Source organism: Vibrio sp. HDW18 (genome assembly GCF_011306175.1).
GTDB lineage: Bacteria > Pseudomonadota > Gammaproteobacteria > Enterobacterales > Vibrionaceae > Vibrio > Vibrio chanodichtyis.
In genome coordinates this window covers 2,075,202-2,132,872 of sequence record NZ_CP049913.1, presented here as the reverse complement: position 1 = coordinate 2,132,872, position 57,671 = coordinate 2,075,202, and the positions used below count along the sequence as shown (strand labels likewise).

50 protein-coding genes, 1 tRNA gene, 1 pseudogene and 1 riboswitch (2 of these 53 cut by a window edge) are annotated in these 57,671 nt (G+C 48.5%); of the genes and pseudogenes, 21 read left to right on the top strand and 31 right to left on the bottom strand.

From position 1 onward, the window contains the following. The 7 genes from G7083_RS10245 to G7083_RS15170 form a co-directional block, all read right to left on the bottom strand. Positions 1–203: the 5' portion of a YbaB/EbfC family nucleoid-associated protein gene (locus G7083_RS10245; protein WP_166014677.1), read on the bottom strand. Its footprint begins 127 nt before the window's first position; only the first 203 of its 330 coding nucleotides appear in the window; its start codon is at positions 201–203; its stop codon lies off the left edge, out of view. Between the two features lie 70 nt (positions 204–273). After that, the gene (dnaX, locus tag G7083_RS10240; RefSeq protein WP_166014676.1) at positions 274–2,340 is read right to left on the bottom strand and encodes a DNA polymerase III subunit gamma/tau; all 2,067 of its coding nucleotides are present in this window, start codon (positions 2,338–2,340) and stop codon (positions 274–276) included. Positions 2,341–2,358: 18 nt separating this feature from the next. Beyond that, positions 2,359–2,904 carry an adenine phosphoribosyltransferase gene (apt, locus tag G7083_RS10235; RefSeq protein WP_166014675.1) on the bottom strand — a complete coding sequence of 182 codons (546 nt, stop codon included), beginning with the start codon at positions 2,902–2,904 and terminating at the stop codon, positions 2,359–2,361. A 163-nt stretch (positions 2,905–3,067) separates the two neighbouring features. Beyond that, positions 3,068–3,466 carry a YbaN family protein gene (locus G7083_RS10230; protein WP_166014674.1) on the bottom strand — a complete coding sequence of 133 codons (399 nt, stop codon included), beginning with the start codon at positions 3,464–3,466 and terminating at the stop codon, positions 3,068–3,070. Between the two features lie 156 nt (positions 3,467–3,622). Next, on the bottom strand, positions 3,623–4,702 hold the full coding sequence (locus G7083_RS10225; protein WP_166014673.1) for a response regulator: 1,080 nt from the start codon (positions 4,700–4,702) through the stop codon (positions 3,623–3,625). A 205-nt stretch (positions 4,703–4,907) separates the two neighbouring features. Beyond that, positions 4,908–5,843, bottom strand: a complete 936-nt coding sequence (locus G7083_RS15175) for an RNA-guided endonuclease TnpB family protein (protein WP_277347130.1) — start codon at positions 5,841–5,843, stop codon at positions 4,908–4,910. An 18-nt stretch (positions 5,844–5,861) separates the two neighbouring features. After that, complete coding sequence (locus G7083_RS15170; RefSeq protein WP_240911905.1) at positions 5,862–6,050, bottom strand: helix-turn-helix domain-containing protein; 189 nt, start codon at positions 6,048–6,050, stop codon at positions 5,862–5,864. Positions 6,051–6,106: 56 nt separating this feature from the next. Between G7083_RS15170 and tnpA the strand changes: the two genes are divergently transcribed. Both tnpA and G7083_RS10210 read left to right on the top strand, forming a co-directional pair. Then, the gene (tnpA, locus tag G7083_RS10215) at positions 6,107–6,535 is read left to right on the top strand and encodes an IS200/IS605 family transposase (protein ID WP_166014672.1); all 429 of its coding nucleotides are present in this window, start codon (positions 6,107–6,109) and stop codon (positions 6,533–6,535) included. A gap of 173 nt (positions 6,536–6,708) precedes the next feature. After that, positions 6,709–7,584 (top strand): LysR family transcriptional regulator, encoded by an 876-nt coding sequence (locus G7083_RS10210; RefSeq protein ID WP_166015039.1) that lies wholly within the window; start codon positions 6,709–6,711, stop codon positions 7,582–7,584. Between the two features lie 92 nt (positions 7,585–7,676). Here the strand turns inward: G7083_RS10210 and G7083_RS10205 are convergent, their stop codons facing one another. From G7083_RS10205 to fadI, 3 genes are read right to left on the bottom strand one after another with little or no spacing between them, the layout of a single operon-like run. Further along, positions 7,677–8,225, bottom strand: coding sequence for an NAD(P)H nitroreductase (locus G7083_RS10205; RefSeq protein ID WP_166014671.1), 549 nt, complete (start codon positions 8,223–8,225; stop codon positions 7,677–7,679). A 38-nt stretch (positions 8,226–8,263) separates the two neighbouring features. Beyond that, entirely contained in the window at positions 8,264–10,396 is a 2,133-nt protein-coding gene (gene fadJ / locus G7083_RS10200) for a fatty acid oxidation complex subunit alpha FadJ (RefSeq protein WP_166014670.1), read from the bottom strand. Next, complete coding sequence (gene fadI, locus G7083_RS10195) at positions 10,396–11,703, bottom strand: acetyl-CoA C-acyltransferase FadI (RefSeq protein WP_166014669.1); 1,308 nt, start codon at positions 11,701–11,703, stop codon at positions 10,396–10,398. The genes fadJ and fadI overlap by 1 nt, the downstream gene beginning before the upstream one ends. 720 nt (positions 11,704–12,423) lie before the next feature. Here fadI and G7083_RS10190 point away from each other — a divergent pair. From G7083_RS10190 to cobO, 3 genes are all read left to right on the top strand, one after another. Next, positions 12,424–13,677 carry an outer membrane protein transport protein gene (locus G7083_RS10190; RefSeq protein ID WP_166014668.1) on the top strand — a complete coding sequence of 418 codons (1,254 nt, stop codon included), beginning with the start codon at positions 12,424–12,426 and terminating at the stop codon, positions 13,675–13,677. A 302-nt stretch (positions 13,678–13,979) separates the two neighbouring features. Further along, positions 13,980–15,251, top strand: a complete 1,272-nt coding sequence (locus G7083_RS10185; protein WP_166014667.1) for an outer membrane protein transport protein — start codon at positions 13,980–13,982, stop codon at positions 15,249–15,251. A 122-nt stretch (positions 15,252–15,373) separates the two neighbouring features. Then, the gene (cobO, locus tag G7083_RS10180; protein ID WP_166014666.1) at positions 15,374–15,979 is read left to right on the top strand and encodes a cob(I)yrinic acid a,c-diamide adenosyltransferase; all 606 of its coding nucleotides are present in this window, start codon (positions 15,374–15,376) and stop codon (positions 15,977–15,979) included. A gap of 177 nt (positions 15,980–16,156) precedes the next feature. Here cobO and G7083_RS10175 read toward each other — a convergent pair whose 3' ends face one another. The 3 genes from G7083_RS10175 to apbC all read right to left on the bottom strand — a co-directional run bounded on the left by G7083_RS10175 (position 16,157) and on the right by apbC (position 20,258). Beyond that, complete coding sequence (locus G7083_RS10175; protein WP_166014665.1) at positions 16,157–18,265, bottom strand: AsmA family protein; 2,109 nt, start codon at positions 18,263–18,265, stop codon at positions 16,157–16,159. Between the two features lie 97 nt (positions 18,266–18,362). Then, complete coding sequence (gene udk / locus G7083_RS10170; RefSeq protein WP_166014664.1) at positions 18,363–19,004, bottom strand: uridine kinase; 642 nt, start codon at positions 19,002–19,004, stop codon at positions 18,363–18,365. A 177-nt stretch (positions 19,005–19,181) separates the two neighbouring features. Beyond that, positions 19,182–20,258, bottom strand: coding sequence for an iron-sulfur cluster carrier protein ApbC (gene apbC, locus G7083_RS10165; protein WP_166014663.1), 1,077 nt, complete (start codon positions 20,256–20,258; stop codon positions 19,182–19,184). A gap of 157 nt (positions 20,259–20,415) precedes the next feature. Here apbC and metG point away from each other — a divergent pair, with 157 nt between their 5' ends. Together metG and G7083_RS10155 are read left to right on the top strand one after the other, a co-directional pair. Then, positions 20,416–22,467, top strand: coding sequence for a methionine--tRNA ligase (gene metG / locus G7083_RS10160; protein ID WP_166014662.1), 2,052 nt, complete (start codon positions 20,416–20,418; stop codon positions 22,465–22,467). 347 nt (positions 22,468–22,814) lie between these two features. After that, positions 22,815–23,627 (top strand): hypothetical protein, encoded by an 813-nt coding sequence (locus tag G7083_RS10155; RefSeq protein ID WP_166014661.1) that lies wholly within the window; start codon positions 22,815–22,817, stop codon positions 23,625–23,627. 93 nt (positions 23,628–23,720) lie between these two features. Here the strand turns inward: G7083_RS10155 and udp are convergent, their stop codons facing one another. Continuing rightward, complete coding sequence (udp, locus tag G7083_RS10150; RefSeq protein ID WP_166014660.1) at positions 23,721–24,482, bottom strand: uridine phosphorylase; 762 nt, start codon at positions 24,480–24,482, stop codon at positions 23,721–23,723. Between the two features lie 168 nt (positions 24,483–24,650). Continuing rightward, positions 24,651–26,960: a zinc/cadmium/mercury/lead-transporting ATPase gene (locus G7083_RS10145; protein ID WP_166014659.1), complete on the bottom strand. Its 2,310-nt coding sequence runs from the start codon at positions 26,958–26,960 to the stop codon at positions 24,651–24,653. A gap of 263 nt (positions 26,961–27,223) precedes the next feature. On the opposite strand from G7083_RS10145, the gene G7083_RS10140 reads away from it, so the two are divergent. Continuing rightward, on the top strand, positions 27,224–28,192 hold the full coding sequence (locus tag G7083_RS10140; protein ID WP_166014658.1) for a diguanylate cyclase: 969 nt from the start codon (positions 27,224–27,226) through the stop codon (positions 28,190–28,192). Positions 28,193–28,221: 29 nt separating this feature from the next. Here G7083_RS10140 and moaE read toward each other — a convergent pair whose 3' ends face one another. The 5 genes from moaE to moaA all read right to left on the bottom strand — a co-directional run bounded on the left by moaE (position 28,222) and on the right by moaA (position 30,992). Then, the gene (gene moaE, locus G7083_RS10135) at positions 28,222–28,698 is read right to left on the bottom strand and encodes a molybdopterin synthase catalytic subunit MoaE (RefSeq protein WP_166014657.1); all 477 of its coding nucleotides are present in this window, start codon (positions 28,696–28,698) and stop codon (positions 28,222–28,224) included. Between the two features lies 1 nt (position 28,699). Next, positions 28,700–28,945 carry a molybdopterin synthase sulfur carrier subunit gene (moaD, locus tag G7083_RS10130; RefSeq protein ID WP_166014656.1) on the bottom strand — a complete coding sequence of 82 codons (246 nt, stop codon included), beginning with the start codon at positions 28,943–28,945 and terminating at the stop codon, positions 28,700–28,702. Beyond that, positions 28,942–29,421 carry a cyclic pyranopterin monophosphate synthase MoaC gene (gene moaC / locus G7083_RS10125; protein ID WP_166014655.1) on the bottom strand — a complete coding sequence of 160 codons (480 nt, stop codon included), beginning with the start codon at positions 29,419–29,421 and terminating at the stop codon, positions 28,942–28,944. Before moaC ends, moaD begins: the two co-directional genes overlap by 4 nt. A gap of 9 nt (positions 29,422–29,430) precedes the next feature. Continuing rightward, positions 29,431–29,943: a molybdenum cofactor biosynthesis protein B gene (moaB, locus tag G7083_RS10120; RefSeq protein WP_166014654.1), complete on the bottom strand. Its 513-nt coding sequence runs from the start codon at positions 29,941–29,943 to the stop codon at positions 29,431–29,433. A 59-nt stretch (positions 29,944–30,002) separates the two neighbouring features. Further along, a complete protein-coding gene (moaA, locus tag G7083_RS10115; protein WP_166014653.1) occupies positions 30,003–30,992 on the bottom strand; it encodes a GTP 3',8-cyclase MoaA in 990 nt (329 codons plus the stop codon). Then, positions 30,981–31,115, bottom strand: a riboswitch (molybdenum cofactor riboswitch). (Overlaps the previous gene by 12 nt.) A gap of 180 nt (positions 31,116–31,295) precedes the next feature. Here moaA and G7083_RS10110 point away from each other — a divergent pair. Continuing rightward, complete coding sequence (locus G7083_RS10110) at positions 31,296–32,192, top strand: YvcK family protein (RefSeq protein WP_166014652.1); 897 nt, start codon at positions 31,296–31,298, stop codon at positions 32,190–32,192. Here the strand turns inward: G7083_RS10110 and luxU are convergent. The 3 genes from luxU to uvrB all read right to left on the bottom strand — a co-directional run bounded on the left by luxU (position 32,175) and on the right by uvrB (position 36,083). Further along, positions 32,175–32,516, bottom strand: a complete 342-nt coding sequence (luxU, locus tag G7083_RS10105) for a quorum-sensing phosphorelay protein LuxU (RefSeq protein WP_166015038.1) — start codon at positions 32,514–32,516, stop codon at positions 32,175–32,177. The genes G7083_RS10110 and luxU overlap by 18 nt on opposite strands. A gap of 3 nt (positions 32,517–32,519) precedes the next feature. Continuing rightward, positions 32,520–33,920, bottom strand: coding sequence for a quorum-sensing sigma-54 dependent transcriptional regulator LuxO (gene luxO, locus G7083_RS10100; RefSeq protein WP_166015037.1), 1,401 nt, complete (start codon positions 33,918–33,920; stop codon positions 32,520–32,522). Positions 33,921–34,052: 132 nt separating this feature from the next. Continuing rightward, entirely contained in the window at positions 34,053–36,083 is a 2,031-nt protein-coding gene (uvrB, locus tag G7083_RS10095; protein WP_166014651.1) for an excinuclease ABC subunit UvrB, read from the bottom strand. 756 nt (positions 36,084–36,839) lie between these two features. Here uvrB and G7083_RS10090 point away from each other — a divergent pair. The 10 genes and pseudogenes from G7083_RS10090 to gloA all read left to right on the top strand — a co-directional run bounded on the left by G7083_RS10090 (position 36,840) and on the right by gloA (position 46,254). Then, positions 36,840–36,915: transfer RNA gene (locus G7083_RS10090), tRNA-Asn, on the top strand. Between the two features lie 386 nt (positions 36,916–37,301). Beyond that, positions 37,302–39,185 carry a methyl-accepting chemotaxis protein gene (locus tag G7083_RS10085; protein ID WP_166014650.1) on the top strand — a complete coding sequence of 628 codons (1,884 nt, stop codon included), beginning with the start codon at positions 37,302–37,304 and terminating at the stop codon, positions 39,183–39,185. Positions 39,186–39,429: 244 nt separating this feature from the next. After that, a complete protein-coding gene (rsxA, locus tag G7083_RS10080) occupies positions 39,430–40,011 on the top strand; it encodes an electron transport complex subunit RsxA (protein WP_166014649.1) in 582 nt (193 codons plus the stop codon). Then, entirely contained in the window at positions 40,011–40,598 is a 588-nt protein-coding gene (gene rsxB / locus G7083_RS10075; protein WP_166014648.1) for an electron transport complex subunit RsxB, read from the top strand. Before rsxA ends, rsxB begins: the two co-directional genes overlap by 1 nt. A gap of 8 nt (positions 40,599–40,606) precedes the next feature. Next, complete coding sequence (gene rsxC / locus G7083_RS10070; RefSeq protein WP_166014647.1) at positions 40,607–42,640, top strand: electron transport complex subunit RsxC; 2,034 nt, start codon at positions 40,607–40,609, stop codon at positions 42,638–42,640. Further along, positions 42,640–43,685, top strand: a pseudogene (gene rsxD, locus G7083_RS10065) (electron transport complex subunit RsxD). The gene rsxC and the pseudogene rsxD overlap by 1 nt, the downstream one beginning before the upstream one ends. Positions 43,686–43,696: 11 nt before the next feature. Continuing rightward, positions 43,697–44,323 (top strand): electron transport complex subunit RsxG, encoded by a 627-nt coding sequence (gene rsxG / locus G7083_RS10060; RefSeq protein ID WP_166014646.1) that lies wholly within the window; start codon positions 43,697–43,699, stop codon positions 44,321–44,323. 4 nt (positions 44,324–44,327) lie between these two features. After that, a complete protein-coding gene (locus G7083_RS10055) occupies positions 44,328–45,020 on the top strand; it encodes an electron transport complex subunit E (protein WP_166014645.1) in 693 nt (230 codons plus the stop codon). Positions 45,021–45,044: 24 nt separating this feature from the next. Next, on the top strand, positions 45,045–45,686 hold the full coding sequence (gene nth / locus G7083_RS10050) for an endonuclease III (protein WP_166014644.1): 642 nt from the start codon (positions 45,045–45,047) through the stop codon (positions 45,684–45,686). 151 nt (positions 45,687–45,837) lie between these two features. Beyond that, entirely contained in the window at positions 45,838–46,254 is a 417-nt protein-coding gene (gene gloA, locus G7083_RS10045) for a lactoylglutathione lyase (RefSeq protein ID WP_166014643.1), read from the top strand. Between the two features lie 44 nt (positions 46,255–46,298). Here the strand turns inward: gloA and G7083_RS10040 are convergent, their stop codons facing one another. Next, entirely contained in the window at positions 46,299–47,183 is an 885-nt protein-coding gene (locus G7083_RS10040; RefSeq protein WP_166014642.1) for an OmpA family protein, read from the bottom strand. A gap of 253 nt (positions 47,184–47,436) precedes the next feature. Between G7083_RS10040 and rnt the strand changes: the two genes are divergently transcribed. Both rnt and G7083_RS10030 read left to right on the top strand, forming a co-directional pair. After that, entirely contained in the window at positions 47,437–48,111 is a 675-nt protein-coding gene (rnt, locus tag G7083_RS10035; protein ID WP_166014641.1) for a ribonuclease T, read from the top strand. 118 nt (positions 48,112–48,229) lie between these two features. Then, positions 48,230–49,555: a Na+/H+ antiporter family protein gene (locus G7083_RS10030; protein WP_166014640.1), complete on the top strand. Its 1,326-nt coding sequence runs from the start codon at positions 48,230–48,232 to the stop codon at positions 49,553–49,555. 134 nt (positions 49,556–49,689) lie between these two features. Here G7083_RS10030 and purF read toward each other — a convergent pair whose 3' ends face one another. From purF to G7083_RS09995, 7 genes are all read right to left on the bottom strand, one after another. Then, positions 49,690–51,204, bottom strand: a complete 1,515-nt coding sequence (gene purF / locus G7083_RS10025) for an amidophosphoribosyltransferase (RefSeq protein WP_166014639.1) — start codon at positions 51,202–51,204, stop codon at positions 49,690–49,692. 32 nt (positions 51,205–51,236) lie between these two features. Continuing rightward, a complete protein-coding gene (locus tag G7083_RS10020) occupies positions 51,237–51,728 on the bottom strand; it encodes a CvpA family protein (protein ID WP_166014638.1) in 492 nt (163 codons plus the stop codon). A gap of 62 nt (positions 51,729–51,790) precedes the next feature. Further along, a complete protein-coding gene (locus tag G7083_RS10015; protein WP_166014637.1) occupies positions 51,791–52,387 on the bottom strand; it encodes an SPOR domain-containing protein in 597 nt (198 codons plus the stop codon). Continuing rightward, positions 52,388–53,653: a bifunctional tetrahydrofolate synthase/dihydrofolate synthase gene (folC, locus tag G7083_RS10010; protein ID WP_166014636.1), complete on the bottom strand. Its 1,266-nt coding sequence runs from the start codon at positions 53,651–53,653 to the stop codon at positions 52,388–52,390. Positions 53,654–53,697: 44 nt separating this feature from the next. Continuing rightward, positions 53,698–54,624: an acetyl-CoA carboxylase, carboxyltransferase subunit beta gene (accD, locus tag G7083_RS10005; RefSeq protein ID WP_166014635.1), complete on the bottom strand. Its 927-nt coding sequence runs from the start codon at positions 54,622–54,624 to the stop codon at positions 53,698–53,700. Positions 54,625–54,796: 172 nt separating this feature from the next. Further along, a complete protein-coding gene (gene truA / locus G7083_RS10000; protein ID WP_166014634.1) occupies positions 54,797–55,591 on the bottom strand; it encodes a tRNA pseudouridine(38-40) synthase TruA in 795 nt (264 codons plus the stop codon). A gap of 104 nt (positions 55,592–55,695) precedes the next feature. Next, a protein-coding gene (locus G7083_RS09995) for a FimV/HubP family polar landmark protein (protein WP_166014633.1) crosses the window boundary here: on the bottom strand, positions 55,696–57,671 show its 3' portion. Its footprint extends 1,552 nt past the window's final position; 1,976 of the gene's 3,528 nt are visible here — the last part of the coding sequence; its start codon lies beyond the right edge, outside the window; it ends in the stop codon at positions 55,696–55,698.

The following is a 57,671-nucleotide window of genomic DNA, read 5'->3' as shown; positions in this document are numbered from 1 at the left end:
ATCTCTTTATCGTCTTCCATCAGACTTTCATCGATGTTAACCCGGCGTACATTGTGACTACCAGTGACGGTCACTTTAACAAGACCAGCACCAGATTCACCGGTGACTTCCATGTTCGCAATCTCTTCTTGCAGCTTTTGCATACGTTCTTGCATTTGTTGGGCTTGCTTCATCAGGTTGCCCATTCCGCCTTTACCAAACATGTTTATCTCTCTGGTTATGGTTAAATGTTTTACATAAAGTGGGGGTGAGACACTTGGGTTTCAACCCCGGTTAAATGGGTTGTACGCTATCACTATCCAACTGCGCATTAAAACGACGCTCAATAAATTGGACATGTGGATCCGTTTGTAAGTTGTGCAGCGCTGCGCTGCGCTTATTGAGATAGAGCCGCTCACGCAGTTCAAGCGGCGTTTCGCCACTTTCACCAATTGAGATGTGCAAATGGCAAGCCTCACCAAGTACTTGATGCAACGCCTGCTCTAACTCTTGCTGTGCTTTGTCATGTTGCAAATGCGCATGACTAGGACGCAGGGTTAGGGCTATCTGATCGCCTTGACGGCTAAACGCTGAATTGAGTGCTAACTGCTCGACCAATTTGGCGGTAGCTAGCTGCTGGATCAATGCAGACCAAGCATCTTGCGCCACGGCCTCTTCAATCAACTTGGCCGCCATGGCTGGCGTTTTCTCATACTCTAGCGCTTTTTTCAATTGCGTAGGAGTGACCTCGCTTTTCACCACCATCTCGACTGGCTGCATCGGACGCCATTGATAGATTTCCTCTTCCGGCTCCAACTCATCGTCATCACTGTCAGGGGGCGACACCGGCACTTGCTGCGCGCGCAGCGCAATACGCTCTAGCGCGGAAGCGGGAGGTGCGGATGCCGCATCAGACTTTTTTGCATCTGACCCTTTATTTTGTACCTCTTGACGCTTAGAGCGCAGCTGATGACGTAGCCCAGCTAAAGCGGGCATGCTCGCTGGAGTTGGCGTATCGGTATGGGTGACCACAGAGTCTGGTGTGCTGTGTGGCTGCTCTTCGCGCTGAGCGAGCGAAGCAGCTCTTTCCAGCACAGGTTCAGCAGCCATTATCGGCGGAGCTACAGAATGCGGCATCGTTTGTGATGCGGGTTGTGCCACGCTAGGCTGCACAACCGATGGTGCTTGCGGTGCAGGCGTGGGCATTTGAGGCTCAGCGACCGCTGAAGCCATCATTGATGTATTGGGCGGCGCAATCACGCTCGCCAAAGAGACATTCGATGGACGAAACGCCAGCATACGCAGCAGCAGCATTTCAATCCCAATCCGCGCGCTCGGAGCGAGCGGCAGATCTTGCCGCCCTTTTAACGCAATTTGGTAGTAGAGCTGCACATCTTGTGGTGTTAACGCTTTGGCCAGCGACTCAATCCGCGCCACCTCAGGCAGTGATTTATCTAACGTAGCTGGCAAAGCTTGGTACATCGCAATCCGATGCAATTGGCTCGCCAGTTGCTGCAACAGACCATCCCACTCCACGCCATTTTGGGCGAGCGTTTCGATGCAATCCATGACCGCTTGCGGCGTTTGCAAGCTGATGGCTTGCAGGAGATGCAGCGCTTGGTCGGTATCTAATGTACCGAGCATATGCGCCACGAGGTCACTTCTCACCAGCCCATTACCCAGCGCAATCGCTTGGTCAGTGAGACTCAAAGCGTCACGCATACTACCATCCGCAGCGTGAGCGAGTAGCTTGAGCGCTTTGTGATCACAAGTGATCTGTTCCGCTTGTAACACTTTATCCAGTTGCTGCTGAATATTTTCCACACTGATTGGCTTTAGATGGAACTGTAAGCAGCGGGATAAAATGGTGACCGGCAATTTTTGCGGATCTGTGGTCGCCAGCAAAAACTTCACGTACTCCGGTGGCTCTTCGAGTGTTTTCAGCAACGCATTAAAACTGTGGCGTGACAGCATATGCACTTCGTCGATCAGGTAAACCTTGAAGCGGCCACGCGCCGGTTTGTACTGCACGTTATCAAGCAGTTCACGCGTATCTTCCACTTTGGTACGCGATGCGGCATCAATCTCTAACAGATCAACAAAGCGCCCCTGATCAATCTCTTGGCAAGTGGCGCACTGGCCACATGGCGTCGCGGTGATACCAGTCTCGCAGTTGAGCCCTTTCGCAAATAGGCGACCAATCGTGGTCTTACCCACACCTCGCGTACCACTAAATAGATACGCATGGTGCAAACGATTTTGCGCCAAAGCGTTCTCTAAAGCGGTTAAAACATGGGCTTGCCCAACCACTTCATTAAAGCGTGTCGGACGCCATTTGCGTGCTAAAGCCAGATAACTCATTGCAATATCCGTTGTCGGTTAGTGACCTTCAAATTCACAGATGCTGTAAACCTGCAAGCCTAACCCTTCAAGACGCTTATCACCACCAATTTCTGGTAGGTTGATAACGAAAGCCGCGTGTTGCACTTCACCACCTAATTGACGGATCAGTTTGGTCGTTGCTTCAATGGTGCCACCGGTCGCGAGCAGATCATCAACCACTAACACTTTGTCACCTGCTTGAATCGCATCGACATGAATTTCTAGCGTATCAGTGCCATATTCCAAATCATAAGATTGAGCAATGGTCGCGCGCGGTAATTTGCCCGGTTTGCGCACAGGAACAAAACCAACGCCCAGCTCTAATGCTAACGGTGCGCCAAACAGAAAACCACGCGCTTCGGTACCCACGACCTTGGTAAAGCCCATCGCTTGGTATTTATCGACCAACAGTTGAATGGTGGCTTGATAAGCGGTGGCATCTTCCAGCAGGCTCGTGACATCACGAAATAAAATGCCTGGTTTTGGATAGTCTGGAATACTTTTAATGCTGGATTTGATCAGTGCAAGAGTTTCAGTTGTCATAATTACTTTTAGCTTTAGTGGCTTAGTCACCTAAATGATCAACAAATAAGTGAGAACAAAACAATTTCAGTGCCGTTAGATCCCTTTTACTTAGCGTAATCAGGGCGATACAGCACAGAAAAAACAAAGCCCACTCGAACAGTGGGCACACTTCTCGCTAATGCTAGTGATTTTCTTGTTGCTTAGCAACCAGCTCATAAGTCGGTAGGCGAATAAACCAAGTGATCAAAAGCACAAGCCCAATCAACAGTGCGATTTTAAGCCACCACCAAGGCACCATCCAAATCGACCAAGCAAAGCTGATCAGCATAAAAAATATTGCACGCTTTTTGGTCGTGTGGCTGACCGCGCCATATTGTTGCCAATGTTGGATCAGCGGTCCAAAGCTAGGGTGCCGCACCAACCATTGATGTACACGAGGATGACTGCGCAAAAAACAGGCACTCGCGAGCAGAATAAACGGTGTGGTCGGTAATATCGGAACAAAAATGCCGACGATTCCTAGGCATAGACTGGTTATGCCAATCACCGTAAATAACCAGCGTTGTAGAAATGTGTACATTAAAAACTCGCGTAACCATTGACGATCCGAATCCAAGTCAAGATTGCGGGCAAAATGGGGATCAATAATGCGGCCATAAAACCGAAAAAATAATATATCCAAACGACTTGGTGTTGCATGTTGAGTTTCTCTTATGATACCTCAACATTTGGCGAATCAACCCCGCTGCAGATCCAAGCTCAGGCGATAGGCGCTCGGTTTATTGACTATGATTTGACCCGCTGACCCGATGGGTAAATCTTGGGTAATAAAGTTACGCAAACAGTTTTCACCAAGCGTAATCCCGCCATGAATAGACTGTGGTAACAAACCATTTGACCACTGGCAATCCAATCCGGCAGGCAACAGCGAGAGTTTACCCTCGGTTAAATCTGCCACACCAAACAATGCTGCCACCGGTCCAACATACTCGGCACAGCCAAGTCCTCGCTCGACAATTTCAGCCAGATCTTTGAGCTCAAGCCGAGCATTACCTAAATTGCGTATATAGTTATGAAACAGTACATAAAGCAGCAAAGTCGAAGCCGATCCCCGCTGCTGATGACTCGCCGCATCAACCGCATAAAAGGCAAACTGTCCATTATTAAGCCGCGCATAATCAAATACTAACGGCATAGATTCCGTCGACTGCAATAAGCGATAGCTGAATTTCCAAGCGCCGTGTTGGCCATCAGTCGCTGGCAGTAATGCCGCAAGCAACTGCTTCGCCGCCGCCGGATCCTGCTGCAAATATTGCAAATGCCAATGCAGCTCTTTTTGCTCATTGAGACCAGCTTGATCATCAACCGCAAACCAACTGGCATAGTCACATTCTTGGCTACGGCTGGCCAAGACATGCTCAATTGAACGGGTCAATTTATGATAGTCAACAATCGGCTTGGCTAAAAAATCTTTGATCCCAATACGCAGCGCCTTGGCTACATCCGACATCTCTTCGGTCGCAGAAACCACAATTAAAGGCAGTGACGGATAGATAAGGCTAACCTCTTCGACAAACTCCATGCCATTGAGGATCGGCATTGAGAGATCGCACAGTACCAGATCTGGTCGATTCTCACGCAGTTGGCGTAAGCCCTCTAAACCATTTTCAGCCTCTAGCACTTGATAAGCTTGACGCTCAAGAAAGTTTTTGATCATGCAGCGAAAAATCGGATCATCATCGACCAGTAAAATCAGTTTTTGAGGGCAAACTGGATTCTCTTCTCCACTACTCTCTGAGAAGTGAGATGGGTACATAAACTTCGACCTCACACTAAAACGAAGTGCACAAATTATCGCTAATTTATGACGAACGACAGCAATTATTGATTGATTTAAAAATAGCGCTGAAACCGGCTTTACACAAACCCTAGGGGCTAAATTTTCTTCTATCAGTGACTTCTCACTGCCTTATCAGGCGATGCTTCTTATTTCGTTAGCCGTTGCTCGATAGTATCGAGACTTACGCAGCTTCCATAAGCAGAAACGACCGTCCAGCCGCCTTTAATTCCAGAATGCCTTTATCACGGATATTAAGAGCAGCATTTAAGTCCCGATCTATATCTGTAGTGCCGCAAGACGGGCAATCCCATTTGCGAACCGATAAGGGCATTTCTTCCATTTTATGACCGCAGCAATGGCAGGTTTTAGAACTGGCGTACCACTGATCGAGCTTAACTAGATACTTACCTTGCTCTTTCAGTTTGTATTCCAGTTTCGCAACAAAGCTATGCCATGAGGCATCAGCAATATGTTTTGCTAGTTTGCGGTTTTTCATCATATTGGCTGATTTCAATGTCTCAACTATCACCGCTTGGTTTTCGTCAACGAGAGTTCGTGAGAGTTTGTGTTGAAAATCAGCGCGAGCATTCGCTACTTTTTCATGGCATTTAGCAACTAGTAGTCGAGCTTTCGCTCGATTGGTGCTGCCTTTTGCTTTTCTGGATAGCTGGCGCTGTTTACGTCTGAGGTTTTTCTCAGCACGTTTTACAAATCTTGGGTTGGCTGTCTTTCTGCCATTCGACTCAATGGCAAAGTGAGACAGACCTAGATCAATACCTGTTACCTTTCTCACTGTGTGAATCGGCGCTGGTGCTTCTACTCCATCATCAACAAGGATTGATGCGTAGAACTTACCTGTTTTGCTCAGGCTTACCGTAATGCTTTTAACTACACCCGCAATCTCTCGGTGAATGTTCGCCTCTACAGGTTTCATTTTAGGGAGCTTGATTGCACCATCTAGCACCTTTACACCGACACAGTGGTAGCTAGATTGCTTGCCATGTCTGCGTTTGAATTGCGGGTATTTGGCTTTTAACTTCGGATTAAAGAAGTTATCGAAGGCTTGATGAAGATTGATCACCGATTGCTGCAAAGCGATGGAATCATATTGCTTCAGCCAGTGGTATTTGCGGGATTACTTGGCAACGGCAAGCAGTGGTTTTATATCCTTTTTTGGATTCAGTGTGACACCATGTTTGCGGTACATATGAGACTTTAAATGCAGAGTTTTGTTATACGCAAAACGCACAGCACCAAATTGAGCCATTAAAAACTCAGCTTGTTCTTGCGTTGGGTAAATGCGTACTTTTGTTGCTCTTAACATTTCAGTGCTCACCTGTATAATGCCCATATATTCTTAAGTTAAATAGGTTTTGTAAAGTGAGTGTACTTAATAAAGAATTGTTAAGTGATTATCTTAGAAAACGTCACAGCGTAAGCAAGTTGGTTGTGCATTTAGTTTTCACGACAAAGTACAGACGCAAGTTACTTACTGGCGTGATGATCGAGCAATTAAGGGATGCGCTTGAGTCAGCTTGCGGAAAATTAGAGTGTGATTTAATTGAAATGGATGGTGAAGAAGATCATATTCATTTGCTTGTTGCGTACCCACCAAAGCTTTCGATCAGCGTAATGGTTAATAATCTTAAAGCTGTTTCATCACGAATGTTGAGATTGCAAAACACGCATTTAACAAGGCAAAGCAAGAGTGCTGCTTTATGGTCTAGATCTTACTTTGCTTGCAGTGCAGGCGGAGCCACCATTGACACACTCCGAGCTTATGTTGATAGCCAATCGAAACCAGATTAAAGTTCTTCGAACTTTACGCCTTATATCCCCGCCCTAGGATCAGGCGAGGGTTTACGGCGAAATTGCTAAATATATGGTTTTTACAAATCGTCACACAAGTTGACATGACGCAAATTTTCACCGCTTATATATGTATAGATTAGTCAGTATTGCAACATAATGTGTCAAAAATGATGAAACTAGATGACCTAAACCTGTTTCGGCTGGTAGTTGAACATGGCAGTTATACCTCAACCTTCAAGAAAACCATGATCCCCGTCGCCACCATTACTCGGCGTATTCAAGCGTTAGAGGAGTCACTGAATCTTAGGTTGCTCAATCGTCATGCGCGTAAGCTAACCCTGACTGAAGCGGGTGAGCGATTTTATAACGAATGCTCGCCGCTGCTTGCCCGCCTAGCCTCAATGGCCGAGGAGATCACCGATGATTGCCGTGGTGCCGCAGGACGCATTCGAATTTCCGCCCCGACCAATATCACTAAACGGATGATGATGCCGATCTTCAATGCCTTTATGGCACGCTATCCTGAAATTGATATCGAGTTGATGATGGATCACCAAGCAGATGAACTCGATCCCACTGAATGGGATGTCATTTTTCGGGTTGGCCCACAACGTGACTCCAGTCTGATTGCCCGCAAAATCGGTACGGTTAAAGATATTTTGGTCGCCAGTCCAGCTTACTTAGCCAACCATCCACAACCGATCCATGCCGAAGAGTTGCATCACCATCAACTGCTGAAAGGTTATCCATTACTCAAATGGCAACTGACCAATAGCCAAGGCGAAACCATCGTCAATGCCGATCATGGCCGTTTTCAAGCGAGCACACTGAATGTGGTACGCAGTGCATGTTCTGACGGTTTGGGGATCACGCTAATGCCTGATGTAATGCTGCATGAATTTTTAGATGACGGTAGCTTAGTGCAAGTGTTGACCGATTGGAGTGCCAACCCACGCGATATTTATATGTTGTATAACCACAAAGATCACCAGCCGGAGAAAGTGCGACTGTTGATTGATTTTGTGATTAGTTACCACTTGCAGTGAGTGAGACTCGGTTAATCCGTCACACAAAAAGGGCGTGACTGCCCTTTTTGTTTCTCTCAGCGAGATTTTCATCTCGTCGATCGCATCGCAAATTACAGGTACTCGACAAACTGAGCTAAGCGACGTTCTGGCACTCTCGCGGCCGTGGTGGCCGGGGTACCAAGATACAAAAAGCCCACGATCTGACTCTCACCTTGTACATTAAACGCGTGACGAACCACCGGATGGAACATCCAATGGCCTGAGCGCCAAATCCCTTGAAAGCCTTGTGCCACGGCGGCCATTTGCATTGCGTGTACCGCACAACCCGCCGATAAATGCTGCTCAAAAGCGGGGACTTTGTCACTGTGGGTAACATTGGCAATCACGGTGATCACCATCGGTGCCCGAAATGGAGCTTGTTGAGCTTTATTGATCAACGATTGATCACTGCCGTTAGCGATCTCGGCTTGCTCTAAAATTGCCGCCAGTTTTGCCAGCCCTTCTCCTTGCGCTACCACAAACCGCCATGGCGTTAATCCTCCATGATCTGGCGCACGCAAGCCCGCGTGTAAAATATTGTCTAATGCTTGCTGTTGTGGTGCAGGAGCCTCTAACTTGGCGATAGAGCGACGGTTGAGCAATAAGTCGAGTGCTTGCATATTCGATTCCTTATGACAGCTTGATGTTTAGTTCCGTCCTAGCATAGCGGATAGAATGTTTCGCCTAAGCCCGCTCTGGTCAGCAAACCATCGCAGGGGGCAAATCTTTCACCGTATTGTTCAGTCTGTTGATTCATCATTGCGACGACTTGAGCTAAACCCAGCGTGTCGAGATAACGAAATGGACCACCTAAGAACGGTGGAAAACCGATCCCAAAAATCGCCCCGATATCACCATCACGTGGATTGCGAATAATGCCCTCATCCAAACAACGTACCGCTTCGTTAAGCATTGGCAGCACACAGCGCAGCGCCAGCGCTTTATCATTCAGTTTCGATTCAGGGCGTAATTTCAGCAGTTGATAGACCGTTTTATCGACCCGTTTTTTATTAGCGCCTGAATAAAGATAGAAACCTTTACCACTTTTACGGCCTTTACGTTGCTGGTTAAGTAGTGCCGTAAACACCTCTGGCCCCTGAAAGCGTGGCCCCAACTCACTGACGAGGATCGGCATGATTTTCGCGCCAATATCGATCCCCACTTCATCAATTAATGCGAGCGGCCCCACCGGAAAACCAAAATCGAGCAGCGCACGATCAATCTTGTCAATTGGCTCACCAGTCAACAAAATTTGCGCCGCTTCATTGAGATAAGGCGCTAAAATTCGGTTGACGTAAAAACCGGCACGGTCTTGAACCACAATCGGCGTTTTACCCTGTTTCCGCGCGAAATCAACCACAGTCGCAATGGTTTGTGGTGAGGTATGCCGATGTGGGATCACCTCCACCAGCGGCATTTTTTCCACTGGGCTGAAATAATGCAAACCGACAATCTGCTCTGGGCGCGCAGCTTGGCTGGCGATTTGCTCAATCGGCAATGATGAGGTGTTGGTGGCAAAAATAGTGGTTGGTTTAGCATGGGCCTCAATCTCTGCCACCATCTGCTGTTTGAGTTTAAGATCTTCAAACACCGCTTCAATCACCACATCACAACGCTCAAAACCGACCCAGTCGGTTCCGCCCGTCAACTGTGCCATCCGTGCTTGTAACTGCGCCTGGCTTAATCGGTTACGCTGTTTTTGTTTATCAAATAATTGATAGTTGTAACGTAGGGCATGCAATACTCCATCATTGGTCACATCCTTAATCCGCACTGGCAGCTTAGCTTGCGCAAGTGTGACATGACTGATCCCTGCCCCCATCAAACCGCCGCCGAGTACCCCCACCGCACCAACTACCGCCGGCTCGGTACAAACGCCAAACTCTTTTTTCATCTCACTGGTGGCGAAGAAAATCGAGCGCAGCGCTTTTGATTGCGGACTCATCACCAACTCACCAAAACACTTAGCTTCGGCGGCTAAACCCGCTGGCATGCCGTGTTCCAGTCCAGACTCGATCACCGCTAAGATCGCCGGTATCGCCGGATAATTGCCACGCGTTTTGTGCGCGGTTTTACGGCGCGCTTGCTCAAACACCAGTTTGCGCCCTAAGCCAGTTTTAGCGAGCATTGTCTGCGGGAGCGATAATCGGCGCGGTGCACGCTTGTGATGCTGGTTCTGCTCTAATAGGCGCATAGCAACTTCAAGCAATACCGAATGTGGGACACAGGCATCCACCAAGCCGAGTTTTTTCGCTGACCGAGCACGCAGTGATTTACCGGTCAAGATTAGATCCAGTGCGGGTAATAACCCAATCAAGCGTGGTAGACGTTGCGTCCCGCCAGAGCCAGGTAGCAGCCCTAGCCTCACTTCAGGCAAACCAAGCTGAGTAATCGACTCCTCACTACATACTCGATAATCACACGCTAAAGCTAATTCCAAACCACCACCGAGGCACGGGCCATGAATCGCCGCCACCACCGGAAAAGGTAAATCGGCCAGTTGCTGAAAGATTTGCTGCCCTTGTAACGCTAGCTCCTGTGCTTGCTGCGCCGATTGGCAAGCCTGCAGCATGCGAATATCTGCGCCGGCCATGAAATTGTCCGGTTTTAACGAGTGAATGATCAGCCCTTTGATGGGCGCGGTGTGTTGTTGCAGTGCCGCAAACAGCGCTTGCATCTCTTCGGCAAACGCCACTTGCAAGGTGTTGATTTTTTCATCTGGCACATCAATCGCTAACCAAGCGTAATGCTGCGCATCGATCGAAAGCTGAAAGGCTTGCTTGGGTTTCATTATTCCACCTCCAGAATCATTGCCGCGCCTAACCCGCCGGCAGCACAAGCGGTATTTAGCCCTAAACCACCACCGCGGCGTTTTAATTCTTGTAGGGTTTGGGTGATCATCCGAGTACCGGTCGCCGCAAATGGGTGGCCATAAGCCAGTGAGCCTCCTAGGACATTAAATTGACTCATCTCGACTTCACCGATCGCCTGTGCTCGCCCAAGCTGCTGCTGCGCAAACTTATCACTGGCAAACATCTGCAGATTGACTAGCGTCTGCGCCGCAAATGCTTCGTGCATATCAATCAAGGTTAAATCACGTAACGTGATCCCTGCGCGATCCAGAGCCATCGGTGTGGCATAAGCAGGCCCCATCAGCATATCTTGCGCAACACTACTGGCGCTGAATGCGTAAGCGCGGATATAACCCATGATACCAATACCCAGCTCTTTGGCCCGACCTTCGCGCATCAGCATCACTGCCGCCGCACCATCGGTTAATGGGGTCGAGTTGGCCGCCGTCACTGAGCCATATTGGCGATCAAACACTGGGCGCAGCTTTGCATAGCTATCTAAGCTCGAATCAAAGCGAATATTGGTATCAGTATCTAGCCACTGTTGGTACGGCTCAGGAAAAGCGGTCATCACTTCAGCGCGTAGCTTACCTTCACGCCACGCTTGCGCCGCCAAACTATGCGAACGGTGCGCTAACGCATCTTGTTCAGCTCGGGAAATACGGTAACTTTTGGCCATTTGTTCTGCGGTTTGCCCCATGCTCAAACCGGTAGAGTACTCCGCCACCGCAGGAGGAACCGGCAGTGCATCACGCCAAGTGAGGCCACGCAGGGCCGTGACTTTTTGGCGTAGGGTTTTGGCTTTACTCAAAGCTAATAGCGCAGCGGCCATCGGTTTGGAAACTCCAATCGGCAGCACAGAGCAAGAATCCGCTCCACCGGCAATACCAATATCGATAGTGCCCGCCATAATGCTTTCTGCCACATTGACCACCGCTTGAAAACCGGTCGCACAAGCGCGAGTGACACTGTACGCATCGGTGTGAATCGACATGCCCGTACCGAGCACAATCTCGCGCGCAATATTGGGTGCTTCAGGCATCTGTACCACCTGACCAAACACCAGTTGTTCAATCAATTTAGGATCGAGCATAGTGCGCGTGATCAGCTCTTGGACCACCATTTTGCCCAGATCAACCGCGGCTAATTGGCTAAACTCGGAGCTTTGCCGCGTAAAAGGAGTGCGTAGCCCCGCGACTATCGCGATTCGCTCTCCACTACGGGTTTTGACTTGCTGTGTGCTCATCAGATGTCCTTCAAATAAGAAGTCGGATTAAACACATTGTAATAAAGATGTTAAACAGTGAACACTCGTTGTGTAAATAAGCGTGATTTAAACAAACTTTTAAACCGACTTTATAACCCCAAAGGTTCAGTGAAGAGGGTTGCTAGGATTTTGTTGCAGCAAAAAAAAACCACACAAAACTGTGTGGTTGGAATGGGTAAAGCAATTAACTTACGCCAATTGAAAAATCAGTTTCCTGATTAGGAGAAAGTAAAGTCAGCCTTCAAAAGGAAGTATCATCTTTGCTCAACAAAGTTAGTCGCAATGACTAACAAGATGACGAGGGTTACTATAACCACTTCAGGGCAAGATTTTTTGAATTAGATCAATTTTAAGGTGATTTATACCCGATCTAGTGCCACAAGGTACGATCTACGAGGGCGATAAGTCGGCATATTGTCACCGATCACGCCACTTTGTTATCCGAATTTTGCATACCAAGCACGCAATACCTCACCCCCTTGAATAAAACAAATAGAGTGAAAACTCTAACTTTTACCACTTTCACATCAATTACCGCCCAATCGCTACCATTTCAACAAATTTATCGCATAATTAGCCAATGGTCGGATTTGTATTTTTTATACTAGCGACTAGGATCAGCCACCACTGAGCCATAGCTGTCATCAGCCAATGCTCAAAAACGCCCATTAGAGGCGAAACAAAAAAGGAAAAGCCGAAATGAACACTATGCGTCTGTTTAAAAAATCCCTGCTTGCCGTTACGGTAACGCTCGCCACCCAACAAGCTTTTGCCGCGGGTTTCCAGCTTAACGCTCAATCCGCCACTGGTCTTGGCCGCGCTTTCGCTGGTGATGCGGTAATTGCCGATAACGCTTCAGTGATGTCGCGTAACCCAGCTGCGATGGCACTGTTTGATAAAACCTCGCTGTCACTGGGCTTTGAAACCATCACAACCATGATTGATGTAAAGGATGCCAAATATGGCACTCTGCAAGGAACACTGCCTGTCGCTGATACAGATGATGTAGGTAGTACTTCTGTTGCTCCTAATATCCATCTGATTGTTCCTGTTAATGACCAGTTTGCTTGGGGTGTTAACGCCTATTCAAACTTTGGTACAAAAACAGAATTCGCTGATAACTACCTAGCCTCAGAATATGGTGGTTTAACAGATGTAAAAAGCGCAAACTTCGGCCTTTCTGGTTCATACCGTATTAATGAACAGCTTAGTCTAGGTGCAGGCTTAGATCTTATCTACGGTCAGGGCACTATGAAACGAGTGGCCGGCGCGTCATTTGGACAGCTAAAGGGTGTGAGTTTAATTAATGTTGATAAAGCTGATGGCTGGGCAGTAGGCTTCAACCTAGGATCTGTCTACGAATTGGATGAAAATAACCGCTTTGGTTTGTCATACCGCTACAGCCCTGAATTTAAAGCGAAAGATGACTACGGCCAAGAAATTACTCTACCGTTACCAGACATCGCAGAATTTTCAGGTTTTCACAAAATCGAAAATACCCAGTTTGCTGTACATTATAGTGTTCAATGGATTGGCTGGAGCGCTTTCGACAAAATTGATTTTGAAAATCTAAGCGCTAGCCGCTCTCCAATTGGTGCTCAGCTGGCTGCTGGTGGTACATATTCTAAACAATACCAATGGCAAGATGGCTGGCACTACTCTATTGGTGGTACCTATTACCTGAACAGTGATTGGACCCTGCGTGCAGGTTATATGTATGACACCAGTGCCCAAGATTCTGTAACTTCAATTTCAGTACCAGATTCAGACCGCCAGTGGTTATCAGCAGGTTTTACTTACCAAGTCGATGCAAAATCAAATGTTGACTTTGGTTTTACTTATCTGATGGGTAAAGATGTACAGGTGAATGAATCTCTAACTGTTTCCTCTGTTACCGCAACAACTCATGCAGATGCAGTTCTTCTGGGCTTACAGTACAGCCGCACGTTCTAATTAAAACGTCAAAATATCGCATTGCTAAGGGGCTGATTTATCAGCCCCTTTCTTTTTCCTCTTCATTCGAATTGCCCAACATCAGCGTACAGTTGTGCGATTAACCACACATATAAACCTACATTTGTACGCTGAAAAACCAATAACCACATGATTACAATTAGAAATATAATCTGGAAAATTCATTTTTTTTAGATTAAAACTTCAAATCTATAACTTTCGTTGATTTGAAGTTTTAAAGCAATTGCTCTAGACGTAGACTTGCCGCAACAAAAACCAGCAAATTTCAGCGAACAATCCTAATGAAAACCAATAAGACTCTCCTCTCCTGTGCTGTGGCTTTCGGTTTAGCCAGTGTTTCTACTTTTACCCAAGCGGCAGGTTTCCAGCTTGCTGAGTATTCAGCAACGGGTCTTGGCCGTGCTTACGCCGGTGAAGCCGCGATGGCAGACAACGCCAGCGCACAATGGCGTAACCCAGCCATGTTAACTTACCTCAAAGGTACGCAAGTTTCAGCGGGTGCAATTTACGTAAACCCAAACGTTGATGTGGATGGAACCGTCAAGCATCAACTGCTTGGTCAAACCGCAGCTTCTTCAAACGATTTTGCCCACGATGCTGTGATTCCGAATTTCTACCTGTCACACCAGTTAAACGAACAAGTGGCACTGGGTTTTGCTCTTGGTACTAACTACGGTATGGAAACGGATCTAGGTACTGAGTTTGCAGCCTCTCACTTTGGTAACCAAGCGAGCGTGATCAGCAAAGAAGCCAACCTCAATATTGCTTACCAAATCTTGCCTCAACTGAGTATTGGTGGTGGTGTGCGTTATGTGATAGGTGAAGGTCATTTCGGTGCAACTGCGCCAACTAAGAACGCTTTAAAACTTCCTCAAGGCACGACTTTGAAATATATGGAAGGTAAAGATAACTCTTGGGGTTGGCAAGTAGGCAGTGCATGGCAAATCAATCAAGATCACCGCTTAGGTTTTGCTTATAAATCGGAAGTGATAATGGATTTTGAAGGCCATGCAGAAGGTATTAGCTATGGCACGAATAAGCCAGGCATGATGTCTCTGACTCTTCCGGCAACGGCTGAACTGGCAAGCTTCCACCAACTCAATGACCAATGGGCGATTCACGCTAGCATTAACTGGACAGATTGGAGTTCATTCAAAGAGTTGACGGCTGTGTTCCCAGAAAAATCTGACCTCATCAAATCAGAAAACTGGGAAGACAATTACCGCTTTGCTTTGGGCACAACGTATCAATACGATGCTAAACTCGCTCTGCGTGCGGGCGTCGCATACGACACATCAGCGGTAGACGATAAAAACCGCACAGCAACCATCCCAGAAACAGACCGTACTTGGGTAAGTGTCGGCGGTAGTTATGTTGCAACACCACAACTGACTCTCGATGCCGGTTTTACCTATATCTTTGCGAAAGATGCCACCATCAACGAACCTCGTGACGCTTCAGACCAAACTGCAGCCGCAATCGGTGGTGCATTTACAGGTAATGTATCAGGCAATGTATGGCTAATCGGTGTACAAGCGAACTACCGCTTCTAACCATTGCCACCTTTTATCAATGATAACCAAGGCCAGCACTGTATGCTGGCCTGATTATTTTGTTGGCCAGTAATTAATTGGGCTATGATAAAGACCGCTCCCCAATGGAAAAAGGATTGTGTATGTCAGGCGATGAGATCAAACAAGAGCGCCACCAAGCCCGCCAACAGAAGGTTAAACAGCAAGTCGATGCCAAAATCGCAGCCGCTCAGCAAGAAAAAGGCTTATTGCTGATCATCACCGGCAATGGTAAGGGCAAATCAACCTCCGGATTTGGCACCATTGCCCGCGCCGTCGGTCACGGTAAGCACTGCGCCGTCGCGCAATTTATTAAAGGCACTTGGGACAATGGCGAGCGTAATCTGTTAGAAAAGCTGGGCGTGGAATTCCAAGTGATGGCAACCGGCTTTACTTGGGATACTCAAAATCGCGCCAGTGATAGCGCAGCAGCACAGCAGGTATGGCAACACTGTAAACGGATGCTACAAGATCCAACACTTGATGTTGTGCTATTGGATGAACTGACTTATATGGTGAGCTACAGTTATATCGAGCTGGATGAGGTGCTGCAAGCTCTAGAGCAACGCCCTAGTATGCAATCGGTGATCATCACTGGACGCGGTGCACACCGCAGTTTAATTGAGCTGGCGGATACCGTTTCGGAAGTGAAAAACATTAAGCACGCCTTTGAAGCGGGTGTGAAAGCCCTTAAAGGGGTGGATTGGTAACGATAGCCTTGCTACTTGCAGTTTGTCGCAATTGGCGAAGCACAAATAAACTTAAGGGCTGAATATCAGCCCTTATTGAACACTCAATGATCTAACAAAGCGATGACCTGAGAAATGAATGATTTGAGAAATGCGATATACCCAAACAACTTGGCGTTGCAGGTAGGAAGGGTATCGCTATTTAAACAAGCCTTTCAGTAACCCATCGACCGCTTTTTTAGTCTGCTCATCTTTGATTTTATCGGTTAGCTTCTCAACCCCACGATCGACCTCTTTTTTGGCCTTTTGCTTCAGCACTTCATCAAATACCAGCCGGAATTTAGGCGCACTCCAAGTACCGGAAATATTGATTGGAATCGTCACATCTCGCAGCTCATCCAAACTCTTACCGCCTTGGCCTTCCAGCGTACCAACCACCGAGGTGCGCACTAAAAAATCAACCGTATGCTGCAAATAATTGGCCTGACCTTCACCATGAATACGCAGCAGTGGCGATTGCAGATTAAGATCTTTAGTGGTCACTAAGCCTTTATTTAAGGTTAGGGTGGTGGTCATGGCACTAAAATCGGTTTGCTTAACCGTATCCGCTTCCTCGACACTTTGGCCTTTGATTTTGGCATAGTTGGTACGAATAAGGTGTGCCACGTTAATCCCCTTCACCGCGCCATCGGCAAAGTTAATCGCCACCGTACCTTGTAGATTTTGCTGAATGCCGGTTGGGGTTAAACTTTGACCTTGCAGGTTAAGATCAATATTACCCGTGCCGGCCAGCATTTGATTATTCAGCACATCATTAAGGAGGGGTTGAACCTGTACTCCTTTGAGCTGTGACTGCAAGGTGTAATTTGCCGGAGTTTTACGCGTATCCAAGTGCGCCTTGGCTTGCAATGAACCTTGGTAAAGCTTGGCCGTCAACGATTGCAAATCCACCACGCCACGATTGAGTGCGAAATTGGCTTGCACGTTTTGCAGATGGGCATTACTGGCAGTGAATTTGTCGATGCGGATCTCACCCGCTACATCCAAAGTTTTCAAGGCGGATAAGTCCGGCTCTACTTCTCTAGGAGCATTTGCCACGCTAGCGGACGATGAGGATGGCGCCGCTTCCTTGGCCGGTGCAGATTGCGACTTTTGATCCTTCGTACCTAACAAGGCATCCACATCAAGCTCGGGACTGTGCACATTAAAGCGAACCTTCGGGATCTCGGTTAACGTTACATCGACTTTACCATCCAGACTCAACGCGTTAGCGGTCAATTTATTGAGCAGCACTCTGAGATGGTTTTGGGTCAAATCGAAAGCAATTTGCGAGTCTACACTTAACTTCATCGGGGATTGCGGTAACGCAGTTCCTTCCAATTCGACTTGCAGTTTCAGTGCCTCCAAACCGACTTTGCTGATCGCTTGATTGACCATCAGTGAGGCCGAACCTTGCGCATTAAGTTTGATGTCCGCCGCTTTACCCGCTACCGAGAAGCTCAAGGCATTGGCTTTATCAAACTCAAAGGTATCGAGTTTCAGTTTGGCAGAATCGATTTGGTTACTGGGATCACTAAAGCTGGCATCCAGATTAATATTGCGTAGCGCATACTGTTTAAAATCGGCGGCTAAACGCACTTCTGCTGCACCTTGCGCGGCAAGTTTCTGCTGATCTTTATCGCCTTTGGCAGCAAAGGTCACGCTAGTCCAACGCTCGGGAGCAAACTCGCTCACCGCTAATTGCACGTCATACAACTTGGTTTGGCTGCCAGCTTGGTGATCAACAATTTGCAGCAGCGCATTATGCACCGCAACGCCAGCCAAAGTCATATTCCATCCACTATTGGCAGATCCTGAACTTGCTTGCTCAGAAATAGCTTGAGGGGAGGCTTGAGTGGTCTTAGCTGATTGTAGCGCTTGAGTTACCAGATCAAGATTCGAGCGACCATCTTTGAGGGTTTCCAGATAGAACTCCGCTCCGTCTAAACGCAGTTGGCCAATATTAAGCTGTTTATCGAGCAGTGGCATCAGCTCAATCGCAATCCCTACGCTATCCACTTTAAACAAATTAGGCGCTTGGAAACCGGCTGGGTTTTTCAGCTCAGTATTGCCTAATTCAAAGCCGATCGATGGGTAAAATTGCCAGCCGATATCGCCTTCCATCACCAGATCTAATCCAGTCTGCTGCTTAGCTTGTTCGACAATCAGTGGTTTAAATTGATTGGGGTTGATCAATAAGACTAAGGCTAGCAGTGCAGCAACCAGCAGTACCACCACACCCAGCACGAAAAGAAAGAGTTTTTTCATCGGCATATCCTTGCTTGACGATAAAAAGAAAGTGGCACCTAACGTGCCACTTCTATTGGGAAAAATAAAGCAAACTGATGTAAAGCTGTGGTGAAAATTACGCTTTGAGCAGTTTGGCGATATGTGCTTTCAGCACATCAATCGCGATCCGGTTTTTACCCCCACGCGGCACAATAATGTCAGCGTACTGTTTCGATGGCTCAATAAATTGCATAAACATTGGGCGCACAGTCTGTTGGTACTGCTTGAGTACCGATTCCATCGTACGGCCACGCTCTTGCACATCACGCTTAACGCGGCGCAGTAAACAGATATCCAACGGGGTATCCATAAACACGGTCGCATGCATTAAGCTGCGCAGACGAGGGTCGGTCAGCAGCAAGATACCTTCCAAAATGATCACTTTTTTCGGGGTCATGGTGGTGGTGTTTGCGGTGCGGGTATGCTCAGTATAGCTGTATTCTGGCACTTCAACCGCTTCACCACGGGCCAGCATTTCTAAATGTTGGCACAGTAAATCGTGATCTAAAGCATTCGGATGGTCGTAGTTGGTTTTAACCCGCTCTTCCATGCTCAGATGACTCTGATCTTTGTAGTAGCAATCTTCCGTAATCACACCGATTTGATGGTCACCTACTTTGGCGCGCAGCTCGTTATAGATCGTGCTCGCAATGAGACTTTTACCAGAAGCAGAAGCGCCAGCAATACCGACGATGACACATTGATTATTTTCAGACATGGTTTTATGCACCCGAACATGGTTGTGAGGAATGAAGGTAAACCGCCTGATTATAGGGAAACTGTGACCTAGATACCAGTTTGCATTTGGCAAAAACCGACTAGCCAAGCTTGGATGGATAAGTTTCAGTCAGTGCAACCGATTACATTGACACTGACCAAAATGACCGAGTTCGGCTTAGTTCATCCACTGGATCGCAATCGACTCCGGTTTGGGTTTACCTTGCCAATACAAGCTGGCGCAGACACGCTGCGCTAGGGCTAAATAACGCTCAGTATGTTCGCTGTCTGGGCGCGCGACCACCGTTGGTACACCGGCATCCAGATCGGCACGCAAATCAATATGCAGCGGGATTTGCGCCAACAGTGATAAACCAAATTCAGTAGCCAAGGTTTGCGCTCCGCCAACCCCAAAAATAGACTCTTTTTCACCGCAGTGACTACAGATGTGATAACTCATATTTTCCACCAGCCCAAGCACTGGCACAGCCACTTTGGCAAACATCGCGGCCCCTTTGCGCGCGTCCGCTAGCGCTAAATCCTGTGGCGTGGTGACAATCACCGCGCCAGTGACTGGAATTTGCTGAGCAAGAGTAAGCTGAATATCGCCGGTGCCCGGCGGCATATCGATCACCAGATAATCCAGATCAGGCCACTCGGTTTCATTGAGTAGCTGCCCCAACGCTTTAGAGGCCATTGGACCGCGCCAAATCGCCGCATCCGCCTCATCAACCAAATAACCAATCGAATGGGTGGCAATGCCGTGCGCCTCAATCGGCTGCATCCATTTATTGTCACGCACAACGGGTTTAGCTTTGGTTTTGCCGAGCATCAGCGGCACGGATGGGCCATAAATATCGGCGTCCAATAAACCGACTTTGGCACCTGACTGCGCGATTGCCAATGCTAGGTTAGCGGCCGTGGTCGATTTACCCACCCCACCCTTGCCGGACGTCACTGCGATGATATTTTTCACTCCGTTGACGGATGTACCAAGCGGGGTGACTAACGCTTTGGGTTGCACTTGAATCTCAAAGGTGATCGGCGCGATTGCTCCACTGGCTTGCTGTTTGACCAGCCAAGCGTTCAATTGGCTAACCAGATCATGCGCCGCAAACGGCAGTTGGATGATGAGTTGTTGATTAGGCGTCACCTTAACCAGCCCGGGAGCCAGCGCCCAGTCACTGATTAAATCAGGATGCGAAAATTGGCTCAGCCATAGGCAGAGATCGTGTTTGGATTGGATGGATAGCATAACTTCCCCTTTTTTACCCATGCTAGCACTGCTTGGCTGTCAACTGAACCCTGAAAAAGATAGGGGAATCAACTGCCGCGCGCCTTGGCGTGACTGCGTGCTTAGGGTAGTATTATCGCTTCAATTTAGTCCCTATCAACAAAAGCGAATATTAAGTATGGCAAACGATCCAAGAAAACTTCTGGTCACTTGTGCCCTGCCTTACGCGAACGGTTCAATCCACCTTGGCCATATGCTTGAGCATATCCAAGCTGACATTTGGGTTCGTTATCAGCGTCTGCGCGGCAATACAGTAAACTTTATCTGTGCCGATGATGCGCACGGTACACCTATCATGCTGAAAGCACAGCAAATGGGTATGACACCAGAAGCGATGATCGAGATGGTGAGCGAAGAGCACCAACGCGATTTTGCTGGCTTCGATATTAGCTTTGATAACTACCACAGCACTCATAGCGATGAAAACCGCGAGCTGGCGTCACACATCTATCTACAACTGAAAAACAACGGCTTTATTTCCAGCCGCACAATTTCTCAATTGTTCGATCCTGAAAAACAGATGTTCCTACCGGATCGTTTCGTCAAAGGCACCTGCCCGAAATGTAAATCGGAAGATCAGTACGGGGATAACTGTGACGCGTGTGGTGAGACTTACAGCCCAACCGAGCTGATCAATCCTAAATCAGCAGTATCTGGCGCGACGCCAGTGATGAAAGATTCTGAGCACTTCTTCTTTGACCTGCCGCAGTTTGAAAGCATGCTTAAAGAGTGGACCCGCTCAGGATCGCTGCAATCAGAAACCGCCAACAAGATGCAAGAGTGGTTTGAAGGCGGCTTGCAACAATGGGATATTTCCCGCGATGCGCCTTACTTCGGCTTTGAAATTCCGGGCGAAAAAGACAAGTTCTTCTATGTATGGCTGGATGCGCCAATTGGTTACATGGGTTCATTTAAAAACCTGTGTGACAAGCGTGGCGATCTCGACTTTAACGAATACTGGAATAAAGACAGCCAAACCGAGCTTTACCACTTCATCGGTAAAGACATCGTTTACTTCCATAGCTTGTTCTGGCCGGCGATGCTTGACGGCTCTGGTTTCCGTAAACCGACCAATGTGTTTGTCCACGGTTATGTCACGGTGAATGGCGCGAAAATGTCCAAATCCAAAGGCACGTTTGTCAAAGCCAGCACCTACCTCAACCACTTGGATCCAGAGTGTCTGCGTTATTACTACGCGGCCAAACTGAACAACCGCATTGATGACCTCGACCTGAACCTTGAAGACTTCACCCAACGTGTGAATGCGGATGTGGTGAACAAGATCGTAAACCTTGCCTCACGTAATGCAGGCTTTATCACTAAACGTTTCGATGGCAAATTGTCAGCTCAATTGGCGGAGCCAGAGCTGTACGCCGAATTTGCTGGCGCAGCCGATCGAATCGCTGCGCTGTTTGAAGCGCGTGAGTTTGGTCGTGCCATTCGTGAAATCACCGCACTGGCCGATAAAGCTAACCAATATGTGGATGAAAAAGCCCCTTGGGTAGTGGCCAAACAGGAAGGCCAAGACCAAGCGCTGCAAGATATTTGTACCGTGGGGATTAACTTGTTCCGGGTACTAATGACTTACCTCAAGCCGGTAATGCCAGCGTTGGCACTGCGTACGGAAGCTTTCCTCAACCAAGAGTTAACTTGGGAAAATATCGCGACACCGCTGACTGATCACGCAGTGACCCCATTCAAAGCGCTGTTCAACCGGATCGATCCGAAACAGGTTGAAGCGATGATTGCCACGTCTAAAGCTGAAGCTGAGGCAGAAAAAGCCGCAGCGGAAGCCGCAAAGCCAAAGAGCGCAGCCACCGAGCTAAGCAAAGATCCTCTCGCGGCAGAAATTGAGTTTGATGATTTCGCCAAAGTCGATCTGCGGATTGCTAAGATCCTTGCTTGTGAAGCGGTCGAGAAATCGGACAAGCTGCTCAAGTTTGAGCTCGATATCGGCGGTGAAACTCGCCAAGTCTTCTCTGGGATTAAATCGGCCTACCAACCAGAAGATTTGATTGGTAAATACACGGTGGTGGTCGCCAACCTTAAACCGCGTAAGATGAAGTTTGGCATGTCAGAAGGCATGATCCTCGCCGCTGGTCCTGGTGGTAGCGACTTGTGGCTGCTGGAACCGCATCAAGGTGCCCAAGCAGGCATGCGTGTGATGTAAGCCTTACCACACCGTTTGCAACATCGGCTTGCAATATCGAGCGATTCGGTGATAACCACTAAGCCTTTGCCAAGCGCAAAGGCTTTTTTCATGCGGATTTTATAAGTTACGCTGGTAACCTCCTCATCGATTAGCCATCCCTCCATTACCGGCTAAAACTGAACCTTGCTCACACTTTTGGCGCATTCTGCACCATTAATGAGCAGCAAAAATCTCACCCAAAAAATAATTCATTGATTTTAAATCATAAAATTCTTGGCATTCAAACTGCACTACTCCATACGTCGCTATGTAATGACTACGTAGCAGATGATCGGCAACCGTGAAATACCGCTTCGGAGGTGACTATGTGGCTAACAATATCACTGCTGATTGGATTGGCGATGCTTGGTGCGATTTACCGCTACGCTCAACCCAAACACTCGGCGCAGCAACGTAAATTCGAGCTGCTGATTGGTCTACGCGAAGTGCTGGCGCTATGTCGCCAGCATCGTAGCCTCACCCATCAAGCGCTCAGTCAGACAGACCGCGATCAAACCAAGCTTAGTGAGCTGCCCACTTTACAAAAACGTTGGTTAGCCAAAGCAGAACAACTGATCCAGATCGCCCATTTTGATAACAAGCCGTCATATCGTATTTTGCAAAATTCACTGCAAGCCGTGATCAACCAATGGCCACAAGCCTCGGTAGGAAAAAACCAACGGCTACACGGCAAATTGATCCGCCACTGCATGTACTTAATGGATGATGTGAGTATGGCTTGGTTAGTCGATGCGGGGCGTGCAGAGCTGCGTGATCAATACCATATGAATTGGCAACAAATTTTTGATGCAATGGAAACCCTGACGCAGCTACGTCTATGTATTGAGGATCTGCCCAATACTAACCAACCAGTTCGAGTCGTGCATTATGGTCAGTTGATGCAACGTAAGCTTGAACAATTGGCGTTGATCAGCCCACTGACACTAAGCTCAGCGGCAGGTAGCGCGGCAATCTGTCAGCTTAACACCATCAGTGATAGCTGCCAGCGACTAGACAGTAATGCGCTGTATCAATTAACTGGCGAGATCTCCGCGACCATCGCTGAAGTTTACGACCATATGCTCAATCAATTAGTCAAAAGCTTGTATCAGCCATTACCACAACTGGTACTTATTTAGCGATTCGGCTAACCGTAATTAAACAGAATATCAGCGCCATAACACGGCGCTGATTTGGTCTCGGCGGGGATATTAAATGATAAACATCATCAATTATTGGAGTAAATGACGCGCCGCTTCGACCACTACTTTAATCGAACGCGCTTCCGTTTCTTTCAGCGTCGCATGATCTGGGATCTCTTGTTGAGTGCGATTAATGATCACCCCAGCGACACAACCGGCTTGCAAACCTGAGCTGGCACACATGGTCAGCAACGTCGCGGATTCCATTTCAAAGTTCAATACCCCCATCTGTTGCCACTCTTGCATTGAACCTTGGAAACGCCGCACCACTCGTCCAGTGAAAGTGTCATAACGCTCTTGGCCTGGGTAGAAAGTATCGGAAGATGCGGTGATGCCCATATGCACCGCGGCACCACTGGCTTGCGCTGCTGCTTTCATCGCCGTGGCAACCTCAAAATCCGGCACCGCAGGAAACTCCATCGGTGCGAAATGCAAACTGGCACCGTCCAGACGTACCGAGCCCGTGGTAACAATCATATCGCCCACGTTAACGTGCGGCTGGATCGCCCCGGTGGTACCGACGCGCAAGAAAGTACGCACGCCTAATTGCGCCAGCTCTTCTACCGCAATCGAGGTGGAAGGGCCACCGATCCCGGTCGAGCACACCACAACCGATTTTCCCTCTAGCTCAGCGCGATATACAGTATATTCACGATGGCTAGCCAGAAACACTGGGTTATCCATTAACTCGGCAATCTTCTGCACTCGAGCCGGATCCCCCGGAATAATCGCTAAGGTGGCCCCGTTTAAATCAGCGTCAGTGACGCCAAGGTGGAATACAGTTTTGGTCATAATAGGCTCCTGCTCTTGCATTTATTCAGCATATTGATCATTAGGGTACTCAGTCACTTTAGTCGATAGATGCCAGCAAATAAGCGAGCTCAGTCACACTGCACAGAGCAATAATCAATTGAATTGCACAACTAATCGATTTGCATCACACCGCTTAAGGCTGACGATTTAAACCGAACGCTGACCAAATTTGAGCAGCCGTAACGCATTCAGTGTAACCAGTGCAGTCGCCCCACTGTCGGCCAATACCGCCATCCATAATCCCGTCATACCAATAAGGCTGGTCACTAAAAACACCGCTTTTAGCCCTAGCGCTAACATGACATTTTGCCGAATGATCGCCAAAGTGGCGCGTGATAGCTCAACCATGCCAACCAGCTCCAGCAGCCGATTATGTGTCAGTGCCGCATCCGCCGTTTCCAGCACCACATCCGTGCCACCGCCCATCGCGATGCCGATGCTGGCCTGTTTCATCGCTGGTGCATCGTTGATACCATCGCCAACCATCGCGACGCGCTGAGTTTGCGCCAATTGCTCGATATATCTGACTTTATCTTGCGGTAATAACCCGGCTCGAAAATCGATATTCAGTTGCTGGCTGATCGCAGCAGCGCTGCGCTGATTATCCCCGGTCAGCATCAACGCTTTGATCCCGATCCGTTGCAACGCTTCAATCGCGGCGCGCGCATCATCACGTAAAATATCTTGCCAAGCGATCACGCCGACCACTTGCTGATTGTCCAGCATCACCACTACGGTTTTGCCTTGTGCTTCTAAACCGCTGACTTGCTCAGCAACCACTGGCGGCAACTCAACCTCAACCCGATTAGGAGCAAGGAGGTGATAAGTGATACCGGCAATCTGTCCACTGATCCCACGCCCAGCCAAGGCAGTTTTTTCATGCGCTTCGGGAAGTACGAGCTGCTCAGCTTGTGCTTTGGCTACTAATGATCTCGCCAGTGGATGATGTGAACCCATCTCGATCGCGGCTGCATGCGCCAACAGTGTTGCGGCAGACCAATCTTGCCATGGGATCAAATCGGTGACTTGTGGTTTACCTTCAGTCAAGGTACCGGTTTTATCAAAGGCTATAGTTTCAATTTTGCCTAACTGCTCTAATGCCGCGCCACCTTTGATCAAAGCTCCTCGACGGGCTGCAGCGGCTAAGCCAGAAGTAATTGCTGCAGGAGTTGAAATCACTAATGCACACGGACAACCGATCAGCAACAGCGCTAAGCCACGATAAATCCATGTTTGCCAATCCGCACCAAATGCTAATGGTGGGATAATGATCACTACGATTGCCACCATCATCATTAATGGTGTGTACCAACGGCTGAATTTATCCAAAAAGCGTTCAAGCGGTGCTTTGCGTGATTCTGCTTGTTCAATCAGGTGTAGGATACGATCGATGGCATTCTCACCTTGGCGAGAAGTAATTTCGACCTGCACCACTTTATCGACCACCACACACCCAGCAGAAACGCGCGCGCCAACTGTAAGTTCTACGGGGAGAGATTCACCTGTCAGCGCACTATTATCCAAACTTGCTGCCGCCAGAAGTTGTCCGTCTGCGGGTAAGCGAGCTCCGGGCGCGACTTCAATCACATCGCCGGGCTGCAACTGCTCCGCAGGCACAGAGACACGTTGACCATTTTCAATTCTCAATGCGGTTTCAGGCACTAACGCCATCAAAGCCTGCACGCCACTGCGTGCTCGTGACGCGGCATACGCCTCTAACCGTTCACCAATTAAAAACAATAGCAGCACCATCGCCGCTTCTAAGGTTTCACCAAGATATAACGCGCCGATAGCCGCCACTGACATTAAGGTTTCAATCGAGAAAGGAGAACCAGATTTTGCCAAACGCCACGCTTGCTGAATGATGGGCAGCAAACCCAAAAAACAGGTAATAGTGAAAATCCAACGGCTGATTTCAGCGGAATTGACTAACACACCCACCGCCATCAGAGCAGCAATGCCGATGATTCGTGCATTTTCACTTTGCCAGAAAGGAGATTTAGTCTGTTCGGAGTTAGAAGCCACCGCACCCGACGAACTTAACGTGAAGCCGCTATTGATAACCGCTTGTTCGATGCTTAATGCGGTTGTTTGTTGATTAAAGCCCACCACCAACTTCTGTGTGGCAAAGATTACTTGCACCTGAACAACATCACTCAACTGCTTGACCGCTTTTTCAATTTTTTGTGCGCAGGAGGGACAATCCATCCCTGTGATATACCAACTCTGCTGATAGCGCGATGCTGATTCTTCGCTTCGATGTTGCTCAGGCTCATCTTCCAATGTTGAACCACCGCCGCTATCCACAGTGCTGCAACAGCCATCACCATCACACGCAGAGGCGACTCCCGCAGCACGAATAGTCACGATTTTCGGGCTTCCCGAACAGCTAGTGTGATGAGTTGGCGTTGGTTGAGTTAACGATTTTGAACGACACGCATGGTGTTTAGCACACATATTTCATCTCCTTTTTATAGTCTGCTGTCAGCTTACACCTTGGAGTTAACTTTAAGGTCAAGCAGATTTTTTCACTCTATTGATAAAATAATGCTCGCCAATCGCTGAAGCACGAGCTTTACGTGGCCATTTTTAACCAGATAAGAACATCACTCTTTGGTTTAGTGATTTATCGGTAAAAAGTCATGCTCACCCCGTATCGGGACGCAGCAAAATCATCTATAAATAGAGGAATATCTACTCATTCAACAGGCATTAAGTTGATGACTTCTATTTTATCCACCATGATCATGGCCAACCCCAACATTCTGCAGTTTATTTTCCAATCATTACCCGAGCCCATTTTTCTGCTCAATAGACAGGGCGTTTATCTGGAAGTGTATGGTGGATCAGACAGCAACCGTCACCACAATCCGGCTAACCTGATCGGCTTAAACCTGTATGATGTGCTGCCAGTGGCGCAAGCGACTCAATTTTTGAGTGTGATTGAACAAGCGATTGATCAAAATTGTGCCAAAGAGCTAGAGTATGAAATCGAGCCGACCCAACTGGCCTATTTTAATCTTGCCCTTGGCCCAATCGAAAAACAGTATTTTTCAGCCTTGATCATCCCATTACCCGGTACTGAAATGGTACTTTGGATCATCCGTAATATTTCCAATTACAAACGCTCAGTGGAAAAACTGGCTCAGCATCAATTAAAACTGGAACACTTGACCCATATCGATCACCTGACTCAAGTGTATAACCGCTACGCGATGGATTATTTACTGCCACAAGCACTGGATACCGCGCGCCAAGATAACCTGAGTGCCGCGCTGTTGATGATCGATATTGATTGTTTTAAAGAGTACAACGATGAATATGGCCATCTGCAAGGTGATGAGGTGCTACGCCAAATCAGCCAAACGCTACAACGTTGGAAATCGGAAGGTGAGCTTTGCTTTCGCTATGGTGGGGATGAATTTTTAATTTTTATGACCAATGTCAGTGCCGAGCAGAGTCAGCAGCGCGCCAAACAGCTAATGTTGATGGTGACCGAGCTGAATATAAAACATTCAAGATCCAGAGTGTCAGATCATGTCACCATCACTATCGGCATCCGCCACAGTGATCAATTAGAGCCAGATGTCACCACTGAAAAACTGGTGGCGGTCGCCGACCAAGCGCTGTTTTATGCCAAACATCATCAACGCGGCACTGTGCACATTTTGAGTAGCGCTATCATTTGAGTACGCAATCATTTGAGTAGCGCAATCATTTAACGCGGAGGCGTCGATACGTCACTTTCCCAACGCTGCACTGCCTGTTGATCACTCGCGCGCGAGTCAATCCAGCGACTCTGTTCGGTGGTCAACTCTTTTTTCCAAAATGGGGCCCGCGTTTTCAAATAATCCATGATGAATTCACACGCGGCAAAAGCGGCATTACGGTGGGCACTGGTGACCCCAACAAACACAATTTGGTCACCACTGAGCATATCACCAATCCGATGGATAACGCGCACGCGCTGTAACGGCCAACGCGCTTGGGCTAAATCGCAAATCTCCAATAAGGCTTTTTCGGTCATGCCCGGATAGTGCTCAAGATGTAAACCAAGCACATTATCCCCTAAGTTCATATCCCGCACTTTACCTACAAACGTCACTACTGCACCGGCTTGAGTGCCCTGCGCCAACGCTTGGTATTCATCCGCTACCGAAAAATCTGCGCTTTGTACTGCAACCCGATTGTCCATGTTAACCTCCCGTCACCGGTGGAAAAAAAGCCACCTCATCGCCAGCGTGCAGCGGAGTGTCAAACGGCACTATCGCTTGATTGACTGCGGCCAATAGCTTACCCGGTTGTAACGCGATATCCCATTTGCCAGGTTGTTGCGCCAAATGCTGCCGCAACGCTTCGACGCTGGTGAACGGCTGCTCAACCAGCATACTCTCGCACGCCACCAATTCACGGGTTTGGGCAAAAAACAACACGGTAATCATGCATTCACCTTAAAGTGTCCAGACTTACCGCCCGATTTTTCCAGCAAACGCACCTGCTCAATCACAATATCTTTTTGTACCGCTTTACACATATCGTAAATGGTCAGCGCCGCCACTGATGCGGCTGTCAACGCTTCCATCTCTACCCCAGTTTTACCGCTCAGTTTACACAGCGCTTCAATACGTACACAGTTCTGTTCCGGCAGTGCTTCTAACTCTACTTCCACTTTGGACAGTAGCAGAGGGTGGCAGAGTGGGATCAGTTCCCATGTCCGTTTGGCGGCTTGAATCCCAGCAATACGTGCTGTGGCAAACACATCACCTTTATGATGCTGGCCGGACAGGATCAGTTGCAGCGTTGCAGGTGCCATGCGTACATACGCTTCGGCGCGCGCTTCGCGTACGCTATCCGCTTTGTTTGAGACATCGACCATATTGGCTTGGCCGGCCGCATTGATGTGGGTCAGTTGGCTCATTAAATCCCCTTACACCGTCAAGTGCGGCATAAAGTTACATGGACGGTGCGCGGCATCCAACTGCTGTTGGATAATCTTAGTCCAGCCAGTCCGGCACGCACCGGTCGAACCGGGCATCGCAAAAATCACGGTATGGTTAGCAAAACCGGCCACCGCCCGCGACTGGATGGTTGAGGTACCAATTTCTTCATAAGAAACCATACGGAATAGCTCACCAAAGCCTTCCACTTCTTTATCAAACAGTGGCTTAAGCGCTTCAGGCGTGCTATCGCGCGAAGTAAATCCGGTTCCACCGGTGATCAAAATCGCTTGAATAGTAGGTTCTGCAATCCACTGTGATACCACAGCGCGGATTTGGTACATATCGTCAATCACAATCTGTTTATCGGCCAGTTTATGCCCAGCCAGTTGTAACTGCTCGGCCAAATAGCCGCCAGAAGTATCATTCTCTTCAGTACGCGTATCGGATACCGTCAGTACCGCAATGTTTGCGGCTTGAAATTTGCTTACTGCGTGGCCCATAAGTTCACCTTTTCGAAATAGTTAAGCCTCGCTCGCGAGGCTAAGTAATAATTAGCCGCTCAACCACCAATCGATGCCAAATGTGGCGTCATTCCCACCTTGCCATCTTGCAAAAAGTGGGTTTGGGCTTTGTTGTGCAACTGAGTCTGAATTCGTTCAATTAATGTGGCTTGCTGTTGATCGTGCTGCAGCAGATCGCGTAACTCAATGCCTTGCTCGCCAAATAGGCAAAGATGCAGCTTACCTTGCGCCGAAACACGCAAGCGATTACAACTGCTGCAGAAATCTTTCTCATAAGGCATGATCAAGCCGATTTCACCAAGATAATCCGCATGGATAAACACTTGCGCCGGACCATCGTTATCGGCGCGCACTCTACGCTGCCAGCCGTTGTTAATCAGATAGTCGCGTATCGCTGCACCAGACAAATGATGACGGGCAAATAAGTCGTTCATCTCACCGGTTTGCATCAGCTCGATAAAACGCAGTTGAATCGCGCGCGTTTTAATCCACGCCATAAATTTAGGCAGTTCAAGGTGGTTAAGATCTTTCATCAGCACCACGTTAACTTTGACTTGTGCAAAGCCAACCTCAAAAGCGCGATCAATTCCCGCCATCACTTGTTGGAAACGATTTTCACCAGTGATTTGCGCGAACATGCGTGGTTCTAAACTGTCGACACTGACATTGAGTTGAGTAAGCCCAGCCTCTCGCCACTCGCCAATCTGTTTGGCTAAACGATAACCATTGGTGGTGGTGGCGACTTTTTTGATGCCCGGTGTAGCAGCGATGGTTTGGATGATTTGACTAAAATCTTTGCGCAGCGATGGCTCACCACCAGTAATGCGGACTTTTGAGGTACCACACTCAGCAAAGGCATTTACCACCCGCTGGATTTCGGCGACACGCAAAAAAGAGTTAGCGTTACCCGCTGCTGGTCGGTAACCATCAGGTAAGCAATAGGTACATTTGAAATTACAAACGTCAGTGATCGAGAGACGTAAATAATAAAATTTACGTTGAAATCTGTCTTCGAATTGTTGCGCCACGGAACACCTTTCCAAATACGGGAGGCATCGTCATTTCTCACCATGCCCTTGTGACCTTCCGTCACTGGCTTATAACGCATATTTAAAAAACTTAGCGCGATAAGCTCGGAGTTACGGCCAAGCAGAGTGATGTTTCCAACCTCTTAGCTCTGGCTGCTGCGGTTAAAATACTCAATAATCTGCCGCGATGCTACCTCTCCCCCTAAAAAAGGGACGCCAACAATAAATTTAGCCCTAAATGGGTATCTAATCTGGATCAACTTGGTTAAATTGCTGCTCAGCAGCCAAAATAAGCAGGATCCTATGTCTCTCTATCAAAGCAAAAAAGTAGTGGCCATCGGCGGTGGTCACGGTCTTGGCCGGATGCTAGCGGCACTGAAAGTGTTTGGCTCCAATGCCACCGGTATCGTCACCACCACCGATAATGGTGGCTCGACTGGCCGAATTCGTCACTGCCAAGGGGGGATTGCTTGGGGTGATACGCGTAATTGCATCAATCAGTTAATTACTGAGCCCTCGATCAGTTCGATGATGTTTGAGTATCGCTTTAAAGGCACAGGTGAGCTGAATGGGCATAATTTGGGCAATTTAATGCTCACCGCATTAGATAATCTCTCGGTGCGACCGCTGGATGCCATCAATCTGATCCGCAATATGCTTAAAGTCGATGTCAATATTTTACCAATGTCTGAGCACCCATCGGATCTGGCCGCGTTAGCACTGGATGGCAAATGGGTCACCGGTGAAACCAGCGTGGATGAAATGGCGCAAGATTTACGCCGCCTCGATTTAGCCCCAGAAGTGCCCGCCACCAAAGAGGCGATCTCTGCTATTCAACAAGCAGATTGTGTGATTTTAGGCCCGGGTAGCTTTTTAACCAGTGTGATGCCGCCGCTACTGCTTCCTGAGTTGGGTAAAGCGATTGCTCGTAATCCCACGGCCACGGTCATTTTTATCGAAAACTTGTCACCAGAACATGGTCCTGCGGGCAGAATGAGCCTAGAGCAAAAATTAGAATGGTGTGAAAGAGCCTGCCTAGGCCGCAAAATTGATGTGGTGCTGGGTCATCATCCTCATCCCGATTTACAACAGCGTTGGAATTTTATGACCCGTGATTTGGCTTCTGCCAACCGTGACTGGCGTCATGATCGGCAAAAACTGAGACAAGCGATTGAAGAGCAGTTAATCAACCAGTTGTAAATATCGTTGGTGAGTTTGGCCCAGCAGTTCCAGCATCTGTTCCACTTCATAGGCGAGATCAAACGTTAAATCGGTGTGAGCAAGGCGGTCTAATTCGATCGCCTTACCGCGTAAGCGCTCCGCGCCAAAACTGGCCGCGCTGCTTTTAAGCGCGTGGCTGATCTCTTGCAGGTATTCACGCTGATTAGCGTGCGGCTCACTACGCAGGCGGCGTTGATAGGCGTTTAATTCATCAACAAAAATATTGAGTAACAGCGGAATATTTTCCGCACCGATCTCTTTGGCTAATACATCGATTTGACTTTGATTAATCCATTCTCTCATCACTTAGCGCTCCTGCTCTTTTGCGGTAACTTTCTCTTTTGCTGTGACTTTCTCTGTCGCTTGTTCATTCCAAGTTTGCAGCTTACGATAAATGGTCGATGGGCTGACGGCTAAATAACTGGCGGCGCGCGGAATATTACCACCACAAGCGGCAATCGCTTGCTCAATCGCTTGTTTTTCCGTGATCCATAACGGAAAAATTTCATGTACTGAGATCACATGCTGTTGATCTAGTTTAATTTCTTCACGTAAAAGCGGTACCGAAGGGTGATTAAGCGGAGGAGGCAACATATTAAGGGTTATTTCACATCCCTCATTCAGCACCACCACATTGCGCAATACGTTTTGTAATTGGCGCACATTACCTGGCCATTCGTAGCGACGAAAACGCTCCACCACTTCAGCTGACAAGCGCACAAAATCTTTGCCTTCCTCTTTGGACATAAACCCCAACAAAGAGTAGGCAATCTCAATCACATCATCACCACGCTCACGCAGTGAGGGCAAATGCAGCGGGATCACGTACAAACGGTAGTATAAGTCTTCGCGAAAACGCCCAGCTTGCACTTCTTTCCAAGGGTCGCGATTGGTGGCGCACACAAAACGCACATCCACGCTTTTCATTTTTGACGAGCCAACTTTTTGGAATGTGCCAGTTTGAATAAAGCGCAGTAATTTGGTCTGCAACTCTAAATCCATTTCACACAGCTCATCCAAAAACAGCGTACCACCATCAGCTGCTTCCGCGGCACCTTGCCGTTCGCTGGCCGCTCCAGTGAACGCGCCTTTTACGTGACCAAATAGCTCACTTTCAATCAAATCTTTCGGGATCGCAGCACAGTTAATCGCGATAAACGGTTTTTCACCTCGTTTACTGGCAGCATGAATGGCTTCCGCACACACCTCTTTACCGGTACCACTTTCACCGGTAATGAAAATACTGGCTTTACTGCTCGCGGCGGAATCAATCGTGCGATACACCGCTTGCATAGTTTGGCTACTACCAATAAAACCTTGATAAGTATGGTTTTTGTTATCGAGATCGTTTTTGAGCTTTGATGCTTTACGAATCGCGTTATTGACCGTGACCCGCAAGCGATCCGCTTCACAAGGTTTGATCAAAAAATCTTGCGCACCGTAGCGCATCGCTTCCACCGCGCTGTCAATCGAACCATGCGCGGTCATAAACACGATGGGCACTTCGGGTGCCTTTTGCTTGACCGCATGCAACACATCCATGCCAGTCATATCCGGTAGACGTAAATCAAGCAGAATCAAGTCAGGCTCGCGGTGTGCAATGCTCGCAATCGCGTCACGCCCTGTTCCGACGATATTGATATCAATTTTGAGCGGCGCGAGAAAAGAGCGATACAGAGCCGCAATCGACGCGGTATCTTCGACCATTAATAGATACTTCACCGGCGGCAAAGAGGGGTTGTGTTGCATAGCCTAGCCATTATTGTTTTGCATTTTGCGGTAATATTGCATTTGTGCTTGCTTTTTACAAATGAGAATCAATCTTCAGCCAGCAATATGCTAACTATTGATGATAAATTGCTGGCGTAATTGATGAATCTCATCACGTTTCTGAGCCGCCAACTCAAATTCCAAATTCTGTGCGTGTTGATACATCACCGCTTCTAACTGGCTGATCTTTTTCTCTAATTGCTGTGGGGTCAATGGTTGATAGTTGGCACTCTCTTCTGCCACTTTGGCCAATGGCACCACTTTGCTGTGCTTCGGTTTGCGCGATTTAGCAATATCACCCAACTCCATAATATCTTTAATATTGCGTTTTAACGGCTGCGGAGTGATCCCGCGCTGCTGATTATACGCTTGCTGCTTAGCACGGCGACGCTCGGTTTCATCCATCGCTTTCCCCATCGATTTGGTGATGGTATCCGCATATAAAATCGCTTTACCATTGATATTACGCGCCGCACGGCCAATGGTTTGGATCAGTGAGCGCTCGGAACGTAAAAAGCCCTCTTTATCGGCATCCAAAATCGCCACTAACGCGACTTCTGGCATATCTAAACCTTCACGCAGCAAGTTGATCCCAACCAGCACATCAAAGACGCCCAAACGTAAATCACGAATGATTTCAACCCGCTCAACCGTATCAATATCAGAATGCAGATAGCGTACTTTCACCCCGTGCTCATGCAGATATTCGGTCAAATCTTCTGCCATCCGCTTGGTCAAGGTGGTGACTAAAATCCGCTCATCATTAGCGGCACGCACGCGAGCCTCGGAGAGCAGATCATCAACCTGAGTGGCCACAGGGCGCACTTCAATCAAGGGGTCCAATAAACCGGTAGGACGTACCACTTGATCCGCCACTTCACCCGCCGATTTGTTTAACTCATATTCGCCTGGCGTAGCCGAGACAAAAATGGTTTGTGGTGCAAGCGCTTCAAATTCATCAAATTTCAATGGACGATTATCCAGCGCGGAAGGCAGCCGAAAGCCAAATTCGACTAAGGTTTCTTTGCGTGAGCGATCGCCTTTAAACATCGCGCCAATTTGCGGCACGGTGACATGGGATTCATCGATGATCAGCAAGCCATCGTGTGGTAAGTAGTCAAATAGTGTCGGAGGTGGCTCACCTTCGGCACGTCCACTGAGATAACGCGAGTAGTTTTCAATCCCAGAGCAAAAACCCAGCTCATTCATCATTTCAAGATCAAACTGGGTGCGTTGGGCAATCCGCTGCTCTTCCAGCAGTTTATTATTCTCCAACAGATACTGACGTCGGCTGTGCAGCTCATGTTTAATCTGTTCAATTGCGGCGAGGATCCGCTCACGCGGCGTCACATAGTGGGTTTTCGGGTAAATGGTGTAACGTGGTAAATCCCGTGACATGATCATGCCAGTCAATGGATCAAACAAACTGATGCACTCAATTTCATCGTCAAACATCTCGACCCGCACCGCCTGTTGATCCGATTCGGCTGGGAAAATATCAATCACCTCACCACGAACACGAAATTGACCACGTTCAAACGCCAGATCATTGCGCGAATATTGTAATTCGGCCAAACGGCGTAGCATGTCGCGTTGATTAATCACATCACCACGTCGCAAATGCAGCATCATTTTTAAATAAGAATCGGGATCGCCCAAACCATAAATGGCCGAGACCGATGCGACGATCACCGCATCTTTGCGCTCCAATAAGGCCTTGGTGGCCGATAAACGCATTTGCTCAATATGCGCATTAATCGAAGCGTCTTTTTCAATGAAAGTGTCGGTGGTGGGCACATAGGCTTCGGGTTGGTAGTAATCGTAATAGGAGACGAAAAATTCCACCGCGTTGTTCGGGAAAAACGCTTTCATTTCGCCATACAGTTGCGCCGCGAGGGTTTTATTCGGCGCGAGCAAAATCGTTGGGCGTTGTAACTGGGCAATCACATTGGCCAAAGTGAAGGTTTTTCCTGAGCCCGTCACACCGAGCAGGGTTTGATGGGCTAATCCCGCCTGCAGACCATTCAACAACTGCTGGATCGCGCTGGGTTGATCACCGGCGGGTTGATAATCGGAAACCAGTTCAAATGCTTTACTCATGCCATCCTCATTACGCTTATCTGCTCGGCGCCATTGTTACTGGATGTACAGCCAGTGATCAAGCACTTCTTCCATCACTTATTCCCAAACAACTTGGCGTTGCAGGTAGGCGGCAAGTAAGTGAGTCCCCATGAGCATAGAAAAACTATGTGCTTAGGGTGAACGAACGTCGCCAACACCGCTGCAGCTTCAAGTAGCAAGGGGATAGCTGACATGGCTAGGATAACCGTGCGCTGTGCTCAATGGCTCAGGTGGTAACAATCCACACTAAAGATTGCCACGTTTGTCCATCGCAGTGCGATATCGATGAAGTTTACTGCAATTAATCCTAGCGTTATCACTCCAGAGTTGCTAGTCTTGCTTCCCCCATTTCGGCTTAACGCCGAAAGCGAGCATAAAAATAATCCACTAGTTTTCCCCAGATTTTGTTCTGCACGCCTTATTGAGCCGAAAAGGCCAGATTTCATCACTCAGCCAGTCAAGAGTGACAAATTTCAAATAAACAATGAAAAATAAAGCGTTAAGCAAAAATAAAACACCATTCAAAACTAGCATTATGCACCCTCAATACCGGCATTAAAGGTTAATCAAGATCCATTCACATACTTATCCACAAATTTAGTGGATAAGTGAACCCAGCTCAATAGCGGTAAGGGATACACAAAAGTAAACCCCTCACTGCATAAAAATGTGTTTTTTGATGTGAAATGATTGACACCCATCGGCCCACTCGCTAACATCCGAAACGCAAATTATTCCTCCTTAGTTCAGTCGGTAGAACGGCGGACTGTTAATCCGTATGTCGCAGGTTCGAGCCCCGCAGGAGGAGCCAAATTCCATCAAAAAAGACGTCCTAGGACGTCTTTTTTGATCTCTAATCCTCTCGCTTAAAACGATCTCCATCGGATCACAGCCCCCAAGATGGCCATATAACCCACTATTTTTTGCGATTCTTTGAGCAAAATCATAGTGAAACAATTGCATCCGCGACTTTTTAAGAGCGATAATCACCCTCGTTTTTTGCTAGCCAAACTTTTTACTATTCAATTCAGTAAGCCATTCTGAACACATCAGAAATGGCATAAGCAGCAAGTGCATGCATGGCAACAAATCAACAGCGCTATGCTTATACATCATAACTACCACCATAATATTGCTGCTTTCAGTAGAAAGGGATCGCTGTTTAGATTCGCTTATCAGATAACCCCAAGGATATGTATGTTCAAAAACTTGTCATTGAAAAATAAATTAGCCATTTCAGCTAGCCTCGCGATTGTGCTCGGCGGCCTACTCGTTGAGGCCGTGTCCTTCAAAGCGGCTCTGACCCGCTTGGATGTGGAAGTTGAACAGCGCTTGCAAAGTGCGACCGCATCTTACAACCAATATGTGACAGATTGGTTAATCTCCAAAGAGCGGGCTCTAACTGCGCTGAGCGCAGAAGTGAAACCAGAAGCTATCGTGACTCACCTCAAGCAGGTCAAGCATTCGGGATCATTCGATAATGTGTTTTTGGCCTATCCGGATGGCAGTCAACAAAATGCCAACGGTGTGGTTCTTCCTGCGGGTAATAATGACCCTCGCCAGTGGGGATGGTATATCAATGCCAAAGCGAATCCCCAAGCCGTGTTTATGGATAACCCGACCGTTGCGGCAGCAACTGGGGCCAATGTGGTATCACTTGGTAAGATGATCAGACTGCACGGCCAAGATTTAGTCCTCGGCAGTGATGTGGAAATTACCGATATCATTAATAGTATGAAACAGGTCATCTTACCTGGCTCGGGATATATGTTTATTGCCAATCAGCAAGGCAATATTTTTACTCATACCAACACCCAATTACTGAATAAAAATGTCGCCGAGTTGGGCTTACGTTTCAATGATATTCAAACCGCACAACGCTTAGGCCAATACATTAACAGTGATGTGAATGGGCAAGAGAGTGTGCTGTTTGCCAGCGCGATTGCCGGCACCCAATTAATCAGTGTGATTGTGATTGATAAAGATTCTTTGGTTGCGCCACTATTTTCTGCCCTGTGGGGACAATTGCTAGTCACACTGATTGTGGTGGTGATTTGTACTGTACTGTTTAATTTACTGTGTAATATGTTATTCCTGCCACTGAATAATGTCTCACGAGCGCTGGAACAAATTGCCAATGGTAGCGGTGATCTAACCCAACGGATCAAGGTTGAAAATAACGATGAAGTAGGCAAATTAGCCAACAGCTTCAATACCTTTGTCGCCAGTTTACAACAATTAATTGCCCATGTTCGTAACCAATCTGAGCAGTTAACCGCACAATCAGAACACAGTGCGCAACGCTCGAATCTCTCCGTGTCAGAGCTCGGCTTACAGCAGCAAGAAGTGACTATGGTCGCCACCGCGGTCACCGAAATGGCCAGCGCCACCCAAGAGATTGCCTATAATGCTGAGCAAACGGCGCAAGCGGCGCAAAATTCGACCAACAGCACTGAGCATGGACGGACCTTAGTACTCAATACCAAAGCCTCAATTCATAATTTAGCGCAAGAGATCAACCAAGCGAATGAGGTGATTTCCGCACTGAATCAGTACGCTCAAGAAATCAATACGGTGTTGGCGACTATTCAAGGTATTGCTGAGCAAACCAATTTACTGGCTCTCAATGCGGCGATTGAAGCGGCTCGTGCTGGTGAACAAGGTCGTGGTTTTGCGGTAGTAGCCGACGAAGTTCGCGTGTTATCACAGCGTACCCATACTTCAACTGAAGAGATCAAAGCCACCATCGATACCTTGCAGGAAACCACCAAACGTGCCGTTAGCCTGATGCAAACCAGCTCTAGCTTAGCGGCGAATTCGGTTGATGATGCGGATAAAGCCACCAATGCGTTAGAGGAAATTAATGCCGCCGTCGAGGTGATCAGCAATATGGCGACCCAAATTGCCACCGCAGCGGAAGAACAAACCCATGTCACTCAAGAGATCACCCAAAACATCACCGCGATCAAAGATGTGACTGAGCAACTGGTCGATGGCGCACAAGATAGCCTCAGCCAATCGAATCAGCTCAAGCAACAAGCCGATGATCTGCGCACCAAAGTCGCCACCTTTAAGGTATAACCGAGCGCGACCTCTCACCCACCGCAGTGGCTAACGCCGCAAACTAATCCAAACGGGTCTCAGCTAATGAGGCCCATTTTTTATTGAAGAATCAACCAAAACTGACTTTTTAGCGGGATGGCGCAACAAAATGCAGTTATTGCATATAATTTATTCAACTCTCTAAAACCTTAACTTTCCTTGGTTGTTATTGCGTTAGCAAAGCAGGATAATGCCGAGATCGGAAGCAAAAATTGATATAACTATGACCGAATATATTTTGTTGTTAATCGGCACTGTGCTGGTTAACAACTTTGTACTGGTAAAGTTTTTGGGATTATGCCCTTTTATGGGCGTATCGAAAAAACTGGAAACCGCGATTGGCATGGGGCTAGCAACCACTTTTGTGTTAACCCTCGCCTCCGTTTGCGCTTATCTGATGGAAAGCTATGTACTGCGTCCACTCGGGATTGAATATCTGCGCACCATGAGTTTTATTCTAGTGATCGCAGTCGTAGTACAGTTCACTGAGATGGTCGTGCATAAAACCAGTCCAACCCTTTATCGCTTGCTGGGGATTTTCTTACCGCTGATCACCACCAACTGCGCAGTATTAGGGGTGGCACTGCTCAACATCAATCAAAATCATAACTTCGTTCAATCGATCATTTACGGCTTTGGTGCGGCAGTCGGCTTCTCACTGGTATTGATTTTATTTGCTGCGATGCGCGAACGGATCCAAGTGGCTGATGTGCCAACGCCTTTTAAAGGTGCGTCGATTGCCATGATCACCGCAGGTTTAATGTCGTTAGCCTTTATGGGCTTTACCGGTTTGGTGAAACTGTAATGAGTGCCGTCATCATCGCGATTCTTGTTCTGGCCGGATTAGCCGCACTGTTTGGGGCAATTCTCGGTTTTGCTTCAATCCGTTTCAAAGTCGAAGCCGACCCGATAGTGGAACAAATTGACGCTCTGTTGCCGCAAACTCAATGTGGCCAATGTGGCTATCCCGGATGTCGGCCGTATGCCGAGGCCATCGCCAATGGCGATATCATCACTAAGTGCCCTCCCGGCGGCCAAGCCACGATAGAAAAACTCGCGGATTTGATGGGTGTTGAAGTACAAGACTCCGCCCACGATCTGGATAACAAAGTCAAAATGGTCGCCTTTATCCATGAAGATATGTGTATCGGCTGCACCAAATGTATTCAAGCCTGTCCGGTCGATGCCATCATCGGCGGCACCAAAGCAGTACATACCGTAATTAAAAACGAGTGTACGGGTTGCGATCTGTGTGTCGCGCCCTGCCCAACCGACTGTATTGAAATGATCCCACGAGCAACCACACCAGAAACTTGGAAGTGGCAACTTAACGCCATCCCTGTACGCAACGTGACCGCTACTGCGCCTAGTGCGCCGCAACGGATGAATTAAGGATGGTTATGCTGTCATTAATCGAACAAATTAAATCCGGTAAACTTTGGGATTTTCCCGGAGGCATCCATCCGATTGAAAATAAACATCAATCTACTCATCAACCGCTCACCAATGCCACTATTGCGGCACAATTGATACTGCCGCTCAAACAACATATTGGTCAAGCGGGCGATCTATTGGTCAAGGTCGGTGAACGTGTGCTCAAAGGCCAGCGCCTGACACAAGCGAGCTCTGACTTGATGCTGCCGATCCATGCTCCTACCTCGGGAGTGATCAGCGCGATTGAGCCACGTACGGTGGCACACCCTTCCGGCTTGAGTGAGCTATGTATCGTGCTGACGCCGGATCAGCAAGATGAGTGGCTAACGTTACAACCACAACCAGACTACCAGCAGTTGTCTCTAGACACCTTGCTCGGCCTGATCAGCCAAGCAGGTATCTCAGGCATGGGCGGAGCGGGTTTTCCCACCGCTAACAAACTGCAAACCGGACTATCGCGCACGGAAATATTACTGATTAACGCTGCAGAGTGTGAGCCTTATATCACCGCAGATGATGCGTTAATGCGCCAATATGCCGCTGAAATTGTGCAAGGAATTGACATTGTTGAGCACATTTTACAGCCGAAACTGACCATTATCGGGATTGAAGATAACAAACCGCAAGCGATCGCCGCATTGCAGCAAGCCGCACAACATAAACCGCTGGTGATCCGCGTCATCCCCACCAAATACCCGTCCGGTGGTGAGAAGCAGTTGATCAAAATCCTCACCAATTTGGAGGTGCCACAAGGCGGCATTCCGGCTGATATTGGCCTGATGGTGCAAAACGTTGGCACACTACAGGCAATTGCGCGGGCCATTTTGCATGGTGAACCGCTGATCCGCCGCGTCGTGACCCTCACCGGAGAGTGTTTCCGCACACCACGTAATGTATGGGCACTGCTCGGCACACCTGTACAAGCCTTACTGGATGAATTTGGTTACCAAGCTGACCGCAAACAGCCGCGCCTGATCATGGGTGGCCCGATGATGGGTTTTACCCTCGCGCATGCTCAAGTGCCAATCACCAAAATTGCCAACTGTATTTTGGCTCCCAAACGTCATGAGTTAACCGGCAGTGAACAGGAAATGGCCTGTATTCGCTGCGGTCAATGTGCCCAGGCCTGTCCGGTGTCATTACTACCTCAACAGTTGCATTGGCATGCCAAAGCGCAAGAGTTCGACAAATGTACCGAGCTGCACCTTAAAGATTGTATTGAGTGTGGGGCTTGTGCCTATGTCTGCCCTAGTGAAATTCCACTGGTACACTATTATCGTCAAGCCAAAGCTGAAATTCGCACCCGCAGTTTAGAAGCCGAAGCCGCCGAACGGGCGAAAGCGCGCTTTGAAGAGAAAAAAGCACGCATCGAACGCGAGAAAGCTGAACGCGAAAATCGCTTTCAACAAGCCGCCCAAGAACGGCGTAAAGAGCTGCAGCAACAAGGTGGAGCAGATGCAATTGCCGCGGCGATTGAACGCGTTAAAGCCCAAAAAGCTCAGCTTGAACCAACCGAAAGTAGCGTAAAACCGGCGATTGCGGCAGCAATTGCCCGCGCCAAAGCCAAACAGGCAGAAGCCGCGCAAAATGGAGCTAGCGAGCCAGACAACTGTGAAATGGCCACGTTACGTGAAGAACGTAAACGCCAAGCCCGTGAGCGCAAGGCCGAAAAGAGCGAAGTCACACACACACAGCACACAACAATGGTAACGCCAACCCCGGTCGAAGCTCCATCGGCAGGCGCTGCACCAAGCGTTGAACCCGTTGATGCTAAAAAAGCCGCAGTGGCTGCAGCGATTGCGCGGGCCAAAGCACGTAAAGCGGAGCCGAACACCGACGTGTCCGCACCAGAGGCAAACCAACCGCCATCAACCAGCGCTGCACCAACCGTTGAGCCAACTGACCCTAAAAAAGCCGCTGTAGCCGCAGCGATTGCACGGGCTAAAGCACGTAAAGCGGCGACACCATCAACCGATCCAAACGCTGAGGAAAATAACTAGTGGCCTTTTTTATTGCTAGCTCGCCGCACTTACGCCGCAAACGTAAAACAGCCGATGTGATGCGCTGGGTATTGCTGTGCGCGGTACCGGGTTTGATTGCGCAAAGTTATTTTTTTGGTTACGGCACGCTGATCCAATTACTGCTAGCGATCTCGGTCGCTGTGATACTGGAAGCTGGCGTGATGCTGCTGCGCAAACGCTCACCAATCTCCGCTCTGCGTGATTACAGCGCGATTGTCACCGCTTGGTTATTAGCGGTCGCCATTCCGCCATTGTCACCTTGGTGGCTGGTGGTGATCGGTTTGATCTTTGCGATTGTGATTGCCAAACAACTTTACGGTGGATTGGGGCAGAACCCGTTTAATCCGGCGATGATCGCTTACGTGGTACTGCTGATCTCATTTCCTGTGCAAATGACCAGTTGGATGGCACCCACTCCACTGACCGTCGAGCCAAGCTCACTGCACGACGCAATCTCTTTGATTTTCAATGGCTTTAATAGCGATGGTTTGTCACTACAGCAAATTCGTACCGGGATTGATGGGGTAACAACCGCCACCCCATTAGACGCCATCAAGACCTCACTCAAAGCGGGACACTCGATGAGCGAAACCTTAGCTCAATCTCAATTTAGTGGCCTAGCTGGAATTGGTTGGGAGTGGGTTAATCTTGCCTATCTGATCGGTGGCCTAATGCTGCTCAAATTACGCATCATCCGCTGGCATATTCCGCTGGCGATGTTAACAGGCTTAATGGTTACTTCACTGCTGGCGCAGTTTTTAGCACCAACAACTACCGCCTCGCCGATCGTGCATCTATTATCTGGGGCGACCATGCTTGGTGCATTTTTCATTGCAACCGATCCGGTCAGCGCCAGCACCACCGATAAGGGGCGCTTAATTTATGGTTTCTTTATCGGAGCTATGGTGTTTATCATTCGCAGTTGGGGGGATTTCCTGATGGCGTTGCCTTTTCAGTGCTACTCGCCAACTTATGTGTACCACTGATTGATTACTACACCAAACCGAGAACTTACGGACACTAAGAGCGCGATTTATGCTGACAGCAATTCGAAACCATGGCTTAACCCTCGCGGTGTTTGCCTGTATTGCCACCGGTTTGGTGGCGCTGACTTATACTTTGACCGCCGAGCGAATCCATCAGCAACAGCAACAACAGTTGTTACAAGTGCTCAATCAGGTGATCCCGTACCACTATTACGATAACGCATTGGTGCAAGCCTGCACTTTGGTCAACGATACTGCACTCGGTACCCAGCAAACCATGCACGCCTATTTGGCTAAGCGCAATGGGCAGCCCAGCGCAATCGCAATTGAAACCATCGCGCCCGATGGCTATAACGGCGATATCAAACTGATCATTGGCATTGCCGATAATGGTTCTGTACTGGGTGTGCGGGTACTGGCTCATCACGAAACCCCTGGGTTAGGCGATAAAATTGATTTACGGATCAGCAATTGGATATTAGGTTTTAATGGCCAACGAGTCAGCAGTGAAAATCAAGATGAGTGGCAAGTGCGTAAAGATGGCGGACAGTTTGATCAGTTTACCGGCGCGACGATTACCCCACGAGCTGTGGTACAAGCAGTGAAAAAAGCGGTAATCTATGTCAATCAACATCAACAGCAGCTGCATAGCCAGCTCAATCCTTGTGAGGCTTAATGACATGAGTGATAACAAAATGCTGATGTTAAATGGCATGTGGAATAACAACCCTGCCTTAGTTCAATTGCTGGGTTTATGCCCACTTTTAGCGGTCTCTTCAACACTAACTAATGCGCTCGGTTTGGGTATCGCTACCTTAGTGGTATTAGTGGCTTCCAATGTCGTGATCTCATTAATCCGCGACTACGTACCCAAAGATGTACGTATTCCCGTCTTCGTGATGATCATCGCGGCACTGGTCACTTGTGTGCAGTTGCTGATGAATGCATTCGCTTACGGTCTGTATCTCTCACTTGGTATTTTTATCGCGCTGATTGTGACCAACTGCATCATCATCGGCCGTGCTGAAGCCTTTGCCTCTAAAAATGCGGTACTGCCCGCCGCCTTAGATGGTTTATGGATGGGACTTGGCATGACCTCAGTGCTGGTCGTGCTCGGTTCACTGCGTGAAATTATCGGCAATGGAACTCTGTTTGATGGCGCTGACCTGCTGCTCGGCGAGTGGGCTAGCGTTCTACGCATTGAAGTGTTTCATTTCGAAAGCAAATTTTTGCTAGCGCTACTGCCTCCCGGTGCCTTTATTGGGGTAGGCTTTTTGATTGCAGCGAAAAGTGTCATCGATAAACAGCTTGCAACCCACCAACCCAAGCCAACCACACCAACCATTGAGCGGGCTCGAGTCACCAATTCGTAACCATCAAGGAAGCTTATCTGTCGTATGAATAACGCCAAACGGATTGAAATATTACAGCGCCTACAAGCGAATAACCCGAAGCCAGAGACGGAATTAAACTGGAGCTCACCTTTTGAGTTGTTGATTGCGGTACTCCTCTCCGCGCAAGCGACCGACGTCAGTGTCAACAAAGCCACCGATAAACTGTATGCGGTGGCCAATACACCACAAGCGATATTCGATCTCGGCGTTGCTGGCCTAAAAAGCTACATCAAGACCATCGGCTTATTTAATACTAAAGCTGAAAATGTGATCAAAACTTGCCAGATTTTGCTGGAGCAGCATCAAGGCCAAGTGCCAGAAGATCGCGCTGCACTAGAAGCACTACCAGGCGTTGGACGCAAAACTGCCAATGTGGTACTCAATACCGCCTTTGGTTGGCCGACCATTGCGGTCGATACTCATATTTTCCGCGTCGCGAACCGTACTCAATTTGCCGTGGGGAAAAATGTCGATCAAGTCGAGCAGAAACTGCTTAAAGTGGTACCAACGGAATTTAAACTCGATGTGCACCACTGGTTGATTTTGCATGGCCGCTACACCTGTATTGCCCGCAAACCCCGTTGTGGTAGCTGTATTATTGAAGATCTGTGTGAGTTCAAAGACAAGATTTACCCAGACAGCTAATCATCGAGCAGACCAATCAACTAACACAAATTAACTAACACAAATGAACCAAAACGAATTCACTCACAACGATGCCCATACCACTGAGACCCACACCACTTAGAGTGGCCAGTCGGTAGGGATCATGACTTATTAAAAGCAAGGAGCCTTTATGTCGAACCATCGTATTTTGCACACCATGCTACGCGTCGGTAATTTAGATCAATCGATCGAGTTTTATACCCAAGTGATGGGCATGAATCTGCTGCGCAAAAATGACAACCCCGAGTACCAATATACGCTGGCCTTTTTAGGCTACGGCGATGAATCACAAGGCGCGGTGATTGAACTGACCTACAACTGGGGTGTCACTGAATATGACAAAGGCAACGCCTATGGTCATATCGCGATTGGTGCCGATGATATTTATGCCACTTGTGATGCGATCAAAGCCGCTGGTGGAGTGGTGACCCGTGAACCGGGGCCAGTGAAAGGCGGCACCACGCAGATTGCGTTTGTAAAAGACCCTGATGGTTACCTGATTGAATTAATTCAAAACAAACAAGCCAATGCTGGGTTAGTCGGTTAAGTCGTCATTCTCCTAATCCCCCAAGCTTTCAGGTGTGAGTCTGCTCACACCTGAGTACGACCAAACGAGATCACCACGCGGCGGTTTTTATCCTTACCGATTGGTGAGGCATTATCCGCAATCGGCCGACGTCGGCCATACCCTTGCACTTGAATACGATCTTCCGGCAAACCAATCGATTGAAAGTATTCGCGTAACACTTGCGCCCGCTGCTCAGACAAATTTTGGCTGTGGCTGTTACTCTCACTCGAATCGGTATAGGTCGACACGAGCACTAAATCAATATCTTGGTTGTAGCGTATATATTCGGCAATTTGTGCTAAACGCTTTTGCGAGGCTTTATTCAGCTCAACGCTATTCCCTTGATCGTAATGCAAAATCGTAAATGAAATATCTTCAAAACTGTACGGCAGCAACTTAGCAATACAATCACTAAATTGGTTGTAAGAGGGTTGAAACAGCACGGCTGAAAGTGCCACTTCAATCCGCTGATCTCGGCTTTGCCAATCCTGATAACTGAAAGTGGGATAACGACCTTTTTCTAATTCACTGAGCAGGGACCACGCCGTCTGACCACCAATATAACCATCAAACTGTTTAAAAAATTGCAAGTTCGTGATGCGATCCGCCGCTTCACCAGGACGCCAGATCGGTGGCAGCGACACCAAACTGACATTGCGTGTCTCCCCCATAGGACGACGCATTTTCAACTCAAAATCGAGATTGATTTGCTTACTCGCGCGCGAAGAAAATTCGGCATTGCCATAATTAGGGATCGGGTGTACCAAGCGGCACTCCAACGGAGTATCGGCCACCATTTGCCAACTTGACTGCTGCGGTGTCGCCGCATAACGCACCTCTAACGCCAACGCAACTGGCGCAGCTAACGTGCCTAAGGCAAACACACTTGTGATAACCCATTTATTCATAAATACTTTTTCTCACCACTACTCGCGGATGCTCAGGCGATAATTTGCCACCTGTGAAACTCTGAACGATTAGATGCAAAAATCTAGCCAGAAGATCCACTCCCATAGCGTGCAACACGACCATTCACTCGACACACGAGACTCTATCCTCTTCACATTGCTCAATTAATTAGCGCAAATAAAGACCGCTAGGTTTTGCTCCTGCGCAGAATCTGCAATAATGCTCCTCTTATTAGCCCCAATTAGAACCCGCATGACTGATAAAAATGACGCGCTGACCCTAAAAAAACGCTTTCGTGGCTATTTTCCGGTAGTTATCGATGTAGAAACCGCAGGATTCAACGCGCAAACCGATGCACTGTTAGAAATTTGTGCGGTCACTTTGAGTATGGATCACAATGGCGACTTGCACCCAGCGAGTACCATCCATTTTCATGTTGAGCCGTTTGCAGGCGCGAATATTGAAAAAGCCGCACTGGAATTTACTGGCATTTATGACCCTTTTAGCCCACTGCGTGGAGCCGTCAGTGAAGAACATGCGTTAAAAGAGATTTATAAGCTGGTGCGCAAAGAGCAAAAGGCGGCCAATTGTAGTCGCGCGATCATTGTGGCCCACAACGCCAATTTTGATCATAGTTTTGTGATGGCCGCCAGCGAACGCGGCAAATTGAAACGAGTCCCTTTCCATCCCTTTGCCACCTTTGATACGGCAACACTGAGCGGCCTTGCCTTTGGTCAAACCGTGTTGGCCAAAGCATGTGCGACGGCAGGGTTGGAGTTTGACAATCGTGAAGCGCATTCAGCGCTGTACGATACCCAAAAAACCGCAGAGCTGTTCTGCACCATTGTCAACCAGTGGAAGGCATTAGGTGGCTGGCCACTGGCCACTGATAATGAGGACAATAACAATGATGCCGAGTTAGCTTGAAGCGCACAATCATCGATGGTTAACCTCAATCGATAGCTCACTTCAACCGATAAGGCAAAACCCTGTGTACTTGCAAGATCAGGTCAGCAGGGGAAACACAACATCTCGAGAAAAAAATATGAATCCAGTAGTCATTTCCGTCTGTGTCATGCTGCTGCTAGCCCTGATGCGAGTAAACGTCGTGGTTGCCTTGACGTTCAGCGCAATAGTTGGTGGTTTAGTTGCAGGTATGAGTCTCAATGAAACTGTGGCCGCTTTTGAAAGCGGTTTGGGTGGTGGTGCGACGATCGCCCTCAGTTACGCTATGCTTGGTACTTTTGCGGTAGCGATTTCTAAATCTGGCATCACTGATCTGTTGGCGCAGAGCGTGATCCGGCGTATTCATGGTCAAGAAAACCATATCGCTTCAACTGGCTTAAAATACGTTGTGCTGATCTCACTGCTGCTGATGGCAATGGCATCGCAAAACGTGATCCCAGTCCATATCGCATTTATTCCGATTTTGATCCCACCACTACTGAGTGTGTTTGCCAAACTCAAACTCGACCGCCGCATAGTGGCCTGTGTACTCACTTTTGGTTTGATCACCCCTTACATGGTACTGCCGGTCGGTTTTGGTGGCATTTTCCTCAATAACATTCTGCTCAAAAATCTGCATGATAACGGGCTAGAAACGATCACCGCGAGCCAAGTTCCGACCGCGATGCTGCTGCCCGCCACTGGCATGATCTGCGGTCTGCTGATCGCCGTATTATTCAGCTATCGCAAGCCGCGCGAATACAAAACCAGTGAACTGACTGTAGCGCAATCTACCACCAGCACAATCAATCGTAAGCATATCGCAATTGCTGGCGTAGGCATTGTGGTGGCACTTGCCGTGCAATTAACCACAGGCTCAATGATTATCGGTGCGCTGGCTGGCTTTATGGTGTTTATTTTTGGTGGCGTGATTGCTTGGAAACAGACTCATGATGTATTCACCAAAGGCGTGCACATGATGGCGATGATTGGCTTTATCATGATTTCAGCCGCTGGTTTTGCTGCGGTAATGAAAGCCACTGGCGGAGTAGAAACACTGGTCACTTCCCTTTCGACCAGTATTGGCGATAACAAAGCGCTCGCGGCGTTATTGATGTTGGTCGTTGGCTTGCTGGTGACGATGGGGATTGGCTCATCATTCTCGACCATTCCGATCATTGCCACCATTTATGTGCCGTTGTGCCTCTCTTTTGGCTTTTCACCGATGGCAACCGTCGCGCTGATTGGTACCGCGGCTGCGTTAGGCGATGCAGGCTCACCCGCTTCAGATTCAACCTTAGGCCCAACTTCTGGCCTTAATGCTGATGGACAACATGAGCATGTGTGGGAAACTGTGGTCCCGACCTTTATCCACTATAACCTGCCACTGATCATCTTTGGTTGGATTGCGGCATTGGTGCTGTAACTCGCCCCTTGTCATTCTGCACATCAAAGCAAAAAGGCTTCCCTCGGGAAGCCTTTTTATCATCAAGCCGTTAATCATCGAATGGTTGGTGATCAAATGGTGGCTGAGCTCACTCAAACCACCCTCTATCCTACTTAAGCACCTTCGTTGTGCAGCTCTAAGTTGGCGAGATCTTGCTGAATTTCGCGTTGCACTTTGACATCATCGCTACGCATCGATTCCAGAAAATCCAAATACTGCTGATCGATATCCCCAGTCACGTATTCACCGTTAAATACCGAAGCTTCAAACTTAGCAATATCCGGATTACCGCAACCGACCGCATCCACCAGATCATCTAGGGTTTGGAAAATCAGTGCATCGGCTCCAATCTGTTTACAAATCGCATCATTATCGCGGCCATGGGCCACCAACTCGTTCGCGCTTGGCATATCAATACCATAAACGTTCGGGAAACGAATTTCCGGAGCCGCCGAAACGATGTAAACCTTTTTCGCACCAGAATCACGCGCCATTTCGATGATCTGCTCTGAGGTCGTGCCACGCACAATCGAATCATCGACTAACAACACGTTCTTGTCTTTAAATTCTGAGCGGATCGCATTGAGTTTACGGCGCACCGATTTCTTACGCTGCTGCTGACCCGGCATGATAAAAGTACGGCCGACATAGCGGTTTTTGACAAAACCTTGCCGATACGGTTTATCAATTGCTTGCGCGATGCGCAGCGCGATATCGCATGATGTTTCCGGGATTGGGATCACCACATCAATATCCAGCTCGCTGTAGTCATCTTTAATGCGCTGACCTAAGCGTTTGCCCATCTCAACCCGAGCGCTGTATACCGAAATCTTATCAATGAAAGAATCGGGACGCGCAAAGTAAACAAATTCAAAAATACAAGGATTGAGCGCCGGATGATCCGCGCATTGTTGAGTGAAAAGCTCACCATCAAAAGTGATATAAATCGCTTCACCCGGAGCGACATCTCGTAAAAAGTCAAAACCGACGGCATCCAAGGCCACCGATTCCGATGCGACCATGTACTCGTGCTGACCATTCACTTCACGCTTGCCTAAACAGAGTGGACGAATTCCGTGCGGATCACGAAACGCCACCATGCCGTGACCGATGATCATCGCGGTGACCGCGTAAGCGCCACGGATGGTACGGTGTACATTGCTGATTGCGCGAAACACATCATCAGCGGTGACATTGCCTTTGACCGTGTCGATTTCATGGGCAAGTACATTGAGCAGCACTTCTGAATCCGAGGTGGTATTGACGTGACGACGGTCTTTTTCAAACAATTTTTGTCGCACTTGATTGGCATTGGTTAAATTACCGTTGTGCGCCAGCGTGATACCAAAAGGAGAGTTAACATAGAAAGGTTGTGCTTCTGAAGCGCTGGAACTGCCCGCGGTTGGGTAGCGCACATGGCCGACACCCACATTGCCTTGTAGGCGCTGCATGTGTTTGGCTTCAAACACATCTTTGACTAATCCATTGGCCTTACGCAGACGGAAACGATTGCTTTCTATGGTACAAATACCCGCAGCATCTTGGCCACGATGCTGCAACACCGTCAATGCATCATAAATTGACTGGTTTACAGGCGTTGTACCCACGATTCCAACAATACCACACATGTCCTAATCCTCGATTTCGACCGTCTCCGGCGCTAAATTGCGCCAGAGAGAAAACTTGATGTTGCTTTTAGGTGTTCAAAGAACGGAGCAATAATGCGACTAAATTCAGGCACTAACTGCGAACTCTTCCACCACTCTGTGTTTGGAAATGCGGTAAACGCATCCATAAAGAACAAACCTGCCGCGACAATCAACACTCCACGCAGTGCACCAAACACTACTCCGAGAATTCTGTCGGTTCCTGATAATCCTGTTTTTTCCACCAGTTGAGCAATCACATAGTTCACGATCGCTCCAACGATTAACGTCGCCACAAACAGCGCCGCGATAGCAGCTCCATTGCGAAACATATCGTCTTGAATGTTGGTAAAGTACACCGCTAATTTGCGGTAGTACTGCGAGGCAATATAAAACGCCCCAAACCAGATCACTAAAGACAAGGCTTCTTTAGCAAAGCCGCGGACAAGACTGATCAGCGCAGACAAGCCGATCACACTTAAAATGACAATATCTAACCAGTTCATGAGCTCTTACATCTTAAGTTGGCGCGCATTTTAACAGAAAAAATCGCGACGCAAACGTTTTCTTATGGGTTTAACGGTTTAAATTTAAGCAATTGACCTTTGGCGCCGGTAATTTTTTCTAATTCCAGCAACTGGATTTCGAGCTTGGATTTCGAAACATCCGGGCCAATAATCACTCGCGTAAAATCGTTTTCTTGTTTGATATGCGCTTGATAACCACGTTTTTGCAAATCCGCCACCAAGTTGCGCGCGTTGTCAGCATTTTTCAGCGCCACTAACTGAATGATCCACGCAGAGTCTTGATAATCATTGCTTGTTGCAGTGCTGATGCTCACAGGCAAACTCTGCTCCACCAAGCTGTTGGTTGGCGAAGCGGGGGTCTGCGGTGCATTACTCGCAACAGCTGTTGTCTGAGCACTCGCTTGATTGCTGGTTTGCGTGACCGTAACCGGCGTGGCTGGCAAAGCGAGCGTATCTTGCACCGGATCAAGTACCACAAATTTTTCAACCTCACCTTGTGACTGTGGCTTAAGCGGGATACTCGCGACTTGCTCTTTAAAATGGGTTTTCTTGCCATCCAACACATCGGGCAATACGATGACGCCAAGCGCCACCAACACTATGGTGCCGACTAAACGACTTTGAAATTTACTGGCCATCTACTGCCCTCTCTTTTGCCAATCTTCCAGCACTTCACCCACGGTATGGAAAGAGCCTGCCACCACAATGACATCTTGTGGCTCAGCCTGTGTCAACGCGGCTTTAAATGCGACCACCGGATCCGCATAGTGAGTTGTGTCAGCGGGTAAATACTGGCAGAGTTGCGCCGCAGTTGCCGCCCGTGGGCCAGATAGCGAGGCCGGATACCAATGATTCACCAGCGGCATTAATTCGGCTACGGTCGCGGCGATATCTTTGTCGTGCAACATGCCCAGCACCAAGTGGAGCGTTTGCTGTGGGTAGCGCTGTTTGAGCTGCTGAGCTAAATAGTGTGCCGAGTGCGGATTGTGTGCGACATCGAGCACTATGGTTGGTGCGCTGCTGATCTGCTGCATGCGGCCAGCGAGCTGAGCGTTGGCCAAACCGGCCACAATATCCAGATCGCTAATCTCCAACCCTGCGCAACCCAGCGCCATTAACGCGGTTGCCGCATTAGGTAATGGCAAGGCCGGGATCGGCAAATCGGTTAATCCAAAGCGGCCACTGCGCCAATCCCATGTCGTGGATGAAGTTGTTTGATAAGTAAATTGAATGCCAACTTGGTGCAACTTGGCACCGATATCATCCGCATGGCCGGCCACACTGGCCGGCGGTTTAGGCTGGCCACACACTGCCGGTTTACCAACGCGGAAAATCCCCGCTTTTTCATAACCGATCACACCCAGATCATCGCCTAGCCAATCGATATGATCGAGCGCCAAACTGGTGATCACACTGACATCATGATCCACCACATTGGTCGCATCTAACCGGCCGCCTAAGCCAACTTCAAGTAGCAACACATCGACTTTTTGTTGCTCAAACAGATACAGCGCTGCCAGTGTGCCAAATTCAAACAGACTCAGGCTTACATCACCGCGCTGTTGCTCGATATGCGCAAAAGCTTGAGTGTGCATTTCATCGGCAAGATCTTGGCCGTTAATGCGTACTCGCTCGTTGTAGCGGATCAGATGTGGTGAACTGTACACCCCAACCGAATAGCCAGCGTGCAGCAAAATGGCTTCCATTAAGGCACAGGTTGAGCCTTTACCATTGGTACCGGCAACGGTGATCACCATGGGCGCAGGTTTGGTAAGTTTGGCGGCTTGGGCAACGGCTTGAACGCGTTCTAAGCCGAGATCAATCGCAGAGGTATGAATATGGGCTAAATAATCAAGCCACACCGCGAGTGACGATGTGGCTTGGGGAATAGGCTTTTGAGTCATCTAACGTACAACCATAGAATCTGTTGGTTTAGTTAGCGCTTACTTTACCCTTTTTTATTGGCTTCTGGTACCGCATAAGGCACTTCATTTGGCGCGTCGTTCACAGAAACCACCAGCGGCGAGGCTTGCCCGGTTAGTTTGGCCAGTAAACTTGAAACCCGCTGACGCATTTCTCGGCGATCCACAATCATATCAATCGCGCCATGCTCAAGTAGGAACTCACTGCGTTGGAAACCTTCTGGCAAATCTTCACGTACGGTTTGCTCAATCACGCGGCGACCAGCAAAACCAATCAGTGCTTTAGGCTCACCGATATTAATATCACCGAGCATCGCTAAACTGGCCGAAACACCACCCATGGTTGGGTCAGTCATCACCGAAATAAACGGCAAACCTTTATTTGAGAGACGCTCTAGTGCGGCACTGGTTTTCGCCATCTGCATCAGCGACATCAAAGCCTCTTGCATGCGGGCACCGCCACTGGCTGAGAAACAGATCAAGCCGCAATTGTGCTCCATCGCCGCTTCAACCGCACGCACAAAACGCGCGCCAACCACTGAACCCATCGAGCCACCCATGAAGGAGAATTCAAAGGCACACGCCACGACAGGCACACCGAGCACCGCGCCTTTCATTACCACTAGCGCATCTTTTTCACCACTGGCTTTTTGCGCCGCAGCAAGACGCTCTTTATAACGCTTGGAATCTTTAAATTTCAGCTTATCTTGTGGCTCTAGCTCTTCAGCCAATTCAAAACGCTCGTCTTGATCAAGAAACGTTTCCAAACGGCGACGCGCTTTCATGCGCATATGGTGATCACACTTAGGACAAACTTCTAAGTTACGCTCCAATTCCGCGTAATACAGCACTTGTTCACACGAGGTACACTTAGTCCAAACACCTTCTGGGATAGAGGCTTTGCGTGAACTGACAATGTTGCTTTTCTCTAAAATTTTTTCGAGCCAACTCATGGAAGACCTTTTACTCTCAATCCCCCACCATCAGCAGGGAAGATAAATTCGACAAAAACGCGTGTGGATTAAAGCACAGAAAATGCCAACTGTAGACAAAAAACTGGTTGTACCTATTTCCAGCACTTAACCTGCGCGCAATATTGTTTATTTTTGAGTCAATTACCAGCCATTAGTTCAAATTATCGGGTAAGAAAAGTGGCCCGATCGGCATGGTGGGCAAACCAAAATGGCTCGGATAATCAACGCTAACTAGATATAAACCTTCCGCTTTAGCGGTCGCCGCGGCTAAGGTGCGATTTTTTTGATCCAACAGCCACGCGATCCATTCTGGCGGCTGCTCCCCACGCCCAACCGCAATTAAGCTACCGGTAATATTGCGCACCATATGATGTACAAAAGCATTGGCTTTAATATCAATCACCACATAATTGCCGTGGCGAGTCACATTTAAGTGCATCACATTACGCCAAGGGCTACGCGATTGACAATGGACGGCGCGAAATGAGGTGAAATCATTTTCCCCAAGCAGGTACTGACCTGCTTGCTGCATTTTTTCGACATCCAATTCGCCGTGATAATGGCTGACTCCTGAACTCAAAATGCCAGGCCGGTAAGCATGGTTATAAATCACATAGCGGTAACGCCGCGCGGTAGCGCTAAAGCGTGCATGAAACTCATCCGATACCACACAAGCCCAGCGGACAGCAATATCTTTGGGTAAATTGGCGTTGCAACCCATAGTCCAGCCCGCCATCTGCCGCTCAGCCGTGGTATCAAAATGCACCACTTGACCGGTGCCGTGCACCCCAGCATCAGTTCGACCGGCACACTGCACTTCAACCGGATGATTGGCAATCTTACTCAATGCTGTCTCTAACGCTTGTTGGACACTTTTAACGTCTCTTTGGCGCTGCCAACCATAGTAGTGAGTCCCGTCATACTCGATACCTAACGCGATTCTCATGCTGTTTGTCTCTATAAAAATGGGGCGGGCAGTATAAACAGTTTGCGAGCAAATTTCTAACGAGGATCAAAAAGTGAGGCCGCTTAGCGGCCTCTCGTTTAGGATCATACTCGACCATGGATTCGGTCAATCAATCGTTTAGCTTGCTGGCGGATCTCATCATCACCATCAACAATCGCCTCTTCCAGCAATTTAACTGCCCCTTTTTCATCATTCATTTCGATGTAGATTTTGGCTAAATCGAGCTTACCGGCCGCCTCTGCTCCACTATCGACATCAATCGCGTGCACATCGCCAATCACATCGGGAAACTCATCTAAACCAACATTAAGCTTTAGCTCTTGCTGATCGGGGTCCAACTCCTGCTCTTGCGATTCAACTTGTGCCATCAGTTGGTCAATGGTCATGTAACCATCTCGTCGTGGGTCGAAGTCTAATTGTTCCTCTTGCACACCCCAATCTTCTGACTTAACTTGAGGCTCTGGAGTATTGGCAGCCCAAATATCCTGTTCTTCTGCGGGAACCTCATCAGGCAGTTGCGCTTGCTGATCTGACGTGAGATGGAAACCATTCCAATCCTCGCCGCCGATTTGCAGCATGGCATCAATATCCATTCCAGCACTATCGATGGTTTGTGCATCCAACGGCTGTTCGAAGCGCAGCGGCTGATCAATCGGATTGGGTTCACTAAGTAAATCGTGTAACGCCTGCTCATCAAACGCGGGGTCGGCAATCGCTGGTGCTGGCGCACTGGTTTGCACTATGGCATCGGCAACGGGCTCTGGTTCACTCGCCGTTGGTAACTCCAACTCGGCAAAATTTAAGAAATCATTCTCTTCTTGATCGATTTCTGCAAAGTCGGCCAATACATCCTCTTCGGCGCTGACCTCGGGCAATGTACGGTTCGACACGTCAAGCACTGTATGCTGCGGATCCGATTCTGGCTGCACATTCAATGCTCGATCGGGTTCACTTTGTAGCGCATCGGCCAAAGCCTCGGCTTCGGTGTATTCGGGTAATTCCCACTCATCGAATTCAGCAACTGTGCTCGGCTGCTCGATATTTTGTGGTTCAGCAGCCAATGCCGACTCAGGTGCACTTTGCAGCGCATCGGCCAAAGCGTCGGCTTCGGTATATTCGGGTAATTCCCACTCATCGAATTCAGCAACTGTGCTCGGCTGCTCGATATTTTGTGGTTCAGCAGCCAATGCCAACTCAGGTGCACTTTGCAGTGCATCAGCTAAAGCGTCGGCTTCGGTATATTCGGGTAGCTCAGCATCCGTCATCGCCGTGAGCGTCGAGGCTTGGCTGGCTAATGGCGTCATATCGAGCGGTGGCTCGGATCCCGCGCCAGCCTCCTCCAACCAATCGTCATCTTGTGGAATACCAAATTCATTGGCGGGCAAGGGATTAGAAACCGGCATAGGTGCTGCACTGACTTCGATTTCCGGTTGGATGACCGGCTCATCGGCTAACCCTACTGATTCATGCTGCTCCTGCGGCTCTAACAAAGGATCTTGCGCGGGTGCTGAGGTAAGCAAATCATCAATAAAGGTATCGCGATTAAACTCATCGTTTATCACTGGTTGCGATGGCTGTGCCTGCTGCTCGATGTCTAATAGTTCATCAAACAGTTCGGTACCATCTTCGACGCTCAGGGTTGCTGGTTCGGTCGCATCATCGGCGAGATCGAAATCCGCCAACAGTTCATCCAGTAGCTCAGTGCTATTCGCATCAATATCAAACTGAGCCAGCTCGTCATTCACCGCGGACTCACCGAGCACTTCATCCAACAATTGAGTGCTATTTTGATCTAATTCAACCAGCTCAGGCTCTAACTGATCAAGGTTTGAACTGCGTAGGCCCAATTCATCGGTTTCAGGAGCATCGAATTCAGCTAATAATTCTTCCAGTAGCTCTGTACTATCCTGAGCAATCGGAGTGTCTTGTGCAGCAAGAATTTCATCCAGCAGTGCAGTTTGATCAGCTAGCTCAACCGGTTCAAAATCGGCCTGCGGTTGAAGGGTGGCAAACTCCGGCTTAGGATCTAACTCAGTGTCCGTTATTGTGGCATCACTCA

Bases quoted from the DNA above. Each gene is read 5' to 3' on its own strand.
- rsxB (WP_166014648.1), top strand. From the start codon at position 40,011: ATGAGTGCCGTCATCATCGCGATTCTTGTTCTGGCCGGATTAGCCGCA.
- fadI (WP_166014669.1), bottom strand. From the start codon at position 11,703: ATGAGCACACAGCAAGTCAAAACCCGTAGTGGAGAGCGAATCGCGATA.
- gloA (WP_166014643.1), top strand. From the start codon at position 45,838: ATGTCGAACCATCGTATTTTGCACACCATGCTACGCGTCGGTAATTTA.
- uvrB (WP_166014651.1), bottom strand. From the start codon at position 36,083: ATGAGTAAAGCATTTGAACTGGTTTCCGATTATCAACCCGCCGGTGAT.
- nth (WP_166014644.1), top strand. From the start codon at position 45,045: ATGAATAACGCCAAACGGATTGAAATATTACAGCGCCTACAAGCGAAT.
- cobO (WP_166014666.1), top strand. From the start codon at position 15,374: ATGTCAGGCGATGAGATCAAACAAGAGCGCCACCAAGCCCGCCAACAG.
- luxU (WP_166015038.1), bottom strand. From the start codon at position 32,516: ATGAGAGAATGGATTAATCAAAGTCAAATCGATGTATTAGCCAAAGAG.
- udp (WP_166014660.1), bottom strand. From the start codon at position 24,482: ATGACCAAAACTGTATTCCACCTTGGCGTCACTGACGCTGATTTAAAC.
- rsxA (WP_166014649.1), top strand. From the start codon at position 39,430: ATGACCGAATATATTTTGTTGTTAATCGGCACTGTGCTGGTTAACAAC.
- moaB (WP_166014654.1), bottom strand. From the start codon at position 29,943: ATGGGCCACGCAGTAAGCAAATTTCAAGCCGCAAACATTGCGGTACTG.
- purF (WP_166014639.1), bottom strand. From the start codon at position 51,204: ATGTGTGGTATTGTTGGAATCGTGGGTACAACGCCTGTAAACCAGTCA.
- udk (WP_166014664.1), bottom strand. From the start codon at position 19,004: ATGTCTGAAAATAATCAATGTGTCATCGTCGGTATTGCTGGCGCTTCT.
- G7083_RS10030 (WP_166014640.1), top strand. From the start codon at position 48,230: ATGAATCCAGTAGTCATTTCCGTCTGTGTCATGCTGCTGCTAGCCCTG.
- apbC (WP_166014663.1), bottom strand. From the start codon at position 20,258: ATGCTATCCATCCAATCCAAACACGATCTCTGCCTATGGCTGAGCCAA.
- dnaX (WP_166014676.1), bottom strand. From the start codon at position 2,340: ATGAGTTATCTGGCTTTAGCACGCAAATGGCGTCCGACACGCTTTAAT.
- metG (WP_166014662.1), top strand. From the start codon at position 20,416: ATGGCAAACGATCCAAGAAAACTTCTGGTCACTTGTGCCCTGCCTTAC.
- rnt (WP_166014641.1), top strand. From the start codon at position 47,437: ATGACTGATAAAAATGACGCGCTGACCCTAAAAAAACGCTTTCGTGGC.
- moaD (WP_166014656.1), bottom strand. From the start codon at position 28,945: ATGATTACCGTGTTGTTTTTTGCCCAAACCCGTGAATTGGTGGCGTGC.
- G7083_RS10230 (WP_166014674.1), bottom strand. From the start codon at position 3,466: ATGTACACATTTCTACAACGCTGGTTATTTACGGTGATTGGCATAACC.
- rsxG (WP_166014646.1), top strand. From the start codon at position 43,697: ATGCTGACAGCAATTCGAAACCATGGCTTAACCCTCGCGGTGTTTGCC.
- G7083_RS10040 (WP_166014642.1), bottom strand. From the start codon at position 47,183: ATGAATAAATGGGTTATCACAAGTGTGTTTGCCTTAGGCACGTTAGCT.
- folC (WP_166014636.1), bottom strand. From the start codon at position 53,653: ATGACTCAAAAGCCTATTCCCCAAGCCACATCGTCACTCGCGGTGTGG.
- moaC (WP_166014655.1), bottom strand. From the start codon at position 29,421: ATGAGCCAACTGACCCACATCAATGCGGCCGGCCAAGCCAATATGGTC.
- G7083_RS10190 (WP_166014668.1), top strand. From the start codon at position 12,424: ATGAACACTATGCGTCTGTTTAAAAAATCCCTGCTTGCCGTTACGGTA.
- G7083_RS10140 (WP_166014658.1), top strand. From the start codon at position 27,224: ATGACTTCTATTTTATCCACCATGATCATGGCCAACCCCAACATTCTG.
- moaE (WP_166014657.1), bottom strand. From the start codon at position 28,698: ATGGACAATCGGGTTGCAGTACAAAGCGCAGATTTTTCGGTAGCGGAT.
- G7083_RS10085 (WP_166014650.1), top strand. From the start codon at position 37,302: ATGTTCAAAAACTTGTCATTGAAAAATAAATTAGCCATTTCAGCTAGC.
- G7083_RS10225 (WP_166014673.1), bottom strand. From the start codon at position 4,702: ATGTACCCATCTCACTTCTCAGAGAGTAGTGGAGAAGAGAATCCAGTT.
- G7083_RS10020 (WP_166014638.1), bottom strand. From the start codon at position 51,728: ATGAACTGGTTAGATATTGTCATTTTAAGTGTGATCGGCTTGTCTGCG.
- rsxC (WP_166014647.1), top strand. From the start codon at position 40,607: ATGCTGTCATTAATCGAACAAATTAAATCCGGTAAACTTTGGGATTTT.
- G7083_RS10155 (WP_166014661.1), top strand. From the start codon at position 22,815: ATGTGGCTAACAATATCACTGCTGATTGGATTGGCGATGCTTGGTGCG.
- G7083_RS10110 (WP_166014652.1), top strand. From the start codon at position 31,296: ATGTCTCTCTATCAAAGCAAAAAAGTAGTGGCCATCGGCGGTGGTCAC.
- accD (WP_166014635.1), bottom strand. From the start codon at position 54,624: ATGAGTTGGCTCGAAAAAATTTTAGAGAAAAGCAACATTGTCAGTTCA.
- apt (WP_166014675.1), bottom strand. From the start codon at position 2,904: ATGACAACTGAAACTCTTGCACTGATCAAATCCAGCATTAAAAGTATT.
- G7083_RS10175 (WP_166014665.1), bottom strand. From the start codon at position 18,265: ATGAAAAAACTCTTTCTTTTCGTGCTGGGTGTGGTGGTACTGCTGGTT.
- G7083_RS10015 (WP_166014637.1), bottom strand. From the start codon at position 52,387: ATGGCCAGTAAATTTCAAAGTCGTTTAGTCGGCACCATAGTGTTGGTG.
- G7083_RS10205 (WP_166014671.1), bottom strand. From the start codon at position 8,225: ATGCAAGCACTCGACTTATTGCTCAACCGTCGCTCTATCGCCAAGTTA.
- luxO (WP_166015037.1), bottom strand. From the start codon at position 33,920: ATGGTCGAAGATACCGCGTCGATTGCGGCTCTGTATCGCTCTTTTCTC.
- G7083_RS10185 (WP_166014667.1), top strand. From the start codon at position 13,980: ATGAAAACCAATAAGACTCTCCTCTCCTGTGCTGTGGCTTTCGGTTTA.
- G7083_RS10210 (WP_166015039.1), top strand. From the start codon at position 6,709: ATGAAACTAGATGACCTAAACCTGTTTCGGCTGGTAGTTGAACATGGC.
- G7083_RS10145 (WP_166014659.1), bottom strand. From the start codon at position 26,960: ATGTGTGCTAAACACCATGCGTGTCGTTCAAAATCGTTAACTCAACCA.
- truA (WP_166014634.1), bottom strand. From the start codon at position 55,591: ATGAGAATCGCGTTAGGTATCGAGTATGACGGGACTCACTACTATGGT.
- fadJ (WP_166014670.1), bottom strand. From the start codon at position 10,396: ATGAAACCCAAGCAAGCCTTTCAGCTTTCGATCGATGCGCAGCATTAC.
- G7083_RS10055 (WP_166014645.1), top strand. From the start codon at position 44,328: ATGAGTGATAACAAAATGCTGATGTTAAATGGCATGTGGAATAACAAC.
- G7083_RS15170 (WP_240911905.1), bottom strand. From the start codon at position 6,050: ATGTTAAGAGCAACAAAAGTACGCATTTACCCAACGCAAGAACAAGCT.